Genomic DNA, 57,671 nt, shown 5'->3' on the forward strand with positions numbered 1-57,671 from the left:
CCCTGCTCTGTGTTGCTCGCTATGTACATAGGCGAGCAAGGCCGAAGCAATGCTTCGCAGCTTAGCGAGGTGAGCGCATGGATGCGCGATGTAACCAAGCTTCATGGATGAATTTAACCACATAAATCAGTGATTATATTCATCAGAATGCGTTTAGATTGAACATAAAGTAAACCGCAAAGATAAACAGACCCTGAAATATTTTCAAGTTACATCGCCTGCACAATGGGTATTGTGTGGGTACGCGAAGTGGAATGAGGAAGAAGTAATGAGCGTTTATAATTTTTGTGCCGGCCCTGCCATGTTACCTCCGGCTGTGATGCAAAAAGCACACAAGAATTTTTAGATTGGCAAGGACTAGGCGTGTCGGTCATGGAAGTCAGTCACCGTGCCGAACCTTTTTTGACCATGGCACAGCAATGTGAGGCACGTCTGCGTCGGCTAATGAATATTAGCGACGAGTTTGCCGTACTCTTTATGCACGGTGGTGGCCGCGGTCAGTTTGCCGCTGTGCCCATGAACCTGCATCTTGACGATGCGCCGGCCGTGTATATCAACACGGGTATCTGGTCCGATGGTGCCGCCAAGGAAGCGAAAAAATACACAGATGTGGTTGAAATCAATGTCCGAGATGATAAAGACGGGCAGTTTGGTGTGCTTCCCGTGTCGAAGTGGCCCTTACCTGAAAAAGCCAGTTATATCCATTACTGTCCTAATGAAACGATTGATGGCGTTGAATTATTCGATGTCCCAAGTCACCCTACGGCGCCCATTGTTGCCGATATGTCCTCGATGATCTTATCGCGCGATATCGATGTGAATCAGTTCGATGTAATTTATGCCGGCGCCCAGAAAAACATAGGCCCATCGGGTCTGGCCATTGTCATCGTACGGAAAACCTTGCTTGCACGTGAAGGCGTGCCGCGTCCGGGAATTCTCGACTATGCGGTTGAGGCCGAGCAGGGCAGCATGTACAACACTCCGCCTACCTTTGCCTGGTATCTGGCCGATGTGGTCTTTAAATGGCTTGAAGAGCAAGGTGGTGTGCCTGCCATGCAGCGTCATAACAAAAACAAGGCGGCGATTTTATATGATTACATCGATGCCTCTGATTTCTACAGCAACAAGGTTGCAAAAGACTGCCGCTCATTGATGAATGTACCATTTTGGTTGAACGATGAGAGCCTGAACGAGCGTTTCCTGGCTTTATCACAACAGGCTGGTTTACTGGCATTGGAAGGGCACCGTTTTGTCGGTGGTATGCGTGCCAGTATTTATAATGCCATGCCGGTGGCGGGCATCGAGGCCTTGGTTACCTTTATGGAGCAGTTCGCCCAGGAGCACAGTTGATGGAATCATTACGCTTAGAGCCCATTAACAAGGTGCAAGGCGAAGTGGTGCTACCGGGCTCGAAGAGCTTGTCTAATCGTATTCTTTTGTTAGCCGCCCTATGCCGCGGTACAACCAAGGTAACGAACCTGCTCGATAGCGATGATATTCGTCATATGCTAGGAGCGCTCGCCTCTATGGGGGTGGATGTTGAGCTCAGTGAAGACAAGACTCAGGCTCTGGTCCACGGCCAGGGCGGTACGCTGAATACACCGAAAGAACCCTTGTTTTTAGGTAATGCAGGCACAGCCTACAGACCCTTAACGGCAGTGCTGGCGGCAACGCAGGGTCAATTTGAGCTTGGTGGTGAGCCGCGTATGGAAGAGCGCCCAATTGGCCACCTAGTTGATGCGTTACGTGCCTTAGGGGCGGAGGTTGAGTATCTTAAAACGCAGGATTACCCGCCGTTGGCAATTAAAGGCCAAGCGTTGGCCGGTGGCGAGGTGAGCATAGATGGCAGTATTTCAAGTCAGTTCTTAACCGCGTTATTAATGGCCGCGCCACTGTTCAGTGGTGATACCAATATCACTATTAAGGGTGAGCTGGTATCTAAACCTTACATCGATATCACCTTAGGTGTAATGCGCAAATTCGGCGTCGAGGTTAGCAATAACCAGTATCAGAGTTTTCACGTTAAGGGTGGCCAGCAGTATGTGTCTCCCGGTGAAATCATGGTGGAAGGAGACGCGTCGTCGGCCTCCTACTTTATCGCTGCTGCCGCTATCAATGGTGGCGAGATCACCATTCATGGTGTGGGCAAGGCGTCGGTGCAAGGTGACATTGGTTTTGCCGAAGTGATGGAGCAGGTCGGTGCCGACATCGATTGGTATGATGATAAGCTGGTGGTACGCAAGGGGCAGCTCAAGGGTGTGGATATCGATGCCAATGCCATTCCCGATGCCGCCATGACGCTTGCCACGGTGGCACTGTTTGCCAAGGGTAAAACCGCCATTCGCAATATTTATAATTGGCGGGTTAAAGAAACCGATCGCTTGTATGCCATGGCAACGGAATTGAAAAAGCTTGGAGCCGACGTGGTGGAGGGGCATGATTATATCGAGATCACGCCACCGGCCCATTTACAGGATGTGGCCATCGATACCTATAACGATCACCGCATTGCCATGTGTTTTTCCATGGTGGCGGTCGGGGGCTGGCCGGTCACTATCAATGACCCAGGCTGTACGGCAAAGACCTTTCCTACCTACTTTGATACCTTAGCCAGCGTCAGTCACGGCTAATATTTATGCCCGCCTACAGCCTATGCTAGGCGGGCATTTCCATTCATACAATTATTGATCTGTTACAAAACAATCGTAAAATTCTGACCTAATAACGCGAATTTACAAAAAAGTTCACGTATAATACGGCGGTTTTGAAATGTTTGCTGTGCATGCAGGAGGTTTAAATGCAGGCATCTATGCCGGTGATCACCATTGACGGACCCAGTGGGTCGGGCAAAGGTACAGTGTGTCGTTTACTCGCGCAAAAGTTGGGCTGGGACGTGCTCGACAGTGGCGCGATTTATCGTGTTTTGGCGCTCGCAGCGCTGCATCACCAGATCGCACTCGACAATGAAGAAGCCTTAGTCCCGCTTGCAGCAAATTTAGATGTGCAATTTAGCTTCGATGCTGAAAATGAAAGCAGCAAGATTGTCCTCGAGGGCGAGGAAGTGACCCATGGTATTCGTAATGAAGAAGTGGGCGCAGCAGCATCAAAAGTGGCCGCCTTGCCTCGGGTACGTGAGGCCTTATTGCGTCGCCAACGCGCCTTTCGCGGTGAGGCAGGGTTGATTGCCGATGGTCGCGATATGGGCACCGTGGTGTTTCCCGATGCCAACGTGAAAATCTTCCTGACCGCCAGCGCCGAAGAGCGCGCCGAGCGACGCTTTAAAGAGTTGAAGGCCAAGGGTCTGGATGTTACACTAAGTGGTCTACTTGTAGACATTCAAGCTCGTGACGAGCGCGACATGAATCGTGCCGTAGCACCGCTTGTCCCAGCTGAGGACGCGGTCAGCTTAGATACCACTGAGCTCAATGCCGAGCAAGTGTTTGCCAAAGTGATGTCGATTCTCGACGATGCCGTTGTTAACGGTAAATTGGCAAACCTAAGTAAGTAAAAATTCCTACGCATGAGCAGGACGCCCGTGCTTAATTAATAACCCCGCTGAGCAGTGACGCGACGTGGAGATTTAAACTTATAGAGACGTATTAAGTATGTCAGAAAATTTTGCGCAGTTATTTGAAGAAAGCCTACAGGGTTTTGAAGCTCAACAGGGCTCAATCGTAAAAGGCACCGTAATCGCTATCGAGAACAACATCGTTCTTGTAGACGCTGGCCTTAAGTCAGAAAGTGCTATCCCTGCAGAGCAGTTCAAAAATACTGCTGGTGAACTAGAAGTTGCTGTTGGTGACGAAGTAGATGTTGCTCTAGATGCAATCGAAGACGGTTTCGGTGAAACTATCCTTTCTCGTGAGAAAGCGAAGCGTCACGAAGCGTGGATCCGTCTTGAGAAAGCATGTGAAGAAAACGAAACTGTTACTGGTGTTATCAACGGTAAGGTTAAAGGTGGTTTCACTGTTGAAGTTGATTCTATCCGTGCCTTCCTACCTGGTTCACTTGTTGACGTTCGTCCAGTACGTGACACAACTCACCTTGAAGGTAAAGAGCTTGAGTTCAAAGTAATCAAGCTTGACCAGAAGCGTAACAACGTTGTTGTTTCTCGCCGTGCAGTTATCGAATCTGAAAACTCACAAGAGCGTGAAGAACTTCTTCAAAACCTTGTTGAAGGTCAAGAAGTTAAAGGTATCGTTAAGAACCTTACAGACTACGGTGCGTTCGTTGACCTAGGTGGTGTTGACGGTCTACTACACATCACTGACATGGCGTGGAAGCGTGTTAAGCACCCTTCAGAAATCGTAAATGTTGGCGACGAAATCAACGTTAAAGTTCTTAAGTTCGACAAAGAGAAGACACGTGTTTCTCTAGGTCTTAAGCAGCTTGGCGAAGATCCATGGCAAGAAATTGCTAACCGTTACCCAGAAGGCGCTAAGCTATCTGGTCGTGTAACTAACCTAACTGACTACGGTTGTTTCGTTGAAATCGAAGAAGGCGTAGAAGGTCTAGTACACGTTTCTGAGATGGATTGGACTAACAAAAACATCCACCCATCTAAAGTTGTTTCACTAGGTGACAACGTAGAAGTAATGGTTTTAGAAATCGACGAAGAGCGTCGTCGTATTTCTCTAGGTCTTAAGCAATGTAAAGCTAACCCTTGGCAAGAATTTGCTCGTCTACAAAACAAAGGCGACCAAGTTACTGGTAAGATCAAGTCAATCACTGACTTCGGTATCTTCATCGGCCTTGACGGTGGCATCGACGGTCTTGTACACCTTTCAGACATCTCTTGGAACACTCCAGGCGAAGAAGCTGTACGTGAGTACAAGAAAGGCGACGAAATCACTGCTATCGTACTTCAGGTTGACCCAGAGCGTGAGCGTATCTCTCTAGGCGTGAAGCAAATCGAAGCTGATCCTTTCAATAACTACCTGGACGCAAACAAAAAAGGTGCTATTGTTAAAGGTAAAGTGACTGCTGTTGACGCGAAAGGCGCAACTGTTGAGCTTGCTGAAGGCGTTGAAGGTTACATCCGTGTAGCTGACATCGCTCAAGAACGTGTTGAAGATGCAACTGCCGTTGTTTCTGAAGGCGACGAGATCGAAGCTAAGTTCGTTGGCGTAGATCGTAAGAACCGCGCTATCAGCTTGTCTGTTAAAGCGATCTTCGAAGCTGAAGAAAAAGAAGCATTAGAGAAACTGAAGGCAGACGAGCCTCAGTTCGAAAATGCTATGGCTGCTGCATTCAAAAATGCACAGAAAGACTAAGATTTAGTCTAGTCTTAGGAAGGGCGCAAGCCCTTCCTTTGTAAGCCCCTAAGGAAACATTATGACCAAGTCAGAATTAATAGAACAACTTGCACAAAGCCACTCTCATATCCAAGCCCGCGATGTCGAGAATGCCGTTAAAGAAATTCTAGAACAAATGGCCGGTTCATTATCTGAAGCCGAACGAATTGAGATTCGTGGTTTTGGTAGTTTCTCTCTACACTTCCGTGCTCCGCGCACAGGTCGTAACCCAAAAACTGGGGAAACCGTCGAACTAGACGGCAAGTACGTACCGCACTTTAAACCGGGCAAGGAATTACGCGACCGCGTTAACGCCAGTATTTAATCATCACGGATGGAGTAACCGCTGAGTGAAGGTTGTAAAGTTCATTCTGTTTGTACTGTGTATTTTCATCGCCTTTGTATTAGGTTCGCAAAATCCACAGCTAGTCCAGGTTAATTACCTTATTGCCAGCGCCACCATGCCATTAGCCGCGCTAATGAGCTTTTGTTTTATTGTTGGATTATTCTTCGGCTGTTTCGTCAGCTTCCGCCTATTTTCCAAGTTAAAGTGGCAAAACTATCGGTTGCAAAAGCGTAACGAGCAACTTTCCCGTAACGCCCAAGAGCAACGTCAAAGTACCGCTCTGGCGCCTATAAAAGATAACTAGTTATGCTTGAGCTGTTGTTTTTACTCCTGCCCGTTGCCGCTGGTTACGGCTGGATCATGGGTAAAAACAGTGCCAAAAATCAAGCTCATCAACACAGCCGCAAAATTACCGCAGAATACAGTAAAGGCCTGAAATTCCTGCTCGACAGGGAAGACGATCAGGGTCTTGAACACCTTATTCAACTTCTCGAAGTATCCGCCGACTCGGTGGAACACTATTTAACCTTGGCGACTTTATTTCGCCGCCGTGGCGAGCTCGACCGCGCCATTAAAATTCACGAATTGCTACTGGAACACCCCAACCTCAACGACGATCAGCTGACGACCTGTCGCCTGGAGTTGGCGCAGGATTATATCCTAGCCGGGCTGTTGGACAGTGCCGAAGAGCATCTGCTCATTTTAATTAAGCAAAAACGCCCACAAGCGTTAGAGCCGCTGATCACCCTGTACTCGCAAACCCGCGAATGGCATAAGGGGATTACCTTACATCAGCGGTATGCCCATTTATTTACTCAGCGCCAGCAAAAAATTGCCATTGCTAATTTTTATTGTGAAGCGGGCGCGGCGGATAATGCCCCGGAACTCATGTCCCAGGCATTGGGAGTGGGGGAGCCAAGCGTACGTCCTTTATATGAGCTAGGGCAGCTGGCCTTTCAGCGGGAGGACTACGTACAGGCCATTCACTACTGGCGTGATTTGATCTGCCAATTTACCTATTGCTCGCCCTTAGTGCTCGAGCGTTTAAGCAGCAGCTATCGTCATTTGCATTTAGAGCATCAGTTTGAACATCTATTGGCGGAGTTGGTCGACAAGGGCGGTATTGGTTTAAAGATCCACTATTGCCAGCATTTGGTCAAAGCAGGGCAGCGCAAGCAAGCGGTTGAGTTCATTACCAAGAGTTTAAAGAAACAACCCAATATTCGTGGCTTTCGTTTTTTGCTACAATTACTGGCCGGGCAAAACGCGCAACTAGACGAAGCGCTAAATCCCATAGATAAACTTATTCAATCATATATAGATACCAAAGCAGATTTTCAATGTCAGCATTGCGGCTTTCAAAGTCATAGTCATTATTGGTTGTGTCCGTCTTGCCGCCATTGGGAATCTATGCAACCAAGCCGAGGGCTTGATGGTTTTTAAACAGGAAAAACATGAACGCTGTTGACTCTAAAAAAGTACTTATCGCTTTAGACTACGATGATAAAGCCAAGGCATTGGCATTTGTACAACAACTTTCACCGGATAGCTGTCGCCTCAAGGTCGGTAAAGAAATGTTTACCCATTTTGGTCCGGATTTTGTGAAGCAATTGGTCGAGTTGGGCTTTGATGTATTCCTGGATCTCAAGTTTCACGATATTCCTAACACGGTTGCCAAAGCGGTTAAAGCCGCGGCGGACTTGGGTGTGTGGATGGTAAACGTCCATGCCAGCGGCGGTGTGGAAATGATGCAAAAGGCCAAGGAAATCCTCGTCCCTTATGGTGATAAAGCGCCCTTGTTAATTGCCGTTACCGTGCTGACCAGCATGGATGAAATGCAATTAAAACAATTAGGTATTGAAAAGACACCGCAAGAGCAAGTATTGTATTTAGCGCAATTAACCAAACAGGCCGGCCTTGATGGCGTGGTGTGTTCGGCACAAGAAGCATACGAACTAAAACAACAGTTGGGCGCCGATTTTAAACTAGTTACTCCGGGCATTCGACCGGCGGGCAGTGATGCGGGTGACCAAAAGCGCATTATGACGCCGAAGCAGGCGATCGAAAGCGGCAGCGATTATCTGGTCATTGGCCGTCCGATCACTCAAGCAGATGATCCGGTTGCGGTGCTTAAGGCCATCAATGAGAGTCTAGGAGACTAAGGTGAAATATTTAGTGCTGATCGTTGCACTCGCTGCGGCGGGGTATTACTACCTTGAGCGCACCAGGGCGCAAAGTAACGCCGAGGCGCTGGCTTTGGTCATCGCTGAGTCCAAGCGACAGGGTGAGGTCGATCTGTTTGATCTAAAAGCGGCACTGACTAAACATGTTTATGCTATTTGTGACAACAATTCCACCATGTTACTGGAGACGGATCGTACCGTAGGGGATTGTGAAGACCTTCATGACAATAAGCATATGCAATGTGACGAAGCTGTTTTTCGTTTGGCGCCGTTAACCATTACCGATAGCGATGAGCTTATCGACTATGCAAAGCGCTACGTGCGCTGCGCTTTGCCATACGAAGACCTAACCTATCAGCCAATAAAATAATAAAAACGCGACCTTATGGTCGCGTTTTTAGTTTTATCTGCGTGGCTTCAATATCGATTACCCCATCTTTAAAGAGGCCGCCTATGGCCTTTTTAAAGTTTGCCTTCGAGGTACCAAACTGACGTTTAATGGCCTCCGGCGCCGATTTATCGCCCAGCGGTAGCAGGCCGCCTCGGGCATTGAGTTCATCGAGGATCTGTTGTTTCAGTGGATCAATCTTCGCCATCCCCGGCGCTTCGAGTACGATATCCAGTTTGCCGTCTTCGCGGCACTGCTGCACGTAAGCCTTTAGGCGCTGGCCCACAAACAGGCTGCGGTGTACACGGTTATGGAAAATAAGACCCCAGTGCAGTTCATCGACAATGACCTTAAAGCCAAGGTCGGTTTTTCCCGCGACGATAATATCGACCAGGTCGCCGGTTTTATAATCCGGTTGGGTACGGCCAACAAATTTATTGAGATTACTCGAGGCACAAATACGTTTTGAAGCATTATCCAAGTAAAGCTTTACCAGGTAACTGCGCTCGGGTTGCATACGCGGCTTTTGTTCGTTAAAGGGCACCAAGAGATCTTTTTCCAGACCCCAATCCAAAAAGGCACCAATTTTATTCACCTGTTTGACCTGGAGCAGGGCAAAGTCACCAACCTGAGCGCTTGGTTTCGTGCGGGTTGCCGTTGGATGCCCCATGTTATCCAGGTAGACAAAAACGCTCAGGCTATCACCGCGCTCAACGTCATCCGGAGCCTGCTCGGCGGGTAGGAATACTTCGCCAAGGTCTGGGCTATGTAAATACAGGCCTTCGCCGGCCACTTCATCAACAAACAGGGTTTGCCATTGTCCTAAGCTACTCATTATTCTTCCTCATCCTGCATCGGTTTTGGCTTGCGTTTCAGTGAACCCATGGCGTTGGGGTCAAAGGGAGCCGCGATAGGTTTTCTTGGCTTTCCTGCGCCGGCTTTACGCGGCTTCGCTCTGGCAGGCTTGCCACCCTGAGAGGTGACTTTATCTGCTTTTTTAGCTTTGTTGGTCTTCGGCTTAGGCTGGGTAAAGCCTTTAAATTTGCCTACCAAGCCGTCAATTTCACTAAAGGGGAGCGGGCGACGCATAAACTGATTAATGGCTAAATAGCTTTGCCAGTCCTTGGGACCCACAAGGGAAATTGCAAAGCCCTTGAAACCGGCACGGCCGGTACGACCGATGCGGTGGATGTACTCCTCGGCATTTTTCGGCAAGTCGAAGTTAATCACATGGGTCACATTCAAAAGGTCTAGACCTCGAGAGGCGACATCCGTGGTGATAAGCACCTGATATAAGCCGCGGCTGAAGCTGTCCATGATATCAAGGCGCTTATTTTGTGCCAGGGTGCCCTCAAGCGCCACGGCCTTAAAACCCTGCTTGCTGATTTTGTCGCACAGGCGTTGAGTGTCCTCGCGGGTGGCGGTAAAGATAATGCACTGACCTAAGCCTTCTTCGTTAGCGAGGAGATGGTCAAGTAGCGCTTCTTTATGGTCTAAGTGATCGGCTAAGTAGAGACGTTGGGCAATATCACCATGCTCGTCGGTGGCGGCGCTAATGCTTACCCCTTTGGGGTTTTTCAATAAATTACGCGATAGGGCGCCTACTTGGGCATGCTCAAGAGTGGCCGAAAATAACAGACTTTGGCGCAATCTGTGGTCGGCGCTTTTATTGATAAGTTCGACTTGCTCACTAAAGCCTAAATCAAGAATACGGTCAGCTTCATCGAAAATCAGCATTTCCAGACCGGCCAAGTGTAAAGAGCGGTCTTCGAGGTGATCGGCAATACGTCCCGGGGTGCCAACAACAAAATGCGGGTCTTTGCGCAGTGCTTTTACCTGATCGTTATAATTCTCACCGCCGAGCACTTTTAAGGCGCTCAGGGCGGTGCCAGCAATCAGCAAACGCAGTTGGGTATAGACTTGGGTCGCAAGTTCACGGGTAGGAGTAACGATCAACACCCGAGGGTCGCGCTTCGATAAGGCCTTTTGCTTCATCACCCTTTGTACCGCAGGCAACAAAAACGCCAAGGTCTTACCGGACCCCGTTTTTGATTGCGCAAATAAATCGTGCCCGGCTAATGCCAATGGGATCGCCTGGGCTTGAATATCGGTAGGGGTGGTAATGCCCTGGTGCATGATCTGTGCACACAGGCGTGTATCGATACCCAAATCACTGAATTGCAAATTCACTCTCCAACAAATAAATACAGTTAATACAGCGCTATTATAACGTATTGCATCCCTTGGCTGGCAGCTTATTTTGCGTTTTGAGCCATTATGAGTAAAATACGCGTCCTTAATGCGCCGGATTTACGATTCGGTAGAGTTTAAAGCAGAGAAAAGGTGTCTTCATGTCACAACAATACGTCGTGTGTGCGCTGTATAAATTTGTAGCGCTTCCTAATTTTGAACAAATTCGTCAACCCCTATTAGATGTTATGCTGGCCAATGATGTACGCGGTACCTTGTTGCTTGCCAATGAAGGCATTAACGGTACGGTCGCCGGTAAGCGCGAAGGCATCGATGCCTTGCTAGCCTGGTTAGATAAGCAGCCCAACCTGGATAACATAGTAACGAAAGAGTCATTCGATGACGAATGTCCGTTCTACCGCACCAAGGTTAAGCTGAAAAAAGAAATCGTTACCATGGGCGTTGAGGGCATTGACCCGCGTGAAGTGGTGGGCACCTATGTTAAGCCTAAAGATTGGAACGCCTTGATCAGCGACCCAGACGTAGTTCTGGTTGATACCCGTAACGATTATGAAATCGAAATCGGTACCTTTGAAAACGCCGTGGATCCAAAAACCAAGACCTTCCGCGAGTTTCCAGCTTGGGCCGAGCAAAACCTTGACCCCAAAAAGCATAAAAAGGTCGCCATGTTCTGTACCGGCGGTATCCGCTGTGAAAAGTCAACCGCCTACATGAAAGAGCAGGGTTTTGAAGAGGTGTATCACCTTGAAGGCGGTATCCTAAAGTATTTAGAAGAAGTGCCCAAGGAAGAAACCATGTGGCAGGGTGAGTGTTTTGTATTCGATAACCGTGTTGCCGTTGATCACGACCTGAACAAAGGCCAGTACGACCAATGTCATGCCTGTCGCATGCCGATTACCGAAGATGATAAGCAAAAGCCGGAATATATGCAGGGTGTTTCTTGCCACCACTGCCACGAAAATGTCAGTGATGAGCAGCGTGCCCGTTTTGCCGAGCGTCAAAAGCAAATCGAGCTGGCCAAAGAACGCGGCGAAGGCCATATCGGTCACGAAGCACAGGAAATGCTGCATAAGCGCAAAGAGCTTAAGCAGCAGCTTAAAGAGCAACAGCGCGCCGCGAATAAATAGTAGCCGCCTGTGAATCTTTATAAAGGAAGTCGGTATGACTTCCTTTTTTTACGCCTAAACCCTAAAGTCAGGAATATAGGAACAATAACCCCCCGTAGCAGTGAAAGCGCAATTGGCTTTCTAACGGGAATAAAATAATGAAAAGGGACGTCAGATCATGAAAAATGCATTACTTATTGTCAGCTTGGTATTTGTCTTGTGTGCTTGCTCAAAGCCCATCCCCAGAGAAAAGGCCGACTATATAGGTTATTGGCGAGGAGGGAACATGGAGCTAACCATACACCCTGACGGCAGCTTTTCTTATGAGAGGGAAGAAGGAAATACGTCAACCTCCATTAACGCGCCTTTACAAGAGTTTGAAGGCGATGACTTTGTTGTCGGTCTTGGCTTTTTTAATACCCGCTTTGAGGTTTCTCAGGCGCCGCATCAAGTCAACGGTCAATGGCAGATGGTGGTCGATGGGGTGTTACTGACCAAAAAAATGTAATGACTAGATAGAGGGGTGTATGACCCCTTTTTTAATATTCTTTTGCCCATCATCTTTGAAAATACACATCTCCTCTCAAGTGCGCGAGCGCTGTTCAGCGAAAGTAAAGATATGTAAAACCGGCTTTCAAGGCCGATGATTTGTGATCTAATGCTATTAATTAGTACGTATCTGTAATGCGTTAATGTAATTAGTCGCGCCATATCGGGCATTGACCGAAGCGAGGGCGAGTCTCAAAGCGACAAACTGTTACACTGACGCAACAGGATATTTACCCCTTAATAGCCGACGCGGGTCGGGATATAACAAGAAGGAAGGTTCAGGTTGCGACAGCTTTTCAGTGCAATTATTTGTAGTTTAATAATCACTATGCCAGCGTTCGCTAAGGCCACTAAGGTCGTGGTCGAAAGTGTAAGCTTAGAACGCTCACAACAACAGGTTCAAGCGGTAGGCAGTGCCGAAGCGATTCATTCGGTGGTGCTGTACCCGGCCGTGGGTGACAGAGTCACAGCGGTTCACTTTACGCCCGGGCAGCATGTGCAAGCAGGCGCGTTATTGCTTGAGCTGGATTCTCGTTTGCAACGGGCGGCGCTGGAAGAAGCTAAAATTCGTTTAGCCGATGCCGAGCGGACCTTGGAGCGCCTACAAAACAGCTTCGCCAAGGGCGCGATCCCCAAAAGCGAGCGCGATGATGCGTTAACGGCACGGGATCTTGCCAAGGTGGCACTGACTAAGGCCAGCGCCGAGCTTGAAGACCGTCAGGTGAGAGCGCCATTCGCCGGCGTGATGGGGCTCACCGATGTTGAAGTCGGTGACCGTATCAGTGCACAAACCGCCATTGCTAGCATCGATGACATCACTTCTCTTTACATCAATTTCAATGCGCCCGAGGCGGCTTTAACCATGCTCAGAGCCGGCGCCGAAGTCAGCGTGCAACCATGGCAACAGCAACAGGCCATCAAGGCGAAAATCGCGCAATTGGACTCGCGTATCGATACCGACTCGCGCACCCTGAGAGTGAAGGCCGAAATTGCCAACCCAGGTGCCCAGTATATTCCCGGTATGAGTTTTCGTGTGCAATTAAGCATGCAGGGTGAGGCCTATGCGGTAGTGCCCGAAGCGGCCTTGCTATGGGGGGCGACCGGTCCCTATGTGTGGAAAAGTGTTGATAATGTCGCCACCCGGGTTGATGTAAAAATTGCGCAACGACTGTCTGGCCGTTTATTGGTGAGCGGTGCCCTAGACGAAGGCGAATTGCTGATTGTCGAGGGGGTCCAGCGACTGCGTCCAAACCAGAGCGTGCGCTTCGAGCAAACTCAACTGGCGGATAGGAACTAAGCCATGAGCGAGCAAATGAATACGCAAATTCAAGATTTGCCATCGATGGCGATTCGTCGTCCGGTGCTGATAGTGGTGCTCAACCTCTTGATTATCATTGCCGGTATCGCCGCCATCGCCGGCGTAGAAGTAAGGGAGTTACCGGATGTTGACAGACCACGCATCACAGTGTCGGCGTCATTCCCTGGAGGCTCGCCGGAAACCGTAGACACAGAGGTCACCAGCAAGCTCGAAGGAGCCGTGGCCCGGGTCAGCGGCGTGAAATCCATTCGTGCGCAAAGTGAAGAAGGCAGCGCCCGTATCGTAGTCGAGTTTCGCCCGGGTGTGAACCTGGATGATGCCGCCAATGAAACTCGCGAGTCCGTCTCCCGGGTGCAACGGGAGCTTCCTGAAGAGGTGGAACGGGTATCCATTATTAAGGCTGATAATGATGCCGAAGCCGTGGTGTCGCTGACCGTAAGCAGTGAAAGCTTGTCCCTTGAAGCACTCACCGAGCGGGTTGAAACCGACCTGGCCCCGCAATTTTTGACCATTCCAGGGGTTGCCGATGTGCGTCTTAATGGCGACCGAGAGCGGGTGATGCGGGTTCGTATCGACCCCTTAAAACTCAGCAGTTTTAACCTCACCGTGCCCGATGTCGCCGCAGCGCTGCGCCAGGCTCCGTTCGATGTGCCGGCGGGCAGCTTAAAATCCGATGACCAACAACTCATCGTGCGTGCCGATGCTACCTCCGTTAGTGCCGAGCAGGTGGGGGACATCATAGTGCGCGGTGACACCCGCATTGCCGATATCGCTGCGGTGTATTTTGGCCCTGCCGATCCGCGCTCCATGGTGCGTTTAGACGGTAAGCCGGTGATCGGCATGGAAGTCATTCGCCAAGCCCAGTCCAATACCATAGAAATTTCCGACGAAGTGCTGCTGTTATTGGAGCGCATGCGTGAGCGATTCCCGCAAATGGAATTTACGCTGACCTCGGACGATGCCCAGTTTATTCGCAGCTCAGTGGATGAAGTATTGAACTCTCTGGTACTGACCATAGTGCTGGTGGTGATCACCCTCTGGGTGTTTATCGGCTCCTGGCGCGCAACCTTGGTGCCAGCTTTTGCCATTCCCGTGGCCTTGGTGGGATCCTTGGCGCTTATCTGGGCCCTTGGCTTTTCCATCAATATTCTGACCCTGTTGGCGTTGGTATTGGCGACCGGCTTAATCGTCGATGATGCCATCGTGGTGAGTGAGAACATTCAGCGTCAGCGCAGCATGGGATTAGGGCGCCGTGCGGCCGCCGTTATCGGTACCCGTGAGGTCTTCTTTGCCGTGGTAGCGACCACCGCCGTACTCGCTGCGGTGTTCGTACCCATCGCCTTTTTGCCTTCCACCGCCGGACGCCTATTCCGGGAATTTGGTGGCGTGCTCGCCGGTGCGGTGATCATTTCCAGCTTTGTCGCCTTGTCGTTAGTCCCGGCCTTGACCTCAAAATTAAAGTTGAAGTCCGGTGGTCGTCACCCTTTTTCTAAATTTGGTCAGGCCTTGGCGCAAAGTTACCAGTGGTGTATTCACAAGGTCCTCGACCATGCCTGGGTTACCTTTGTCATTTCCCTGCTGGTTGCCGCCAGTTCCGCTGCCTTATACCTACAGCTTGAAAATGAACTCTTGCCATCGGAGGACAGGGGCAAGATCCGTATTTTTGCCCGCGGCCCTGATGGTGTCGGTTTAAACTTTATGGACCGTCAAGCCAAGCAGATGGAAGACGTGTTATTGCCGTATGTTCAAAGCGGGGAAATCGAGTCTATTTATACCGTGGTCGGTCAATGGGATCCAAATATCACCTTTATTACGGTGCCGTTAAAGCATTGGGATGAACGCCACTTTAGCCAGCAAGAGATCATTGCGAAATTGCGCGCTCCGCTGGGGGATATTCCCGGTGCTCCGGCGCGCGCCTTTGGCTCCAACAGCCTTAACCTGCGTGGACAGGGCGGCGGTGTTGAACTGGCATTATTGGGTCAGGACTACAACGATATTTACGCCGCGGCACAGGATTATGCCAAGGCCGTCGAGCAGGCCATTCCAGATGTCGCGCCGGTGCGTATTTCCTATCAGCCCTCACAACCGCAATTGCGGGTTAATATCGACCGTCGCCGTGCCCAGGAGCTGGGTGTGGAGCTGAGCGATATTGCCGTGACCCTGCGCGCCGCTATCAATGGTGATGACGTGGCCGATTTAAACGTTGGCGACCAATCCATTCCCATTATGTTGCAGGCGCAAAATCGCACCATAAATTCGCCCAGCGATCTCGCTAACTTGTATGTGGGTGGCAGCAATGGTCAATTGGTACCGCTGAGCTCGGTGGCCACCATAAGCGAAGAGGGTGTGGCGGCAGAACTTGAGCGCCATGCGCAGCGTCGCGCCATTGAAGTGGATATGCAATTGCCTGAAAACATGGCCATGGCTGAGCTGGTCAGCGAGCTGCGCGACATAGGTGAAAACACCTTGCCAAGCAGTGTCACATTGGCATTTAAGGGAGAGGCATTGACCTTTGAGGAAACCGCCAATGAGGTGCTGTTGACCTACGTGCTGGCGCTTGTCATCGTGCTTCTGGTGTTGGCGGCGCAATTTGAAAGCGTCAACAGCGCCGTGGTGGTGATGATCACCGTACCCTTTGGCATAAGTTCGGCTATTTTGGCCTTGTATCTCACCGGAACCTCGCTCAATATTTTCTCGCAAATTGGTTTGGTGATGTTAATAGGCTTAATTGCTAAAAACGCCATTTTGCTGGTGGAGTTTGCTGACCAATTACGGGATAAGGGCTATCAGGTGCGTGAAGCGGTTGAGCGTGCGGCCTTGGTGCGTCTGCGCCCAATCACCATGACCCTGGTATCCACCTTGCTGGGTGCCTTACCCTTAATTCTCTCTAGTGGCGCCGGTGCCGAGGCTCGTAATGCCATTGGCTGGGTGGTCTTTGGAGGCTTGGCTCTGGCCGTTCTCTTTACCTTGTTCCTCACGCCGGTGGTGTATTTGGGACTGGCACGCTTTACCAAGCCCAGGGCCGATGAGAGTAAACAATTGGCCGCGGAGCTTGAACAAGCCTCGTGAAGAAAATGTCCGCGATTTCCCGCGGACATTTTTTTTTATGGCCATTTATATTAAGCTTCAGCCTATTAGCACCAGTTTTGAGGTCGCACCATGCAAGCTGAACAGCTAGAAATAGCCCAGTTTCTCAGTAGTCACTCGCCCTTTGACGAGCTCCCCGAAGACGCCTTAGCCCACCTTGCCCAGGAAGTGGAAGTTGCTTACTTTCGTGCCGGTACGGATATTCTCCATTATGGCGACGACATTGCCGACCTTTATGTGATCCGCTCCGGTGCGGTGGAGTCTTATCGCCGCAGCGGCGAGCTCTACAACCGCATGGACAGTGGCGGTATTTTCGGGCAAATGGGTCTGCTGATGAATCGTAAGGTACGCTTTCCGGTGACCGCCATGGAAGACACCCTGGTGTATTGCATCGATGTCGATCTCTTTACCGAGTATTGCGATAAATTTGAGGTGTTTGCCGATTATTTTGAGGCCGATGGCAATGTACGTTTGCACCAGGCCATCGTTGAGCAGGCCGACAGCAATGATTTAACCACGGCTAAGGTAAAGGCGCTGCTGCATCGTGATGTGGTGACCGTGGCGGTGGACAGTAGCATTCAGGAAGTGGCCTTGCTGATGAGCGGCGAGCATATCTCCAGTGTGCTGGTAACCGACCCCAATAAGCCCATCAGCGACGACCCGGAAGAAGACGATGGCCAGGTGGTGGGGATCATTACCGACCGGGATATTCGCTCTCAGGTGGTGGCCCTGGGCAAAAGTTTGGATACCCCGGCCCATGAAGTGATGTCCAGTAATCTAACCTTACTCGATGCCAACGCCTATGTGTTTGAAGCGGTACTGGCGATGCTCAGGGACAATGTTCATCACTTGCCTATTTTGCAAAAGCGCAAGCCCATCGGCGTGATCTCCTTATCCGATATCCTTCGTTACGAATCACAAAGCAGCTTGCTGTTGGTGCGTGGCATTCTCGCCCAACAAACGGTGGAAGACCTCACTCATTTTGCCCAGCAATTGCCCAATGTCTTTGTGCGCATGGTCAACGAGGATGCTAATTCCCATATGATAGGCACCGCCATGGCGGTGATAGGGCGTACCTTTAAACAGCGCCTGCTGGCCCTGGCCGAAGAAAAATTTGGCGCCCCCCCTGTGCCATATTGTTTTATAGCCCTGGGCTCCATGGCGCGGGATGAGCAGCTAATTGTTACCGATCAGGATAATGCCATCATTCTCGACGATGCGTTTGATGAGCAAAAACATGATGCTTATTTCCAGGCCTTATCGGATTTTGTTTGCGACGGCCTGGCGGCTTGTGGTTATACCTATTGCGATGGCGAGATCATGGCGTCTTTTAAAAAGTGGCGCCTCACCCGCAGCCAATGGCGAGAGCAATTCGCTTCCTGGATAGCCGAGCCCAAACCACAGGCGCTACTGCACAGTTCTATCTTTTTCGATTTGGACGGCGTGTGGGGTAAAACCAAGTGGGCGGATGAACTTAAGTCCTATATCGCCAAAGAAGGCAGGGCGAACCGTCGCTTCCTGGCAAACCTGGCGGCCAATGCCCGCAACCGTACGCCGCCGCTGGGCTTTTTTAAGGGCTTTGTGTTGGAACACGACGGTGAACACAAGCATTCCATGAACCTCAAACGCCGCGGCACGGCACCCTTGTCCGATGTTATTCGTGTGCACGCGCTGGCGGTAGGCTCACGTAAGCAAAATTCATTTGAGCGTCTGGAAGACATTATTGACGCCAAGTTATTGCCACCGGGGAAGGCCCAGGACCTTCGCGATGCCCTGGAGTACATTGCCATGATGCGCATTCGCCATCAGGCCTGGCAAATAGAGCAGGGTGAAAACCCGGATAACAACCTGGATCCGAATCTGTTATCACCGTTCGAGCAACGCAATTTGAAAGAAGCCTTTGCCATATTAGAAAAGGCACAGAGCTTTCTTAAATTCCGTTACCAAAGCGGCAATGGGCTGAACTAGTGATATCTAATGTGCTCATCGACTGGCCGGCACGTTACCGGCAATTGGCGCTTGAGGCGCGCTATCCCGAGTTGCAACGTTTTTATCAGGCCGGCATAGCGAGTGGTGAGCAAACCCTGGGCGAAACCGAGTTTGTTGCCATGGACTTCGAAACCACCGGGCTCGATAGTGCGGGTGATGAAATTGTCAGCATTGGCCTGGTGCCCTTTACCTGGCAACGCATATATTGTCGCCAGGCGCGTCATTGGTTGGTGCAACCCAAGCGTAATTTGGCCGAGCAATCCATTGTTATTCATGGCATTACCCACTCTGAAGTCGAAGACGCGCCGGATTTGATGTCGGTATTGGCGCCCTTGTTAGAAGCACTCGAAAAGCGGGTGGTAGTGGTGCATTACCACGCCATAGAGCGGCCATTCTTAGCCAATAGCCTGTTTCGGCGCATTAACGAGGGCATTGAGTTTGCGCTCATTGATACCATGGCCGTTGAGCGCCAAGCGCTGTTGGCGCGTCGTGGTTTTATCGGTCGTTTACTGGGTGAGAAAATCGGCTCTTTGCGCTTAGCAGACTGCCGTACCCGCTATAATCTGCCGCCTTATGGCGTTCATAACGCCATGACCGATGCCCTAGCCACCGCCGAGTTGCTGCAGGCACAGCTGCGTTACCACTATCGTACCGATACGCCCCTCAACCAGTTGTGGATGTGATACGCACACTATCTTACGCAATAAAAAACGCCGCAGATGCGGCGTTTTGTTTGTGTGGTGCCAGGGCTATGAGCTCCTGGGCTCGGTGCGCAGGCCTAAAATCAGGCTCACACACATTAGCAACAGCACTATGGTGAAGGGCAGACCGGTGGAGACGGCGCCCGCTTGCAGCGCTTCCATGGCTTCCTTACCGCCAATCCACAGCAGGGCCGCGGCAATCGCGCCTTCGATGGAGGCCCAAAATACGCGTTGTGGTACCGGCGCATCAACCTTACCGCCGGCGGTGATCGAGTCGATAACCAGGGAGCCGGAGTCCGACGAGGTGATAAAGAACACCAGTACCAGCACAATGGCGATAAAGGACAGTACCTTGGTCATAGGCAACTGCTCAAACATTTGGAACATGGCCAGCGGTACTTCGGTGAGGCCTTTTTCGCCTAACGAGCCCACACCCGAGGCCACTTGCTCTATGGCGATACCACCGTAGATTGACATCCAAAGCGCGGTCACCAGGGTTGGAATAAGCAGTACGGCAATGAGGAACTCGCGAATGGTGCGGCCTCTAGAAACGCGGGCGATAAACATGCCCACAAAAGGCGACCAAGAAATCCACCAAGCCCAATAGAATACGGTCCAGCCGTGCATCCAGGTTTCGTCTTCACGGCCATGAGGGTTACTCAGCGGGATAATATTTTCGATATAGCCAAGCAAGGTGTTGGGTAAATTGCCCATGGCGGCGGCAAAGCCCACAAGAGCAACGAACAACAGCAGCGCAAAGGCGAGTATCATATTGATGTTACTTAACACCTTCACCCCGCCTTCGATGCCGCGCACGACAGAGATAATGGCCAACAGGGTCACACCAATAATCACACCTATTTGCAGACCGACGCCGCCGTCGGTACCAAAGACATGATTAAAGCCCGCCGAGGCTTGCTGCGCACCTAAGCCCAAAGACGTTGCTAAACCAAACAGCGTTGCCAGCACGGCAAGTATGTCAATGACATGGCCCGGCCAGCCCCAGGCGCGATCGCCCAGGATAGGGTAGAAAATAGAGCGGATCGACAGCGGCAAGCCTTTGTTATAGGAGAAAAAGGCCAGTGACAGAGCCACCACCGCATAGATGGCCCAAGGGTGCAGGCCCCAGTGGAACATGGTGGCGCCCATGGCGGTTTTAGCCGCCTCTGCGGTCTTGGCTTCAACCCCCAGTGGCGTTTCATACCAACCGGTGAAATAGGCCACCGGCTCAGCCACGCCCCAGAACATTAAGCCTATGCCCATGCCCGCTGCAAACAGCATTGCCAGCCAGGAAATACGTGAGTGGGAGGGGGTTGCCGAGTCGCCGCCGAGTTTGATTTTACCGTAGGGGGAGACGATTAAGGCCAGACAAAAGAGCACAAAGAGGTTGGCTGCCCACATAAATAACACATCGAAATTACCTATGATGTCCCATTTTATGCCATCCAGGGCCTTTTTAGCGGTGGCAGGATCGGTAACCAGAATAGCTACCAAAAAGATGATGATAAGGCCTGCGCTAATGCCAAAGACGGGATTATGAACATCAAACCCCCACTTTTGTACATTATCCTGGCCGACGGTGTAATCGGTATTCTCTATACTGTATTTGTCATGATATTCACTCATGCCTACCTCTAGTTGTTAAAACCATTAGAGCTAAGGCCTAGTTGAGTGAGTCCACGTAAATCAATGATTTGTAGACTAACTAAATTAGACCCCTTCATATGTACAATAGTTTAGGGGTTAAAATATAAATGTAAATTGTCAGCGCGATAAATGCCATAAATTAGGGCTTTTTATGTTTTTAATGCATAAAAAAAAAGCGCCGAGCGGCGCTTTGATTTATATGGAATAATTCGCGGTGGAATTAGTTTTATTTCACTATCACCATTTCTTCAAGCAGGTTATCGGCCTTATCGACGTGGCGCATGACCCATAACATATAACGGCTATCGACATGAATAGAACGGTTTAAGTTGGCATCATAGTCCCAGTCACCGATGATGCTTTCGCTTACACCGTCGAACAACAAACCCACCAGCTCGGCATTGCCATTAAGTGTGGGTGAGCCCGAGTTACCGCCCGTAGTATCCACGGTACTTAAGAAGTTAACCGGCACCGAGCCCAGACTGGCCATTTCGTATTCGCCGTAGTTTTTCGCGGCAATTTGCTGCATTTGCGCTTGTGGTGCATCGAAAGGCGCTATACCCGTGTATTTCTCGGTGATCCCTTCCAGGCGGGTAAACGGCGTATAGGTCAAGGCATCGCGCGGGCTATAGCCTTTAACCGTGCCATAGGTTACACGTAAGGTGCTATTGGCATCGGCGTATACCGGCAGACCTTGCTCCTGGTTGTAGGCAATGATGGCGGCCATGTACTGAGGACGAACACGGTTTAACTCACCACTGAGCATTTTCTTTTCTTGTTCACGGGCTTGGAAATCGTCGTATGTTGCAACGGCCAAGGCGATGAAGGGGTCGTCGCTTTGTTTGAAATCGGCTACCGACTTATCCATCCACTCCAGGCGTACTTGCTCTTCATTGAGCGCAGTTTTCTCGTACATCTTAGCCAGGCGTGTCAGCATGGCATCCTGGTCGTATCCTTTATCCAGGCCAAGTGCCTTATCAAGCGAGCTGATACGTGCTTTGGGTTCAAGTTGGGCATAGAGATCCACAAAGTGGGCGAACAAGGCCTTATCGACAGCATCGTCATAACGGCGAGACAAGCTGGTCATACCGGCTTTGAAACGGGTCATATCACGTTCTTGATAGCCAGGCTCACGCTGAGCATCCGGCAACTGCTGCTCATTCGCCAGGCGATATAAGCGAGTAGCGGTAGACATCATGGCGCTGCGACCCATGTAACCCAAGATAAGGTCTAGTTCGCTGGTGGCTTGTGATTTGGCAATCAAGCTATCGAGTTCTTTAAGCACGTGGGCGTATTGCTTTTTACGTGCCTTATCGGCCTTGATCCAGGCGCTGAGATTGGTCGCCAACTTGTCTTTGCGCTCTTGCATATCTGTCTTTTGATACGAGTTAACCATGCCGCCATAGTTTTTCGCGTAGTTAGCTAAACCCGCCAGTGTGCTCTCATAGGCGATCCGTGCCTTAGAGCCTTCTGCGGCGGTGGCCTTAATGATGTCCATGGAATGCTCGCGATAGGCCTTGGCTTTAGGGTAGACCTCGGTAAATTGATGCTCCACTTCGGCATTGGTGCGATAGCGGTTGGTACGACCCGGGTAGCCGGTAACCATCACAAAATCACCTTCTTTAACGCCCTTGGCGCTGACCTTGAGGAAGGAATCCGAACTAAAAGGCACATTGTCTTCACTGAATGGGGCCGGTTTACCGTCTTTACCCACGTAGGCGCGGTAGAAAGAGTAGTCACCGGTATGACGTGGCCACATCCAGTTATCAATATCACCGCCGTATTTACCTATGCCCTGCGCCGGGTTGTAAACCAGGCGTACGTCTTGAATTTCTAGGGACTTGATCAGGTAATACTCTAAGCCGCCGTGGAAGCTATAGACATTACAGCGGTAGCCACCGCCTTGCTCACACTCGGCAACCAATGCCTTTTGTGCCTGCTCAATGGCCTTGTAGCGCTCGTTGCCATCCATTGACTCATTTAACTGGGCGTTGACCTTGGCGGTGACATTGGTCACTTCTTCGGTCACATAGACACGCGAGCCCGGTGAGGCGGGCAGCTCTTCACCATAGGTCTTGGCCAGGAAGCCGTTTTGCAGGATATTGTTTTCAGGCGTCGAATTATATTGAATCGAGCCGTAGGCACAGTGGTGGTTGGTTACCACCAAACCTTTCGGAGAGACGAAAGAGGCGGTGCAGCCGCCAAGGCTGATCACCGCATTCATGGGGAATTCGGTAAGTTTTGAAATGCTTTTGGGGTCAATTTCCAGGCCTTTCGCCTTTAATACCGACTCCAGTTGCGGTAATTGATGCGGTTGCCACATGCCTTCGTCGGCAAGCGCAGGGTTGATGGCCGTCGCCAATAGGGCGGCGCCAATTAGAGATAAACGCATAGTTCCATCCTAGTTGTTATATTTTCGCGACGCAGTGTCGCGCAGCAAAGGGACGGGTGCAACTTTTTACGTTTACAAAATGTTTCCAACCATCAGAGCGGTCCGGGCAACAAGAAGGTGGCGCAGCCGAGGCTGCGCTAGGTAGGTGTTATTCCTTGAGTGCAGCCTCGGCTGTGTAGGCGGCCTGGTGCGTATTGGCGGCGCGCCCGGAAGGGTCGGCATTGGCTTGAAATGACGCATCCCAGGCCAGCGCTTGAGGCGTTGAGCAGGCCACAGACTTGCCGTGGGGCACACATAAGGTCGCCACGCCGCCGGGGAAGTGCTGCTCGAAGATATTGCGATAAAAATATGCCTCTTTGCTGTCTGGGGTGTTAAGTGGGAACTTAAAGTGGGCGTTTTGCATATCCCGGTCCGATACCTGCTCTTCCACATAGACTTTAAGGGAGTCTATCCAGTTATAGCCAACGCCATCGGAGAACTGCTCTTTTTGTCGCCACAAGACCTCATCCGGCAGATAGCCGTCGAAGGCTTCACGTATAATGTGTTTTTCGATGCGTCCGTCCTTGCACATTTTCGCATCTGGATTAATGCGCATGGCGATATCGATAAACTCCTTGTCCAAAAACGGCACCCGCGCCTCGACGCCCCAGGCGGCCATGGATTTATTGGCGCGCAGGCAATCAAACATATGCAGCTTGTCCACCTTGCGGTTTAACTCGTCATGGAATTCCTCGGCATTGGGCGCCTTATGGAAATACAGATAGCCGCCAAAGAGTTCATCGGCGCCTTCGCCGGAGAGCACCATTTTAATGCCCATGGCCTTAATATGGCGAGCCATCAGATACATGGGGGTGGAGGCGCGCACCGTGGTGACATCATAGGTCTCCAGATGGTAAATGACCTCTTTAATGGCGTCTATTCCTTGCTGCACGGTAAAGTGAATAGGGTGGTGAATGGTACCTATATGCTCGGCGACCTTGGCGGCGGCGGCCAAGTCCGGCGAGCCTTCAAGGCCAATAGAAAAGGAGTGCAACTTTGGCCACCAGGCATCGCTGGCATCGTTATCCTCGATGCGTTTGGCGGCAAATTTTTGAGTAATGGCGGAGATAAGCGAAGAGTCCAGCCCCCCTGACAATAAAACACCGTAGGGCACATCGCACATCAGCTGGCGTTTTACCGCGGCCTCCAGGGCATGTTTAAGGGTTTCCGGCTCGGCCTCATTGTCTTTAACCGCCGTAAATTCCTGCCAGTCGCGGTGATAATAGCGCTGGTATTCGCCCACCTCGCTATCGAGGAAATGACCGGGAGGGAACTCCTCAATGTGGTTACAAATCGGTGTGAGCGCCTTGAGCTCACTGGCCACATAGAAATTGCCGTATTCATCGCGGCCGGTATAAAGGGGGATAATGCCGATATGGTCGCGGCCAATCAGGTATTTATCCTTTTCTTCGTCGTACAGGCAAAAAGCAAAAATACCGTTGAGCTCATCGAGAAAGGCACTGCCTCTTTCTTCATACAGGGCGAGGATCACCTCACAATCGCTCTGGGTTTGAAATTCGTAGTCTATGGTCAGGTCATCGGCGAGTTGCTGATGGTTATAGATTTCACCATTGACCGCCAACACATGGTTGCCGGCTTTATTAAACAGCGGCTGTGCACCGCTTTGTACGCCGACGATGGCCAGACGCTCATGCACTAAAATGGCCTTATCGCCGGTATAAACGCCGGACCAGTCCGGGCCGCGGTGGCGCAACAGTTTCGACATGTCGATGGCTTGCTCGCGCAGTTGCGCAATACTGGACTTGATATCGAGCACCGCAAAAATTGAACACATATTTGTTTTCCTCATTCCTATCTCGAGCTTTTGTTGTAGCAGAAAAAATATTCCAAGTCACACGAGATATATGGAGGTGCGAGGATTTTTTATGCGCCAATTCAGTGCACGATTTCACCCTTATGCACTAAGGTGGGTTTTGGGCGGTCAATCTCCGACCTGCGATCGCAATTTTATGGGAAAAGCGGTCTTATTACGGGCTGTGCTCTTTGTGCCCATGAGGCTGGTGGAGGTTTGCTTGCACCAAATAAGTGCAGGCTATAGATGGGGGTATTTGGTTTTATTTAACTGGTTATTGGCGGGATAAGTAGGCGCATTTCACCGCTTGGGAATTTATTGCTCTGTCGTAATTGTTGTCAATAAATACTGCGAGTCAGCAGATAATCTGAGATGTTATTTAAGTAGGGAGAAGGTGTTTTCATCTTGAGTAATTGTGTACTGTATATAAATACAGTTATTATTGGCTTGCGTGTACAGTCAAGAAAACGACCCAATCGCTTCTTTTTGTCGGACTGCTATTTTAAGCTACCAGCTTTGAGTTCCACACTAGTAAGGGCTATAAGAATTTGTTATCAATAGAGAAAGGATAACAACGAGCAAAGCTGTGGTAGAAAAACGCGCAATTTGCTCTCTATAAACATGTTATGAAACATGGAGAGTTAAATGAAAATCGGAACCCTCTTATTAATATTTTCTCTATTTGGCTTTTATGCTTATGCCAATGAACAGAGTTCGATAGGCTATAAAACCGTTGAGTTGGCACTCGAAGCATTAAAAAATAAGCAAGGCACAGAATTAAGCGTTCAAGGCGGCTGGACTATCGTAGAAGATAAAGAAGAGTCGAATATGGTTTTATGGTCGTTTACTCCAAGTGCACACCCGGCATATCCAGCAGCAGTTAAACGTAAAGTTTTAGAGCGAGATGGAAAAGTTTATATTCAAATGTCGGCGCTATGTCAGGCCAAAAAAGCTGCTTGCGACAAATTAATGCAAGAATTTGAGCAACTAAACAAAAATATAATGAAAAACTAGATCAATGTGTTTCATAACAAGCGCCTTTTGTTGCTCGTAAACTCGCTGGGACAAATTTTCGCGGGCTCCTCGCTTCGCTCAAGTTTAGCCCACTCAATTTGATCCATAGGCGGGCGTAATATTCTTAAAAAGAGGCCCTATGTTCCTTAAGATATCGAATAACATACACCTTGATCATTTACATATTGCAGATGCGCCACGACTTTATGAGGCGGTTGAGTTAAGTAGAGCAAACCTATCGCAATATATGGCGTGGGAAAAAAGTGTTGTAGATGTTTCCGGTGCTCGAGCTTACATTCAAAGCCGTTTAACGAGTGGCCTAGATGGAGCGCAGTGGTTCTCAATTCAGTTTAACAACCAATTCAGTGGTGTCTTTGGTGTTAAATATATTGACCCTGATAAGGGAGTATGTGAACTCGGTTACTGGCTTGCCGACAACGCCCGAGGCAATAGGGTGGTTGGGCAAATCTTAGCGGTGATGATCCCCTACTTAGCGACTGAGCTGGGTGTACGAACCATTGAATTCCAGTGCTTACAAAACAATTCTGCCAGCATTAAAATAGTTAAACGTGCCGGGGCAAGGCTTTTAAGGAAAGTGCCAAATACATTGGACATCCCAAATAAAGAACAAGCAATCGGCATCTATTCGCTGCACGTATAGACGCTGCTTACCACGGCGTTAAGCCTGAATTGGCTGCGGTAATGTTTAATTAGATAGAGAATAAAGAGCCTTGTGCTGGACTAACTAAATGCAAAGACACATGAAATTCAAATTAATCGCAGTAATAGCACTTGCATTGAGTACTACAGCCAGTGGCTCCAGCAAGTGCGCTTCTCTCGCAAATAGGTGTCTTGATGTCTTCGATACGGGCAGTGGAAAATTGTTTACTAGCTCACCATCAGTGGCTTACCTAGACGGTATTGGAGGAAGTCCAACACATCCAACACACCCAACTTGGACTGCGGATGGCACGCGGGGACCATCCGGCACTTTCTACCTATTCAACTGGAGCAATGCGAAGGCACTGTGTAATACCTATAATTCCCAAAGTCTCGGAGGGCGAACCAACTGGCGCTTACCAACGCGAGAAGAGTTAATGGGTTTATACGACAGTTACGGTAATATGTTTAGTGCACGCGGTTGGCCAACCGATGGCACTTACTGGTCGGTGACAGCTGATGATGCTTACTATTACGACGTGGATCTCGGTTATGGCTATGTGAGCACCAGTGAACCGAACAGCACGAGCGACAATGCCCACTTATTCCCGAGCTTTACTACCTACGCTTCCTGCGTTTCAAATCCTGAGGATTGAGTGTTTTATTTAAATTCACTAGCCATAGAGACGCCGCTTTAAGCAAGCAGCACACTCGTGTTTTCTGCATTAATCGCGTTCTTACGCTCAACCACCCCCCAGGCCTTTTCATGGAAGTAAAATGCCACGGTATTCACCGCGGGCTCAACAATGGCGACCAGGCCGCCGAGCACCAGGCTACCGGTTAATAGGTAGGTAACGCCAAAGGCAATGGCGAAGTGCATGGTTGCAAAGGTGGCTGTCTTTTTCATGATTAATGTTCCAAATCTCCAGTTCCAGTCCAAACATTATTTGTCATAACAAGTCATAGATAAAATAATTTTATTTGATTAAATTAATCAGAAAAACAGAACATTCAGGTCAGGCCCGTTTGCCAGGCATTTTGGTCAGGGGTGAGAGGCCCCAGTGAAACTGGTTTCTAGCTGGAGTCGGCTATCAATGTTTGGGTGCGAAAAGCCGACTCTAACATCAGATTTGAACCTGTTATTTATGCTCGCGGCGATAGCGCATGGCCAGACGCAGGCGATTGAGCTCGCTTTGATGTCGTTGGTTTAATTGTCTCGCCTGAGCCAGGGTCACAGCCATAAAGGAGACGCAGTGGCCGCCCCTCAACTGCCCTAAGCGCGGCAAGTCCGCGGCGATCACCTGACCCAGCAGCGGATAACCGCCGGTCGTTTGGCAGTCATTTAACAGGACGATGGGCTCGCCACTTGGTGGCAGTTGTATACTGCCCGGCGCCACCGCGGTGCTTTTGATGCTAAGCCCATGACTAAGGGGGTCGTCAAGGTCGGTGCTGTTTGGCTCTGCCTGCAGGCGCAACCCCATGCGGTTGCTTTGCGCCGATACCTGCCAACTTGTCTCGCTAAACGCCAGTTTCAAGTGCGTTGATAGGCCAAACCCCCGAGGCTCGGCAATATAATGGATTGGGCCCTGGCGCCTGGGTAACTTGGCCCCCCAATTAAGCCACCTAAAGTCGCTGGTGGCGAAGGCAAGTTGTTGCCCCTCTTGCAGGGCTTCTCCATCAAGGCCGCCAAACCCGGCCATGCAATCCGTGCTGCGACTGCCCAATACCGGCTCTAAGGCAAAACCACCGCTGACGGCCATATAACAACGCAGGTTAAGGGACGAGGAGGCAAAGGTCAGGGTTTGTCCCGCTTTGGCCTGGTAACACCAGCCGGTTTCTATGCGCCTTCCATCTAAATTGGCGCTCATATCGGCGCCGCTGAGGGCAAAACAGGCTGGGCGCTCAAAGCGGAGCTTGGCCATACCCAGGGTGATTTCCAAGGCGGCGGTTTGTTCATCATTGCCCACCAGTAAATTGGCAACCCGAAGGGCATCGCTATCGAGCGCACCGCATTGGGAGACACCCAGGTGTCTTTGGCCAAAGCGGCCAAGATCCTGAATGGTTAACTGAGGACCGGGCTTAATTACAGTCAACATGCTTTAGGCCTCCGCAAAGCTGAGAGTGTCGCCCGGGGCGAATAATGCCGGTGGCTGATTGAGTGGGTCAAACAGGGTCACCTCGGTGTGGCCGATAATATGCCAGCCGCCCGGGGAGTTGGCTGGGTAAATGGCGGTTTTATCACCGGCAATGGCAACGCTGCCTTTGGGAACCAGGGTGCGCGGCGTGGCCAGACGCGGCAGATGCAGGCGCGAGTCCAAGCCACTGATATAGGCAAAGCCGGGCTGAAAGCCGAGAAAGTCGACGTCGTAATTACTCGCGCAATGAGCGTCGATGACCTGTCGCTCGGTTAAATTACATTGCTCGGCAACACGCGCTAAATCAATGCCCTGTTCTGCACCATAGCGCACCGGAATAAGGTGATGGCGAGACACCAAATGGCCATCGTCAAACCCTGACCACAGAACTGTACACTGGCGCTCTAAGGTGCTTAAGTCGGTACCAAGTTCGCAGTACAAGGTGAGACTTTCATCGGCACTCACCGCATCTACGACCTCATAGCGAGCATGGTATTGCATGGCCACATAATTAATAAGCCGCTGCTTTTGTTTATGATCTAACTGATGTATGTGTTGACAATCAATGACCAAGCAAGTGTCGTCGAGGCGATAGTATTGTGGCGGTGGCAGCTTTGATGACATGGTAGTTTAGGTCCTTCACACGGCTTACCTTAAACCTTGGCAAGCGTCAGTTATGGTTTAATAATTAGCAGGTTGCAAGATAATCACTGTCGAGGCAACAAAATTGCGCTCAACGCACCTGCGATCCCCATGAGGCTATATATCAAAATGAGTTCGGCATTGTTTAACCAGTTACCCAAAAAGCCGAGGCTACCCAAGGCCAGCAAGCACACCCCGATCACCGTATTGCTCACCGCAACATAGTCGGTGCGTTTGTTGCCGTCGGCCATATCGACCAAGTAGGTTTTTCTGCCCAAACGCACACCCTGGTGAGCAATGGTCAATATTAGGTACATGCCGGGTAAGAAGAAGGTACTTGTTAATAACGAGGGTAAATTGGTGGCAACCAAATACACCAAGAGACCATTAACGCTCACCAGTATGGATGCAAAAACCAGTACCTGCTTTGAAGAGCGGTCGCTTAAGTGGCCCCAAAAAGGGCCGGATATCAAGGATGCAAAGCCGGATAAAGCCAAAAACACGGCGAGCAGGGAGAAGTTAAACCCTTGCTCTGAGGCTAGGACGATATAAAAAGGTGCACTCAGTGCCGAGCAAAGCAGTAACGCCCGAGTCAGTACAAAATGAGCAAAGGGTTTATCGTCGATAAGCAGGCGTAACTTACCTAGCGCGTGAAGCAGGCCATTTTTACCGCCTTCGGTTGCACCTGGGTATTCGTCGATTTTTGCATAAACCAGTGCGGCTAAAACCCACATCAGGGCGCCGGCCCCGAGGGCAATTAATACCGAGGCTTTATCGCCGTGGCGTTGGAAGTACCAAAGCCCAAGACCAAAGGTGATGGTCGCAAATCCCGCAGCGCTGGCCGCATAGCCAGAGACTCCGCCTCTTTGCTTTTTGGGAATGGTTTTACCCAGCACGTCTTTTGCCGCGACCGAATTAAACCCGCGCGCCAGCGAAAAAATAACGAGCAAGGCAATAATGGCAAACCCGGCCAGGTTGCTATCCAGGGTGAGGCCCACTATTACCATGGCAAAAATACTTAGGGCTTGCACCATGGCGCCGAAAACCCACACCCATTTGCGAATGGGCAGACTGCGGACATAGTCGGCAATGGCGAGTTGGGGTAACAAGGAGCCCGACTCCCGAATCGGCACCAGCCAGGCAATAAAGGCACTGGGCACATTGAGGGCGTGCAATAGCCAAGGCAGGGTCACCTTAGGGTTGAGCAGGGCGTCGGCAAACTGACTCAGTACCTGCGAGAGTAATAAGGTGACATAGTTACCCGAGACCACCTTGCAGGCGGCGTCATCAATCCCTTTACAGGCTCGTGCATCTTCGGTGTTGGCTAAACGCGTGAAGAGTTGTTCTTTGCTGATTTTAGTTTTCATAACCTCAAATGAATAAATTGCATGTTTATACGGTCATCTAAATAGTAAGGCCGATTTTTATGCGGCTATGTAGGTGCGCTGTCATAGTTTAGTTTAGAGAGGTTAGAATGTTTAACAAGTTGTTTTTATGCATAATTTCATTGCTGCTTGGGCTCGGCGCGAGCAGCGTGCTCGGTGCCGACAAGGGAAATATGACCGATGCGACCACGCAAATTGTCTTGGGGGCAGGGTGCTTTTGGGGAGTGGAAAAACGCTTTGAAGCCATGCCTGGGGTACTCAACGCCGTGTCCGGCTATGCCGATGGACGCGGCTTTAAACCCACTTATAAAAACATTATTGCGAGAAAACGCCGTTATGATGAAAACAACTATGCAGAAGTGGTGCGCGTGACTTTTAATGCCAATGTCGTTGGCTTAGAGCAAATATTGCAGTACTACTTTGAACAACACGATCCCACACAGGTAAACCGCCAGGGCAATGATAAGGGCACCCAGTATCGCTCTACCATTTTGACCTACAATGAAGAGCAGCAGAGCATTGCCGATACAATAAAAAATCAGTATCAACAATTACTGACAGAGGCAGGTTATGGCAAGATAGTCACGGTTATAAAGCCATTGGATAGGTTTTATCCCGCCGAACAATACCACCAAGATTATTTGCAAAAGAACCCAAATGGCTATTGCCCGGATCACTCCACCGGGGTTCGCTTTACAAAACAAGAAGAAGCTCGGGTCGATAATACGCCGCTGTTAAAGGGTAAGCATATTGTCATGCTTGATGCCCGTGCCTATTGCCCCTACTGTGAAAAATTTAAGGCGGATGTACTGAATGACTATCAAGGCTCGATCAAGGTACATATGCGCTATGCGTCTCAGCTTGATGGCCTGACGGTGACCACGCCCACCTTTGCGACGCCGACCATACTATTTATAGAAAACGGCAAGGAGGTGGCGGGCTATCAAGGCTATATGGAACCAGGTCTGTTTTACAAGGCACTGGGCGCATTCAAACTAGGAAACACCGAGGCCTATCGGGTCGCCTTTAACAAGGGCACGGATAATCGCTTCTGCAAAGAGTATGAAATATTTAAAAACACGCCGGACGGTGTGTTTATAGACAAGCTTTCAGGGGCGCCCCTCTTTGATACCAAAGACCGCTTTAATTCCGGCACCGGCTGGTTGTCTTTTACTAAACCCGTTGCCGGGCAGGTCACCCGGCATCAAGACAACAGTTTCGGCATGCGCCGCGTGGAAATTCGTTCTAAATCCTCGGGTATTCACCTCGGCCATGTCTTTGCCAATGAAGGGCCAGGGGGCAAACCGCGCTATTGCATTAATGCCACCGTGCTCGAGTTTGTACCGCGGGCCCAATATCTTGCCCGTACCGAAGCGCAATAGAGCGTAATAATGCTTGGGCCAGGGTCTGTTTATCTTTGCGGTTTACTTTATGTTCAATCTAAACGCATTCTGATCACGACGCTCGTTATGGTGCATAGTCATTCTATGTTCATAGCGAGTAACACAGAGCAGGATGCGTTTAGATGAACCCGTAGGGCAGCGTTTGTAGTGCATTTTTACTGTGTTGTTACATGTTTATGTAGAATAACTACACCACACATGTGCCGCCTTGTATAAAGTCACTACAAACTGCTGCAGAAACAAACAACAAAGGTCAACAGACCCTAATCACTGTCACTGCTAAAGAGCTTTTTCCGTACCAGGGTGCGGTACTCACTTGGGCTTTGCCCTAATTCCTGGGCAAAGAGCTTATTGAGCAGCGCCTGATGGTTAAAGCCCAACTCTAGGGCGATGTCGTTAATGCTGAGGTTGGAATTGGCAAGCAACTCTTGCCCAGCCTGTACCTTAAGCTTGCGCCAATATTGATTGGGGCTTAGGCCGGTGGCCTGCTTAAAGCGCCGGGTGAGGGTGCGCTGAGAAATGGCAAATTGACTGGCTATTTCAGCGATGCTGAGCTCGGCACTGAGGTTATTCTTCAGCCAAAATTGGACTTGCGCGATAAGCTCATCGGGATGGCGCTCATTCATGCCCTCCAGATAACGTTGTTGTTCATAGGGTTTACGCACCTCATGGGAAAAGTTGCGCTGCACATGCAGGGCACATTCACGGCCATACAGGTTTTCAAGGATATGTACAATGACATCGGCTAGGGCATTAAGGCTCGCAACACAGTAGAGCCCTTCGGCCTGGGAATAAAGTACTCGGGCTTTAGCTCAACCTTGGGGTAATCCCGTTTAAACTGATCGGCATAATGCCAATGGGTGGTGGCCGGGTGGCCGTCGAGCAACTTGGCCTCGGCGAGAAAGCAGTTGCCGGTGCCCACGCCTATCATGGCGCAGCGCTTGGGGTCGAGCTTGGCCAGTGCCTGTATCATATGCTCTTGTTTTCTTAATACCGGGCGCGGGTTGCGCCACAGGCTGGGTAAAATAAGTAAGTCACATTTATCTAATGCATCCAAACCCACGTTGGCGATGAAGGGCAGGCCACTGTGGGCGAGAACCGGCTCAGTGGTTTGTGCCATCAACTGCAGACAGAGTTTTGGCGCTTCTTTATTGTGCCGCCGCGCAAAGGCGTAGCCGGCGTGGAGCATCTCAAAAGGCAGGGTCAGGCTGGTGGCCAGCATCTGTGGATACAGGGCAATTAAGACGTTAAAAGGCTTCATAAAAGATCCGACCATTTAAAATTGGCCGCATTTGATAAATGTATGGCCATTAAAGCACATATTGACTGCGTTGTTCCACTTACACTAGGGACAATTTCCAAAGTAAAAGAATGAGTTGTTATGAGTGCATTACCTGTAATTGTTGCCATGGGTGGTATTAATGCCGCCGGGCGCACTTCATTTAACCAGGGTTTTCGCCGCGTGGTGCTCGACGCTTTACCATTAGCGCAGCGTCAAGAAACCCTACTAGGCCTGGCCAGTTTAATGAATCTGGTAAGTGACGAGCAGGGACAATTGCTGAGCAAGGATGGCATTGCTATCAGCGCCGATAATGTTGAGGCCCAACTGGGCGAGCAGATCCTGGCCGGTACCCTGATTCGTCGTATTGAAGAGCGTTTCTTCGATGTCGATGCCACTCATTCACATCAAAAATTGGTTGCCCAGGCCAGCGCACCAATTAGTTTTACTACCCGTAAACGCCAGCTACCTGAGCCGCTGCCAAGCAATTGGCAAGTGACCGAGCTGGAAAAAGGCCAGGTTGAAGTGACGATTTGTGGTGACTTTGAAATTAAGCACGACAGCTACCGTGACAACCCCATTAAAGCGGCGGGTCAATTGCCTACCGGTTTTGAACCATCGCTAATGTATAACAGCCGTTACCAGCCACGTGGCCTGCAAGCCACCATCTTCGCCGCCAGCGATGCCATTCATGCCAGCGGTTTGGATTGGCAAAAGGTGATGAACTCGGTGGAGCCGGATCAAATCGGTACCTACAGTGCGTCTGTGGCTGGTCAGGTGAACAGCGAAGGTCTGGGTGGTCTGTTTAAGGCGCGTCTACAGGGCGACCGTGTGAGCACTAAGCAACTGGCACTGGGCCTTAATACCATGTCCACCGACTTTATTAATGCCTATGTGACCGGTAACGTGGGTACTACCTTTACCACCTCGGGTGCCTGTGCCACCTTCTTGTATAACTTGCGTGCCGCCGTGCACGACATCAAGGCTGGTCGTACTCGTGTTGCTATCGTGGCTTCAAGCGAATGTGCCATCGAGCCGGAAATCATCGAAGGTTTCGGCAATATGGGCGCCTTGGCCAATGACGAAAACCTGAAAAAGCTCGATGGCAGCGACCAGGTGGATTACCGTCGTACCTCGCGTCCATTTGGCGAGAACTGTGGTTTCACCATAGGTGAGGGTGCTCAGGTTACCATCCTAATGGATGATGCCCTGGCATTGGAACTGGGCGCAGACATTCTTGGCAGTGTGCCGGATGTGTTTGTAAATGCCGATGGCTTTAAGAAGTCTATTACCGCACCGGGTCCGGGTAACTATATCACCATGGCCAAAGCGGTAGCCCTTGCTCAGGCCATTGTTGGCGATGAAGCCATCAGCGAGCGCAGCTTTATCCTTGCCCATGGCTCAAGCACACCGCAAAACCGTGTGACCGAGTCGGCGATTTACGACCGTATCGCCACTGCCTATGGCATAAACGATTGGCCGGTTGTGGCGCCAAAAGCCTTTGTTGGCCACACCATAGCGCCGGCCAGTGGCGATCAGCTAGCTTTTGCCCTGGGTGTGTTTAGCGACAACATCATGCCGGGCGTAACCACCATAGATAAGGTGGCAGACGATGTATTTAGCGAGCGCCTTAATATCAGCCTGGAGCACTATCAGTGTGCACCGCAGGACGTGGCCTTTATAAACTCTAAAGGCTTTGGCGGTAACAATGCCACCGCGCCTGTGCTCAGCCCAAGTGTGACGAAACGCATGTTGGCTGCCCGCCATGGCGATGCGGCCATTGCCGCTCGCGAAGTGGCTTATAAAGAGACGGCTGTACAGCAGCAAGCCTATTTTGAACAGGCGCAGCGCGGCGAGTTTTCACTGATTTATCGTTTTGGTGAGGGTCTTATTGACGAAAACGCCATCAGCTTCGACACCGAGCAAATGCAGATCCCGGGTTTTGATAAGCCGGTACGTCTGGATATTGCCAATCCGTACAGTGACATGACCAAATAAACCGGTTATGAAAAAATAAAAAAGCCCCGAATGTTCGGGGCTTTTTTATACTCTGCAAATGCGCTTTCGTTAGCCTAGGTATTTGGCGTGAAAACGCAGATGCTGGTCGATAAAGCTACTGATAAAGAAGTAACTGTGATCGTAACCCGGGTGTTGCTCAAGGCAAAGTGAGACACCGGCTTGCTCGGCCGCTGCGACCAAACGCTCCGGGCGTAACTGGCTTTCCAAAAAGGTGTCATTCATGCCTTGGCTGACCAACAGCGGCGGGCAGCTATCAACCGGGGTATGACGCAGCAGCTCACAGCTGTCATAGGCTTTCCAACTCTCCCTGTCTTTACCAAGATAACCATTGAAGGCCTTATCACCCCAGGGGCAATTTAGCGGGTTGGTAATGGGAGCAAAGGCACTAACACTGCGGTATTCGCCGAGGTTACGTAAACCCAGTACCAGGGCCCCATGGCCACCCATGGAATGGCCGCTGATGGCCTTTTTGCCATTACTGGGGAAGTGCTCGTCGATTAAAGCAGGCAGCTCAGAGCAAACATAGTCATACATTTGGTAGTGCTGCTTATAGGGCTCCTCAGTGGCATTGACGTAGAAGCCGGCGCCTAAACCGAAGTCGTAACTGCCCTCGGGATCATCGGCCACATCCTCGCCTCGCGGGCTGGTGTCCGGTGCCACAAGAATTATGCCGAGCTCGGCGGCGGTTTTAAACGCCGCTGCTTTTTGCATAAAGTTTTCATCGGTACAGGTTAATCCTGACAGCCAGTACAGCACAGGTGCCTTGGTTGTTTCATCCACGCCGGGCGGAAGAAAAATGGCAAAGGTCATGGTGCAGTTATTGACCGACGATTTATGGCTGTAGCGTTTATGCCAGCCACCGTGGACCTTGTTGTTGGCAAGTAACTCTAGGCTCATGTTGCCCCCTTACTTATCGTAATGGATGACGCTGCGAATACTTTTACCTGCGTGCATCAACTCAAACGCTTCGTTGATGTCCTCAAGCGCCATGGTATGAGTGATAAAGTCATTCAGTGCGAACTCATTATTAAGATAACGCTCAACGATTTCTGGCAGCTCGGAGCGGCCTTTTACGCCACCAAAGGCAGTACCACGCCATACACGGCCGGTAACCAATTGGAATGGACGGGTTGAGATTTCCTGACCGGCACCGGCAACACCTATGATCACCGACTCACCCCAGCCCTTGTGGCAACATTCCAGAGCGCTGCGCATGACATTGACATTACCGATACACTCGAACGAATAGTCCACACCGCCGTCGGTCATCTCAACGATCACTTCCTGAATTGGCTTATCATAATCGTTGGAGTTAATAAGGTCGGTGGCGCCGAGTTTTTTCGCCAGCTCAAACTTACTTTCATTAATATCGATACCGATAATACGACCTGCGCCGGCCATTTTAGCGCCGATAATGGCCGACAGACCAATGCCGCCCAGACCAAAAATGGCGACGCTGTCACCGGGTTGTACCTTGGCGGTATTAAGCACCGCACCCATGCCGGTAGTGACGCCACATCCAAGCAGACATACCTCTTCCAAAGGTGCATCCTTATTGACCTTGGCAAGTGAAATTTCCGGTAACACAGTGTACTCGGAGAAGGTTGAGCAGCCCATGTAGTGATAAATAGGCTCACCGTCTTTATAAAAACGCGTGGTGCCGTCTGGCATCAGGCCCTTGCCCTGGGTTTCGCGAATTTTTTGGCACAGGTTGGTTTTACCCGAGGTACAGAATTTACATTCACCGCATTCCGGGGTGTAAAGAGGAATAACATGGTCGCCAACGGCCACGCTGGTTACGCCTTCGCCCACGGCTTCTACCACACCGCCGCCTTCGTGGCCTAAAATGGCCGGGAAAATGCCTTCAGGGTCTTCACCTGAAAGGGTAAAGGCATCGGTATGACACACACCGGTGGCATGGATTTTCACCAGCACTTCGCCGGCCTTAGGCATCATCACATCGACTTCTTCAATTTTAAGTGGTTGCTTAGGGCCCCAAGCAACGGCGGCTTTTGATTTAATAAATTCAGCCATAACCATGGATCTCTTCTTATGAAATGAGGTGAAATTATTACACATTATGGTAAGTTTTAACTGGAATTAAGATACTTTTACACAGAGGTAATAATGCGTTGGCAAGGTATGCCGGAATTTATCGCTGCGGCGCAAGCCCAATCCTTTACCGCCGCGGCACGGCAAATTGGCACGTCGGTGGCCCATATCAGTCGTTCCGTCAGTGCCTTGGAAGAGTATTACAACACCCAACTCTTTGTTCGCAGCACCCGTAAGGTGGTGTTGACGCAACAAGGGGAGTTGTTATTGCACCATGCCAAAAAAGCGCAAAGCGTATTGGAGCAGGGGGAGTGGGCACTGCAACAGCAACAGGCCCAACCCAGCGGCCAATTGAAGATAACCGCGCCGGTGATGTTCGGTGAGCAATTTATTATGCCTCTGGTGCATGACTACATGGCTCGCTATCCCAAGGTCAGCGTGACCATGGTATTGAGTAACCAAACCATGGATTTGATCGGTGAACACATAGACCTGGCCATTCGCATCGGTGAGTTGGCGGACTCCAACCTCAAGGCAAGGCGGCTGGCCTCAAGGGCGGTAGTGGTGTGCGCATCGCCTGACTATTTAAACGAATATGGCCAGCCCTATGCGCTCAGTGAGCTTGCTCATCATCAGTGCCTGCTGGGCCATTCCGATACCTGGCGGTTTCAAGAGGGCACGCGGCTGAGGCAGGTAAAAATTGCCAAGACCAAGTTGCGCTGCAACAGTGGCTGGGCCTTAGCCGATGCGGCCATGCGTGGCTTGGGGTTGGTACAGCTGCCGGATTACTATGTTCAATCGGCATTGCATCAGGGTCTGCTTAAGGAAGTGTTGCATAGCTTTGCTATCCAAAAAGAGCCGATCTCCGCCATTACTCCGGCAAATTTATACCAAGCCAATGCCACTAAGGCGTTGATGGATTATCTGGCCGAGCACCTGAGCGCTAAACTTGGTGCCAGCAATGACCTGGGGCTGGGGCGATAAATTCGCCTAGCAGAGGCGCTGAGCATACCCATGGCGGCGTCCCTGTGTTAGCATCGTGACAATTTCGATTTATTGTTAAGCTGTTGATGTATAAGCCTGTCAGTTTATTTATTGGTCTACGCTATTCGCGCTTATCTAAAGGCAGTGCGTTTGTCTCCTTTGTTTCGTTTTTTTCCATCGCCGGCATCGCCCTTGGCATCACTGCCTTGTTTACCGTGATGTCGGTAATGAATGGCTTTGAAAACAATTTAAAACGCACCATGCTGTCGATGATCCCCCATTTGCAATTTACCATGGCCGAGCGCGAAGCTCAGGCGCAGCAGCAGTTAATTGCCGATTTAAAGGTACAACCGGAGGTTGTGTCGGTTAAGCGTTACCACCAGGCTCAGGCCATAGTGCAAAGCGCCGCCGACATTCAGGGCGTGCTGTTGCAGGCGCCTTATACCCGCTTGCCTGATAATGTGGTCGATAACATCGAGGTAGGCAGGGTGCAAAGTCTCTATGATGAGCGCTATCATATCGCCATCAGTCGCTATTTGGCCCGTACTTTGGGTGTGGGTGTGGGTGACAAACTGCGCGTTACGATACCCAGTGTCTCTACCTATACCCCCATGGGCCGCATTCCCGCGCAGCGATTATTTACTATCGCAGTTATTTACCGCACCGGCTCTGAGCTCGATATGCATACCCTGTTTACATCCGGCGAGTCATTACGACGTTTATTGCGCGTTAGAAACACCGAGGATGCGCCAATCGAAGTCATGCTTGATGATGCCTTTAGCAGTGAGCTGGTGTTGTCGCGCTTAAGTGAGGAGCAGCGCCGGGGAGTGAGTGACTGGCGCCAAAGCCAAGGCAGTCTCTTTGCTGCGGTAGCCATGGAAAAACGCATCATGAGCCTGTTACTTGGGCTGATCTTCCTGGTTGCCGTATTCAATATATTATCGTCCTTGACCATGATGGTCAGGGAAAAACAAGGCGAGGTCGCTATCTTGCAGACCCTGGGGTTAGATCATAATCAAGTCGCCCGTATTTTTATGATCCAGGGCCTGTATAACGGCGTGGTCGGCAGTGTCATTGGCGCGATTTTAGCTGTGCTTGTGGTGTACAACCTCAATGCCTTGTTGGCGGCAATCGGTTTACATTTATTCGGTCAACAGCAACTGCCCGTGGTGGTGTCCTACAGCAATTTGGCGTTGATAGTGCTTGGGGCCGTGGTCATGAGTTTTGCCGCCACATTGTATCCAGCGAAAAAAGCCGCCGAGGTGCGCCCAGCAGAGGTATTAAGGTATGAGTAGTATAGTGATTAGTTGCCACAAGCTGACCAAAGTGTATAGCGATGCGGCGGAGCAAATTGAGGTGCTCAAAGGGGTCGATTTAACCGTCGAGCGCGGCGAAAGTGTGGCCATCGTCGGCTCGTCCGGCTCGGGTAAGAGTACCTTATTGCATATTCTCGGCACCCTGGATAAACCCACTTCGGGTAACCTGGTTATTTGTGAGACCGAGGTGGCGAAATTATCCCGCAAACAACAGGCACTGTTTCGCAATAAGCATCTGGGCTTTATCTATCAGTTTCACCATCTTTTGATGGAGTTTACGGCGCTTGAAAACGTCGCCATGCCTTTGCTGATAGCCGGGATGGATGCCAAGCAGGCTGAGCAAAAAGCGAAAGTCATGCTGGGAAAGGTGGGCCTGTCACATCGTGCCGACCATAAACCGGCCAAACTATCCGGTGGTGAGCGCCAGCGTGTCGCCATCGCCCGCGCCGTGGTCAGCGAGCCCGATCTGGTTCTGGCCGATGAGCCAACCGGTAACCTGGACAAACATAACGCCCAGCGGATTTTTGCCTTGCTGATGGAGTTACAACAGGACCTGGGAACTAGTTTTGTGGTCGTGACTCACGACCTAGACCTGGCCAGTCGCTTGACGCGCACCGTGGTGTTGGATGAGGGCCTATTGAGCCCGCAGCACACCGAGGTTGATACCCTATGAAGGCTATGTCCTTAAGTCTGCTATTGGCCCAGCGTTTTCGTAAATCTCAGCGCAATAGCGGTTTTATGGGCTTTATGGCCCGCAGCTCAAGTCTTGGCATTATACTCGGTGTGGCCGTGCTTATTCTGGCGCTGTCTGTAGTCAACGGCTTTCAGCAGCAATTGGTGGAACGCTTATTGGCGCTGGTCCCTCATGTGGAATATGTGGCCGCCGACCAGCCCATTGCCCAGTGGCCGCAAAAACAGCAGGGTTTACAGCACCAGGATAATGTAAAGGCGGCGGCGCCTTTTATCGCCGTTAATGCCATGGCCCAATACCGAGGTCGATTGGAAGCGGCTCAAGTCCGCGGCGTGGTGCCGGAATTAGAAACCAAGGTGTCCATCGTTGATGAGTTTATTCGCGGTAAAAAGCTCTCGCAGCTGACCAGCAACGAAGTGGTGATGGGAGCGCAGTTAGCCAATGCTCTGGGGCTTGAAACGGGTGATAACCTCACGCTCTTAATGACGGACATCAGCAATCACAGTGACGCACTGAGCGCGCCAATACGATTAAATGTGCAGGTAGCCGGATTAATACATAGCCAGGGTCCGCTGGACAAAGTGCAAATTTTTCTACCGCTGGCCACTTTACAGCAGGCCTTTGAGCTCGAACATGATCAGGTGACCGGCCTGCGAGTGACGCTCGATGATGTGTTTAGTGCGCCCAGCGAAGCCATGCGCATTGGCCGCACCCTGGACGACTATGTGTATGTAAATAGCTGGGTAAGAACTCAAGGCGGTCTGTATCAGGACATTCAGATGGTGCGCACCATAGTGTATCTCAGCGTGTTTTTGATTATTGCCGTTGCCAGTTTTAATATTATTTCTTCGCTTTTTATGGAAGTAAAAGAAAAGCAAAGTGCCATTGCCATCTTGCGCACCATGGGCGCGGGCGATCTGGTGATCATGCAGGCCTTTATGCTTCAAGGCGTGGTTTCGGCCGTGATAGCCACCTTGATTGGTGCTCTGGTCGGTGTCTTACTGGCCCTGAATATCACAGATATTTTCGTGCTTTGGAGCGATTTTATCGGTGAAAATAAATTAGCGGGTGTCTATTTTATCGACTTTTTGCCGGCACAAATCCACTGGCAGGACATCACCCTAGTATCGGCTATTACCCTGGTGATCACGGTCTTAGCATCCATTTATCCGGCGTGGCAGGCTGCTAAGATAGACCCGGCCAAGGTGTTGGGCAACTAACACTATGGCGGTCAAACTCCTGCTTTGTATCCTTTAGGGCTTGCAAGGCAGGGCGCTTCTTCGTAAAGTGACCCTAGCAACAACAATAGAAGTAGTATTATGTCGCAACAACAAGAACAATTAGCACCACAAGAACAACAAATTCGTGCCTTCCAACGCCATTGTTTTGAAACTGCCCAGAAGCATTTAGCGGAAAAAGGCATTATGCCGAAAACCCTGGTAGAAAAAGACAGCCGCTTTTTAGCGCCACTGTGTGCGGTATGGAAATTTAAAGCGCAAAACGGTAAAACTTATTGGGTGATCACCGGTCAATTACCCGCGGATCACGTGGAAGTCTCAGCGGCAACCACGGCACGCGAAGCCATCCGTCATTTCTCTTTGCAATGGCAGGTGAAAGCGGAGCAACTGCTTAGCAGCACCCGATTGGAGAAGACCCAACACGATTTTGCCCAGCTTTTGATTAACCGTGCGCATGGCCTCTATGAGCTCTACGATAAACAAGAGCTATGGGCTAATGAACCATAGTAAACGGGCTACTGTCACAGCGTGACACCGGGCATTCCAAGCGCTGTCTTGGAATGCCAGCCTCCATAAAGACACACCCACATGGCGAAAAGCCATTCTTCTTAAAGCGTTCCACCTCGTCCAACACGCAATTAATACAAATAGATTCAAAGCCGCAGTTGGCGGCGTTGCTGAGTACAAATTTAAGTATTTCGGTATAGATACCGCGATTGCGGTGTTCGGGCAGAACGGCGATGCGGCCCAACAGGCCATCCTGGCAGAGCCGTGCGGTAGCAACCGGCTCGCCATGTTCATCGTAGGCGACAAAGTGCAGGGCACTTGTGTCGCGCTCGTCAAATTCCACGTTTTTGGGAATGTTTAATTCGAAGACAAAGACTCGCTCACGAATTTGGCGTATTGGGTTATCTTGAGACCCCCAGTCGACTTGGTGGATCCGATAGGGCATAAACCCTCCTAATCTGCAAACCAATAACCTTCATTAATCAGTGTAGCCAATGTCTGCCTGAAAAGTAAACAGCTTGTATTCATTGCCAACATATCTGTGGCGGTTGTTTGCTCATCACACAGCAGCTTGATACTCTCCAAGTGTTTGATTGGTAGACAAAAGCTGTGACCTTCCACGGCGAGTATCACGGCGTCCGCCTGTTCGATATACAGGGCTCTCAGGCCTCCGGCCTTGTGCAAAACGGGATAATCGCTAAGAAAATCCATTACTTGGTTCTCTTCTAGTGGCTCATCTAGGGGTAATAAATCCTTATCGTGTTTTGCTTCGCTGAGGTGCTCACTGATAAAGCGTAGGAAGGTACTGTCGTCCTCAATGGCGGCAATCATTAACTTACGCAGGCTGGCGATTTCATCGGCGCTAAGCTCGCCGCGACTCGCGCGCTCCGTTAGCTGTTCATCGCTATAACGGGCTTGCCCTAGGTCATGGTCAATCAGATGGTCGGCGAATGCGGAGAGCAGATCGGTTTGATTCGGTGCCCTAAAACCAATTGAATAGTTTAGCGATGGTTCAATGGCATAACCTTCATGGGGCGCATTAGGCGGAATATAAAGAATATCGCCGGGTTCTAACTCGACATCGATCACCGCAGTAAAAGGACCAACCTGGAGCAGCCCTTTATTGGCGCTAAATTGTTGTACGCTTTTATCAACTTGACCGACTCGCCAATGGCGTTTACCCGAGCCTTGAATAATGAACACATCATACTGATCTATATGAGGACCCACACCGCCGCCCGGGGTGGAATAGCTCACCATCAAGTCATCAATACGCCAGTTCGGAATAAAGCGAAATGGCTCAACCAGCTCGGCAGCATCGGGGTGCCAATGGTCGACCGCCTGTACCAGCAGGGTAGAGTGCTCTTCGCCCAAGGCACTGAAATCTTCAAATGGGCCATTAGCACATTGCCAACCGTCGCTATTGGTGACAATACGCGACTCTATGCCTTCTTCCATCGCTAGACCGGCGAGTTCTTCTGCATCGATTGGGTCAACAAAATCTTTAAAGCCGCCTTTAATGAGTAGGGGTTTTTTCTGCCAGTATTGCGCTAGAAACTGCGCCTTGCTGAGCTCGTTTATTGTTAGGCTGTACATGGTTACTCCAATAAAAAAGCGAAAGAGCGACACTTGGTCACATCTTTCGCTTTATAGCATATTCTAGTGCTGCGAATTAAAGGTTATCAATGAACTCAACAGCGCGGCCAATGTAATTGGCTGGGCTTAGCTCTTTTAATTGCGCTTTAACTTCTGCCGGTAGCTCAAGGGTGTCGATGAACTCGGCCATAGCCGCCTGATCAACACGCTTACCACGAGTAAGCTCTTTTAGCTTTTCATACGGCTTTTCGATGCCGTACTTACGCATTACCGTTTGAATTGGCTCAGCAAGTAGCTCCCAGTTTTGGTCTAGCTCGGCAAGTAAACGGTCGGCATTTACTTCTAGCTTGCTGATCCCTTTAAGAGTTGCCTGATAAGCGATCAGGGTATAACCCATGCCAACACCCAGGTTACGTAGAACCGTAGAGTCGGTCAGGTCACGCTGCCAGCGTGAGATGGGTAGCTTTTGCGCCAGGTGAGCGAAGATCGCATTGGCCAGCCCCAGGTTACCTTCTGAGTTTTCAAAGTCGATCGGGTTAACCTTGTGTGGCATGGTCGATGAGCCGATCTCGCCAGCTATGGTCTTTTGCTTAAAGTGGTTAAGAGCGATGTAACCCCAAACGTCACGATCGAAGTCGATAAGGATGGTGTTGAAACGCGCTACCGCATCGAACAACTCGGCGATGTAGTCGTGTGGTTCGATTTGCGTCGTGAATGGATTAAAGGTTAGACCTAGGCTAGTCACAAACTTTTCAGCGTGTGTGTGCCAGTCGTAATCCGGGTAGGCACTTAGGTGAGCATTGTAGTTACCAACGGCGCCGTTGATTTTACCTAGCATGCTTACTTGAGCAACTTGATCGCGCTGGCGCTTAAGACGCATGTACACATTGGCGAATTCTTTACCCATGGTTGACGGTGAAGCAGGCTGACCGTGAGTACGGGTCATCATGGCTACCGACTTGTATTCAATGGCTTTATCTTTTACCGCGTCAAGTAGCTGATCCATGTAAGGAAGCAATACGGTATCGCGCGCTTCGCTTAGCATCAGGCCGTGTGACAGGTTATTGATGTCTTCAGACGTACAGGCGAAGTGGATAAACTCGTTAACGGCGTTAAGCTCGGCGTTGTCGGCCACTTTTTCTTTTAGAAGGTATTCAACCGCTTTTACGTCGTGGTTAGTTGTGCGTTCAATCTCTTTAACACGGGCCGCATCGGCTTCGCTAAAGTTAGCAACTATGCTATCAAGCAGGGCATTGGCTTCTGCGCTTAACGCTGGAACTTCTGCAATTTCCTTGGCCTCGGCGAGGGCTTGTAACCAACGTACTTCTACTTGTACGCGGTATTTGATCAGACCAAATTCACTAAAAATGCTACGTAGTTCAGTTGTTTTACTACCGTAGCGCCCATCTACCGGAGAGATCGCGGTTAACGCTGAAAGCTCCATATTAACTCCTAAGTTACGTTGAACGATTTATCTTTTGTTTGCCTGCAAGCGCGAGACTTGAAAGCCGGGGTTTAAATGTGTTCTTTAGCTAAGGCCAATATTTTGCGTTTGGCAAATATAAAGTGACGGCGTTTACCACCTACCTGGCGCCATAGCACCGCCGCGCGTATGCCTGCCAAGAGCAGGGCGCGGATACGGTTTTGAATGCTGCTTTGTTTTAATAGTGCCGGTTGCCCAAATACCTGAATGCGTTGCCCTAAGGGGCTGATGATGCGGGCGTAAGTGTCGGCGAAAGCAGCAATAATAGACTCATCCAGTAAGTCTAAGTGCTGTAATTTATTTTTTACTTGGTCAATGTCGCGGCCGAGCTCGGCCAGAGCTTGCGGCTTGCTGCTGAGAATACGCTCAAGTTGAATTAGACCGCCGACGTATTTGACCAGCTCGACATTTTTATCGCTGCCCGGGCTTAATTGCGCAACCAAGGCGCGATAACCGGAATGAAGATTGCGACTGCCGCCGTAAATTTGTTCGGCATTGTCGGCATCGGTCGCTAGCAGGGAATTAAGCAGCGGCTCGATTTCATGCTGTTGCGACTGACCGTATTTGGCCAATTTTTGTACCTGCAGGGCTACTTGACACATGGCTGCCAAGGCCATCACTTGATTGGCATTCATGTTAGCGGATCACCGAGTCAATAATGCCGCCACCGAGGCACACTTCGCCGTCGTAAAATACCGCCGATTGGCCAGGAGTCACCGCTTTTTGCGGCTCATCGAAGAGCACGCGGGCGACACCGTCTTCACCAACTAACAAGGTACAAGGGATGTCATGCTGACGGTAACGGGTTTTCACCGTTACGCGCGCCGTGCCTTTAGGGCCAACGCGGTCAACCCAATGCAGCTGATCTGCATTAAGACCATTGCTGTAAAGGCGAGGGTGGTCTTTACCCTGACCTACAACCAGCACATTGCGCTCTATGTCTTTGTCGACCACATACCAAGGCTCACCAGAACCTTCTTTTAGGCCGCCGATATGCAGGCCTTTACGCTGACCTAGGGTGTGATACATGAGACCTTCGTGCTCACCCACCTCATTGCCCTCGGTGTCTTCGATAACACCGGGCTGAGCCGGCAGGTAACGTTGTAAAAAGTCTTTAAATTTGCGCTCGCCGATAAAACAGATGCCGGTGCTGTCTTTTTTGTCGTGTGTGATTAAACCTTGTTGCTCGGCGATTTCTCGTACTTGCGGTTTAGGTATATCACCAACGGGGAACAGGGTTTGGGCAATGTGCTCATGGCTTAGGGTGTACAGGAAGTAACTTTGATCCTTATTGTTGTCCTCACCGCGGAGCATGGCGAACTTACCATCGCGTTCTTCACGGCGCACATAGTGGCCGGTGGCGATATAGTCGGCGCCCAAGGCTTCGGCGGCAAACTCTAAGAAGGCTTTAAACTTGATTTCCTTGTTGCACATGATATCTGGGTTTGGCGTACGTCCTGCCTTGTATTCGGCAAGGAAGTATTCGAACACGTTATCCCAGTATTCGGCGGCAAAGTTAACCGTGTGTAATTCGATTCCTAACTTTTCACAGACCATTTGTGCGTCCTTCAGATCTTCTGCAGCGGCACAATATTCATCGTTGTCGTCTTCTTCCCAGTTTTTCATAAACAGGCCTTCGACTTGATAGCCTTGCTCTTTTAACAGGTAAGCGGATACGGATGAGTCAACACCACCGGACATGCCGACGATTACTTTAATTTGGCTGTTATCGCTCATAGGAACTGAATTTTCACATCACTTGGCTTTAAAGGCGCGAATTATATCACGCTTACCCAAGGGCTTGAAGTAGCAAGCGCGCTGGTTATGCATCAACTTGATAGTGTAAATAGCTAAGCGGGATTAGCGGCTGCGATTGGGCATCATGAATACATTGGCGTACCAGATCAGAGCGAAGGGGAGAGGTTTCAATTTCTTCCAGGGTCAGCCAATGGCAAGCGATAATATCGCTATCCTGTGGCTGTGTTCTCTCGCATTCATCAAGCTCGGCGTAAAAGCAAAAACGCAGATAATGGACGCCGTTTTTTGCCTGTAAACTGTATATACCCACCAGGCCAGAAGGTATGGCCGTTAACCCGGTTTCCTCAAAAAGCTCCCGGGCACAGGCATCGAGCAGTGATTCATTTTCTTCTAAATGCCCGGCGGGCTGATTAAAAACCACTTCGCCGCTGAGCTTGTCGCGTTCTTGTACCATCAAATAACGCTCGCCGCTTTTGAGCACCATGGCCACGGTGACATTGGGTCTATACATGCTGTTTCTCCAACCGGTATTCACCACTTTTTAAATCGCCCAGGCGATAGGCGCCTATGGCGGCACGAATGAGACGCAGGGTCGGATGTCCAACATGAGCGGTCATGCGTCGAACCTGGCGATTACGGCCTTCACGAATTTGTATTTCCAACCAGGTGGTGGGGATATTCTTGCGCTCGCGTATCGGTGGCGTGCGCGGCCAAAGCCCTTGTGGCTCGGCAATAATCTTCACCTTGGCGGGCAGGGTCATGCCGTCATTGAGCTCGACACCTTGTTGTAACATCTGCACGGCCTGATCGCTGACTGCGCCTTCTACCTGAACCCAGTAGGTTTTATAGGTGTTTTTTTTGGGGTTGGCGAGCTGGTGCTGCAACTTGCCGCAGTTGGTCAGTAGCAAGAGACCCTCGGAGTCGCGGTCGAGCCGACCGGCGGCATAAACCTGCTTGATGTCTATGTAGTCGGCGAGGGTTCTGCGATTCGCATCATCGGTAAACTGGCACAGCACGTCAAAGGGTTTATTGAATAAAACCACTTTAATTTGTTCCGGCGCCAAGCTTGGCTTGGCGGGTTTACGCTTGAACCAGTGTTTATCTGCTGGTTTTCCTGCGAAGGGGCGTGGGCGCGTGTTATTTGGCTTTTTTGTCATGGAGTTAAAATAAAAAAAGGCACCCGATTGGATGCCTTGATAATGCAATCGATACGATTAAGCTAGTTTAGCAAGAATCGCATTGAAAGTATTGCTTGGACGCATAGCTTTGAACGCAAGCTCTTCATTTGGCTGGTAGTAACCGCCGATATCCATGCTTGGACCTTGAGCGTCGTTTAGCTCGTTGATGATGGTCTGCTCGTTCTCGCGAAGTAGCGCCGCTACCTCGGTAAAGCGTGCTTTAAGATCTGCATCCAGGTCTTGTGCCGCCAGTGCTTCAGCCCAGAACAGAGTTAGGTAGAAGTGGCTACCACGGTTATCAATTTCACCCACTTTACGTGACGGTGACTTGTTCTCGTCAAGGAACTTAGCCGTTGCTTGATCCAGTGTATCAGCAAGTACTTGCGCTTTGGCATTGTTAGTGCGAGCGCTCAGGTGCTCGTAAGATGCAGCTAGAGCAAGGAATTCACCTAAAGAATCCCAACGTAGGTGGTTTTCTTTTTGGAACTGTTGCACGTGCTTAGGAGCACTACCGCCCGCACCTGTTTCGAATAGACCACCACCGTTCATTAGCGGCACGATAGATAGCATTTTCGCACTGGTACCCAGCTCAAGAATTGGGAATAGGTCAGTTAGGTAATCACGCAGTACGTTACCTGTTACTGAAATTGTGTCCTTACCTTCTTTGATGCGCTCAAGTGAGAACTTAGTCGCTGCAATTGGGTCAAGGATATGGATTTCCAGGCCTGCGGTGTCATGCTGTGGCAGGTAGGCGTTAACCTTTTTGATAAGCTCGGCATCGTGTGCGCGCTCTTCGTTTAGCCAAAATACTGCTGGTGTGTTTGTAGCACGGGCACGGTTAACGGCAAGCTTAACCCAGTCTTGGATAGGTGCGTCTTTCACCTGACACATACGCCAGATGTCGCCGGCTTCAACGTCATGCTCAATAAGCACATTGTCGTTGGCATCAACAACACGCACCTTACCGGCGCTCTTGATTTCAAACGTTTTGTCGTGTGAACCGTATTCTTCAGCTTTCTGTGCCATTAGGCCCACGTTAGGTACGCTGCCCATGGTGCTTGGATCGAATGCGCCGTGCTCTTTACAGAACTCAACGGTCGCATCGTATACACCAGAGTAGCAACGATCTGGAATTACGAAAGCCGTGTCTTGTAGCTGACCGTCGGCGTTCCACATTTGACCAGAAGAGCGGATGGCCGCAGGCATAGACGCATCGATGATCACGTCGCTTGGTACGTGTAGGTTAGTGATACCGCGGTCTGAATCTACCATGGCAACCGCTGGGCGCTGCTCGTATACCGCCATGATGTCGGCTTCGATTTCTTTGCGCTTGGCTTCGTCCAGGTTTTCGATGCGAGCGTATACATCACCGATACCGTTATTCACATCCACACCCAGCTCTTCAAATAGGGCACCGTGCTTAGCAAATACATCTTTGTAGAAGACTTTAACCGCGTGACCGAAGATGATTGGGTCAGATACCTTCATCATGGTGGCTTTCATGTGCAATGAGAACAAGATACCTTGTGCTTTAGCTGCGTCGATTTGCTCGGCGATAAAGGCCTGTAGCTTAGATGCGCTCATGCATGAACCGTCGATGATCTCGCCATCTAACAGTTTTACTTCCGGCTTCAATACCGTGATGTCACCGTTAGTTGCGACGTGCTCGATACGTACGCTGGTTGCTTTCTCAATGGTCACAGACTTTTCAGAACCGAAGAAGTCGCCGTCCGTCATTGATGCTACGCGAGACTGAGAGTCTTTGCTCCATTTACCCATTGAGTGTGGGTTTTTGCGGGCATAGGCTTTTACCGATGCTGGCGCGCGACGGTCAGAGTTACCTTCACGTAGAACCGGGTTTACCGCACTGCCTTTAATTTTGTCATAACGAGCTTTAACGTCTTCTTCTTGCTCGTTTTTAGGCTCATCTGGGTAGTTAGGAAGAGCATAACCCTGGGCCTGCAATTCTTTAATAGCCGCTTTAAGCTGCGGGATTGAAGCACTGATATTAGGAAGCTTGATGATGTTCGCTTCTGGCGTCTTAGCCAATTCGCCTAATTCGGCAAGCGCGTCGCCAATACGCTGGTCTTCGTTTAAAAACTCAGGGAATACGGCAATGATACGGCCGGCAAGAGAGATATCGCGAGTTTCTACATCGATACCGGCAACGTTTGAAACTGCTTCGATTACAGGAAGCAAAGAATAGGTAGCCAGAGCTGGCGCCTCATCAGTCTTGGTGTAAATGATTTTCGAGGTCATTTTGTGTCCTAATTTATCGTTATGTATTATCGGCCTAGGTAAAAATTTCACCTAAATTAGCCGACATTTGCTGTCACTGCGGTGCAGTGTATCAAGCAAAAGAGAAAAGCTCCATTCAACTTAAGGTTAGGGCGAATGTTAAAATTTCAAGTATAGTTTACAAAATGGACGGAAACTTTACGTTGCGACGCGCAAATTCATGGGGATAGGGAAGGGATCAAAGCGAGCTAGTTACTGCATAAGCTCGCTCTCAGACGTGACCGAACAGCTAGGCTGTTACTGCAAAACGCTCACTATTTACCGACTAAACGCCTTCGGAGCCATCAGTGGGTAGAATGTTTGTGGCGTGTAGACCCTTGGGGCCTTGTTGCAGTTCGAAGGTTACATCCTGGCCAGCTTTTAGTGTTTTGTATCCATCCATCTTAATGGTTGAGTAGTGCGCAAAGATGTCTTCCTCACTGCCTACTTCCTGGATAAAACCGAACCCTTTGGCATTGTTGAACCATTTGACTTTTCCACAAGCCATACTTCTACATCCTTCTATAAGTTGACTAATTTAGTTAATCTAAACCTGATAGTTTGATAGACTGGCTAATAGATAGACAGCCCAAATCTGACTGTAGTTTATTTGTCCATTCAGTCAAGTTTTTTGTGCATTTTTTTAACAGTTTATTTATTTTTGATTTCGGGTTTGCTTGAGATCTACAGAGAAGACTATATTTATTTATGAGTGGAATGAAAGATTCTGGTGTTGTAGAGCGCAGCCGTGACGAGCAGAAGCAAAAGTTACAGCCGCCGCGTAAATATAAGGTGATACTCAACAACGACGACTACACACCAATGGACTTTGTTATCGAAGTTTTAATGACTTTTTTCAATATGGATAGCGAAAGAGCAACAGACGTTATGCTCAAAGTTCACCATGAGGGTAAAGCGGTATGCGGTATCTATCCTGCAGATATTGCCCACACCAAAACCGAGCAGGTTAATCGCTATGCCAGAGAGCATGAGCATCCGCTGCTTTGTAGTTGTGAGCAGGAATAACGAGTTTTTCAGTTTTGGGGGTTGCCAATGCTAAATAAAGATCTTGAAATTACTTTAAACGATGCGTTTAAAGAAGCCCGCACCCGTCGTCATGAATTTATGACGGTCGAGCATTTATTGCTGGCGCTATTGGATAACCCATCGGCCAACGAGGCCTTAATCGCTTGCGGTTCGGACCTGGCTCTGTTGCGTACCGAGTTGTCTGAATTTATCGATGAAACCACGCCGGTTATATCCGACCTTGAGCAAGAACGCGAGACTCAGCCAACCTTGGGTTTTCAACGTGTGTTACAGCGCGCCGTGTTTCATGTGCAGTCGTCCGGTAAAAGTGAAGTAACCGGCGTTAACGTGCTCGTGGCTATTTTCTCTGAACAAGAAAGTCAGGCCGTTTATTTACTTAAAAAGCATGACGTAAACCGTCTTGATATCGTCAACTTCATCTCCCACGGCATTTCACGCGCCGATGATGAGAATGAACATATCGACGACCATGAGGAAATTTCCGAAGAGTTGGTCGGCGACGCCAGCGAAGAGCAAAATATACTTGATAAGTACACGACTAACCTCAACGTCGAGGCGCAAAAGGGTTCCGTTGATCCACTTATTGGTCGCGATCAGGAAGTCGAGCGTACGGTGCAGGTGTTGTGTCGTCGTAAAAAGAATAACCCCTTACTGGTGGGTGAAGCCGGGGTGGGTAAAACCGCCATCGCCGAGGGGCTTGCGTATCGTATCGTGAATAACGAGGTACCCGAAGTTATCGCCGATGGCGTGGTGTACTCGCTGGATATGGGTGCCTTGTTAGCCGGCACCAAATACCGCGGTGATTTTGAAAAACGCTTAAAGAGCCTGCTTAAACAGTTGCAACAGCAACCGGGAGCCATTCTCTTTATCGATGAAATTCACACCATTATCGGAGCCGGAGCAGCCTCGGGCGGGGTGATGGATGCCTCGAACCTGATCAAACCTTTGTTATCAAGTGGCCAGTTACGCTGTATGGGCTCGACCACCTATAACGAATTTAAGAATATTTTCGAAAAAGACCGTGCCTTGGTGCGTCGATTCCAGAAAATCGACATCAATGAGCCGAGTGTCGATGACACCACGAAAATTCTTAACGGTTTAAAAGAGCGCTACGAAGAGCACCACGGCATTCGCTATACGCAAAAAGCACTGCGCGCGGCGGCCGAATTAAGTGCCAAGTATATTAACGAGCGTCATTTACCGGACAAGGCCATCGACGTGATCGATGAAGCCGGCGCCAATCAGCGCTTGCAGCCAGTGTCCAAGCGTAAGAAAACCATCAATGTGGCCGATATTGAGCAAATTATCGCTAAGATTGCCCGTATTCCACAGCAAAGCGTGTCTTCGTCCGATAAGGAAGTGTTGAAGAATCTGGACCGCAACCTCAAGATGTTGGTGTTTGGTCAGGACCAGTCTATCGACGCGCTGTCATCGGCCATTCGCTTATCCCGCTCGGGGTTAGCCAATGAAGACAAGCCGGTCGGTTCATTCCTGTTCGCCGGTCCTACCGGAGTGGGTAAAACCGAGGTCACCAAGCAACTGGCCAAATGCATGGGTATCGAGTTTTTACGCTTCGATATGTCCGAATACATGGAACGCCATGCTATCAGCCGTTTGATCGGCGCGCCTCCGGGTTATGTGGGGTATGAGCAGGGTGGTTTGTTGACCGATGCGGTGATCAAGCATCCTCACGCGGTGGTCTTACTCGATGAAATCGAAAAGGCGCACAGTGATATTTACAACATCCTGTTGCAGGTGATGGACCACGGTACACTGACGGATAACAATGGCCGTAAGGCCGACTTCCGTAATGTGGTACTGGTATTAACCACCAATGCCGGGGTGCAGGAAACGGTGAAAAACAGCATCGGCTTTGCCGATCAAGATTCCTCGTTTGATGCCATGAGCGAGATCAACAAGGTGTTTTCACCTGAATTTAGAAACCGTCTTGATAACATTATCTGGTTCAATCACTTGGATAGTAACGTTATCTTGCAGGTGGTGGATAAATTCCTGGTTGAACTGCAAGCTCAGCTTGATAAAAAGTCGGTTAATTTGGAGTTGAGTGAAGCTGCTCGTCGCTGGCTGGCAGAAAAAGGCTATGACAAGGCGATGGGCGCACGTCCTATGGCACGGGTTATTCAGGAGCAATTGAAAAAACCGTTGGCCAATGAAATTCTCTTTGGCAGTCTGGTCGATGGTGGCGATGTTCAGGTCGATCTTGATACCGACGATGATCGCTTGGCTTTCACCTATGCGGCTCAATTAAGCCCAGCCTAACGATTTGTCGTTAGGTTAAATCAGATAACAAAAAGCCCAGCATTTGCTGGGCTTTTTGCTAAATCGGCTTAGCGTGCACGCATATTAACGAGCACGGAAAACGATACGGCCTTTTGATAGATCGTAAGGCGTAAGTTCCACTGTTACTTTATCGCCAGTTAAAATACGAATGTAGTTTTTACGCATTTTACCGGAAATGTGAGCCACAACCACGTGACCATTCTCAAGCTCTACACGGAACATTGTATTAGGCAAGGTTTCTAGTACCGTACCTTGCATTTCAATTACGTCTTCTTTCGCCATATCTAGCGTAACACCTCTGTGATAGTTAAACGCATGGGATTGTGCCGAAAAGCAACGGATAAGTAAAGCCAAGGCACTGAATTTGTCGATTTTACAGGCAAATTACATCTTCCCAATGATTATTGCGCAGTTGTTGTGCTGGTAAGTACTGTAGCTTGTATCGCATCTTGCGACATTGGTCTATTTGATAGCCAAGATACAGGTAGCGCTTGCCCCAATCGGCGGCCAATTGGATCTGTTTAATGATCATCAAACTACCAAGACTCAATTGCTCATAATCCGGATCGAAAAAGGTATAAATGGCCGATAATGAATGGGCCATCACATCGGTCACCGCTACGGCGATCAGTTTGTCTCTGTCCCAAAGTTCAATAAAGTCGATATCCATCCAGTGACAAAACAAAAAGCTGTCAAATTGTGAGCGCTGCGGCGGATACATGGTGCCGTCGCTATGGCGGGCATTAATGTAGCGTTCGTACAAAGGATAATAGTCGGCTTTTTCACGTTTACTGATGCGAACATGGAAGTCTTTGGCCTTGGCTATGAGGCGTTTTTGTGAGCGGCTTGGCGTATAATGGGGCGCTAACACCCGCACCGCCTGACAGGCATTGCAGGTGGGACAATGAGGCCGGTAAATCTGCTCGCCACTGCGTCTAAAACCTTGTTTTAATAGGGCTTCAAATCCGTTTGGACTGTAACAAATTGGGTCTAGTATAACCAGTAATTGCTCTTCCTGAGCGGCCAAGTAGCTACAAGGAAAACGCTGACTTAGGCCGATTTTAATCGGAAGGTGTTGCGTCATAAGGAGTCTCTAACTGCCGAGCTTGCCAAAACGACAAGTCTATCGACTGATGGTTACTTTCCTTTAGTTTAGTCAAAAATTGCTGGCGTGACAGCGCCTTTGCCCCTAATTGCGCAAGGTAGGGATTCATTAGCTGACAATCGATAAAGGCGCCATTATTGGCCTTGAGTAATTCAACCAGCGCCAACATGGCGAGCTTGGAGCACTCCGGCACACGAAAGAACATCGACTCACCACAGAAAACCCGTGATTGCATAATCCCATACAAGCCACCAACCAGGCTATCGCCTTGCCATATTTCAACACTGTGTGCCAAGCCGTTTTCATGGGCGTGAATATAGGCTTGCTCCATGGCATCGGTGATCCAGGTGCCTTCGGTGTCTTGGCGCTGCATCTTGCAGGCATGTATGACATCGGCAAAACAGGTATTGATGGTCACTCGGGTGTTGAGGCGACGTGCTGCCTTTTTAAGGCTGCGACTGACATGAAACTCATCCAGCTCTATGATGGCGCGCTCACTTGGCGACCACCACATGAGCGGCTCACCTTCACTGTACCAGGGAAAAATACCTTGTTGATAGGCCTGTTGCAGGCGTGCAAGCGATAAACATCCGCCTATGGCAAGTAAACCATCGGGTTGGGTCAGGGCGGTGTCGGGGTCGGGGAAACCTTCGGCGACGCTGCCAAGGTAATGCAAATATTGAGTCATAAAAGCTGGGGTTTAAGGTCTTAACCCTAAACCCCATTTATATTACTTAAGGTTATCTAAGTAACGTTCGGCATCAAGTGCCGCCATACAACCTGTACCGGCCGAGGTAATGGCCTGACGGTAGATATGATCCGATACGTCACCGGCAGCAAATACGCCTTCGATGCTGGTTTGTGTGGCATTACCGTTAAGACCAGACTCAACCACTAGGTAACCGTCTTTCATTTCCAATTGGCCTTGGAACATGTCGGTGTTTGGCTTATGACCGATAGCAATAAACACACCAGCTAAATCAAGCTCTTCCGTTGCATCGGAATGGCTGTCTTTCATGCGCAGGCCGGTTACGCCCATATCATCACCCAATACTTCGTCTAGCGTACGGTTCCAGTGAATAGTAACGTTACCGTTCTCGGCTTTTTCGATCAGGCGATCCGATAGAATTTTCTCACTGCGGAAACTGTCGCGACGGTGAATAACATGTACTTCGGAGGCGATGTTCGACAGGTAAAGCGCTTCTTCAACGGCGGTATTACCACCACCGACAACCGCTACTTTCTGGTTCTTATAGAAGAAGCCGTCACAGGTAGCACAGGCAGACACACCACGGCCCTGGAATGCGGTTTCTGATTCTAGACCCAGATACTTAGCCGACGCACCGGTGGCGATGATTAAAGCATCGGCGGTGTAAGTGCCGCTGTCGCCTTTGAGTTCGAATGGGCGCACATTAAGATTCACTTCGTTGATGTGATCAAACACGATTTCAGTTTCAAAGCGTTCGGCGTGCTCTTTCATGCGTTCCATCAGCGCCGGGCCGGTCAAACCGTGGGCGTCACCAGGCCAGTTTTCAACTTCGGTAGTGGTGGTCAACTGACCGCCTTGCTGAATACCGGTAACCAATACCGGGTTTAGGTTTGCACGGGCAGCATAAACGGCGGCTGTGTAGCCTGCAGGGCCTGAGCCAAGAATAAGTAATTTACAGTGTTTGGCGCTCATAATACTTCTCAAATGAATTTATAGAATTAGGTTATGCGGGTGATTCTAAGAAAAACAATCCATATGTAAACAAAATTACGAATTTTCCATTTGCTTAAATACTTAAGCTGTCAAAATAACTGTACTGTGTGATTAACCAGCAAATAGCGACGGCCTAAACGTTATTTCATGACCTTAGATATTTTTTTTGCTATGTTCTAGGCAAATAAAAACTCGCCAACAGCGCCAAGCCGGCGGCGAAGCAGAAAAATAAGGGCCTTATGTATTTTTGGCAACATCAAGCAGGCTATGGCCTCGAACAACAAGATATAGACATACTACTTGATGCAAAAAGCTATCGAACCAAGCTACTTGAGCTGATCGCAAATGCGAAACGCCGTATCTACATCACTGCGTTATATTTGCAAGATGATGAAGCGGGACGTGAAATTCTGGCGGCCCTGCACACAGCCTCGCGTAATAACCCTGAATTAGAAGTAAAGGTACTGGTCGATTTTCATCGTGCCCAACGAGGTCTTATTGGCGCCGCGGCCAGTGAAGGAAACGCCGCGCTCTATCTTCAGGCGCTTGAAGAACATCAATCCAATGTTCAGGTTTACGGTGTGCCAGTCAAGGCAAAAGAGTTATTTGGTGTACTTCACCTAAAAGGTTTTGTTATTGACGATACCTTATTATACAGCGGTGCCAGCCTTAACAATGTCTACCTGCAGTACTTCGATAAATATCGCCTCGACCGTTATTTCTTGGTACGCCAACCACAGCTATGTGATGCCTTTGTCGAATTTACCGAAAGCACCTTGCTCGCCAGCGAAGCAGTGCCGCGTCTTGATACCAGACCCATCCCCAAATTTATCGAT

The 57,671-nt window shown here is 50.0% G+C and carries 51 protein-coding genes and 2 pseudogenes (1 of these 53 cut by a window edge); 28 read left to right on the plus strand and 25 right to left on the minus strand.

Annotated features, from left to right (window positions below):
- Window positions 1-268: 268 nt before the first annotated feature.
- The 9 genes and pseudogenes from serC to C2M36_RS05715 all read left to right on the plus strand — a co-directional run bounded on the left by serC (window position 269) and on the right by C2M36_RS05715 (window position 8,193).
- Window positions 269-1,350: pseudogene (serC, locus tag C2M36_RS05675) on the plus strand (3-phosphoserine/phosphohydroxythreonine transaminase).
- Complete coding sequence (aroA, locus tag C2M36_RS05680) at window positions 1,350-2,630, plus strand: 3-phosphoshikimate 1-carboxyvinyltransferase (RefSeq protein ID WP_105254096.1); 1,281 nt, start codon at window positions 1,350-1,352, stop codon at window positions 2,628-2,630. The pseudogene serC and the gene aroA overlap by 1 nt, the downstream one beginning before the upstream one ends.
- 167 nt (window positions 2,631-2,797) lie before the next feature.
- Window positions 2,798-3,508 carry a (d)CMP kinase gene (cmk, locus tag C2M36_RS05685; protein WP_105254097.1) on the plus strand — a complete coding sequence of 237 codons (711 nt, stop codon included), beginning with the start codon at window positions 2,798-2,800 and terminating at the stop codon, window positions 3,506-3,508.
- Window positions 3,509-3,605: 97 nt separating this feature from the next.
- Complete coding sequence (rpsA, locus tag C2M36_RS05690) at window positions 3,606-5,273, plus strand: 30S ribosomal protein S1 (RefSeq protein WP_105254098.1); 1,668 nt, start codon at window positions 3,606-3,608, stop codon at window positions 5,271-5,273.
- A 61-nt stretch (window positions 5,274-5,334) separates the two neighbouring features.
- Window positions 5,335-5,619: an integration host factor subunit beta gene (gene ihfB / locus C2M36_RS05695; protein WP_105254099.1), complete on the plus strand. Its 285-nt coding sequence runs from the start codon at window positions 5,335-5,337 to the stop codon at window positions 5,617-5,619.
- 25 nt (window positions 5,620-5,644) lie between these two features.
- On the plus strand, window positions 5,645-5,944 hold the full coding sequence (locus C2M36_RS05700; protein ID WP_105254100.1) for a lipopolysaccharide assembly protein LapA domain-containing protein: 300 nt from the start codon (window positions 5,645-5,647) through the stop codon (window positions 5,942-5,944).
- 2 nt (window positions 5,945-5,946) lie between these two features.
- The gene (gene lapB / locus C2M36_RS05705; RefSeq protein WP_105254101.1) at window positions 5,947-7,083 is read left to right on the plus strand and encodes a lipopolysaccharide assembly protein LapB; all 1,137 of its coding nucleotides are present in this window, start codon (window positions 5,947-5,949) and stop codon (window positions 7,081-7,083) included.
- An 11-nt stretch (window positions 7,084-7,094) separates the two neighbouring features.
- Window positions 7,095-7,802, plus strand: coding sequence for an orotidine-5'-phosphate decarboxylase (pyrF, locus tag C2M36_RS05710; RefSeq protein WP_105254102.1), 708 nt, complete (start codon window positions 7,095-7,097; stop codon window positions 7,800-7,802).
- 1 nt (window position 7,803) lies between these two features.
- The gene (locus tag C2M36_RS05715) at window positions 7,804-8,193 is read left to right on the plus strand and encodes a hypothetical protein (protein WP_105254103.1); all 390 of its coding nucleotides are present in this window, start codon (window positions 7,804-7,806) and stop codon (window positions 8,191-8,193) included.
- A 13-nt stretch (window positions 8,194-8,206) separates the two neighbouring features.
- Here C2M36_RS05715 and C2M36_RS05720 read toward each other — a convergent pair whose 3' ends face one another.
- Window positions 8,207-9,046, minus strand: a complete 840-nt coding sequence (locus C2M36_RS05720; RefSeq protein WP_105254104.1) for a CvfB family protein — start codon at window positions 9,044-9,046, stop codon at window positions 8,207-8,209.
- Window positions 9,046-10,395, minus strand: coding sequence for a DEAD/DEAH box helicase (locus tag C2M36_RS05725; RefSeq protein ID WP_105254105.1), 1,350 nt, complete (start codon window positions 10,393-10,395; stop codon window positions 9,046-9,048). Before C2M36_RS05725 ends, C2M36_RS05720 begins: the two co-directional genes overlap by 1 nt.
- 167 nt (window positions 10,396-10,562) lie before the next feature.
- On the opposite strand from C2M36_RS05725, the gene trhO reads away from it, so the two are divergent.
- The 6 genes from trhO (at window position 10,563) to C2M36_RS05755 (ending at window position 19,154) form a co-directional block, all read left to right on the plus strand.
- Window positions 10,563-11,549: an oxygen-dependent tRNA uridine(34) hydroxylase TrhO gene (gene trhO / locus C2M36_RS05730; protein ID WP_105254106.1), complete on the plus strand. Its 987-nt coding sequence runs from the start codon at window positions 10,563-10,565 to the stop codon at window positions 11,547-11,549.
- Between the two features lie 157 nt (window positions 11,550-11,706).
- Entirely contained in the window at window positions 11,707-12,036 is a 330-nt protein-coding gene (locus C2M36_RS05735) for a hypothetical protein (protein ID WP_105254107.1), read from the plus strand.
- Between the two features lie 369 nt (window positions 12,037-12,405).
- A complete protein-coding gene (locus C2M36_RS05740) occupies window positions 12,406-13,374 on the plus strand; it encodes an efflux RND transporter periplasmic adaptor subunit (protein ID WP_105254108.1) in 969 nt (322 codons plus the stop codon).
- Between the two features lie 3 nt (window positions 13,375-13,377).
- Complete coding sequence (locus C2M36_RS05745) at window positions 13,378-16,464, plus strand: efflux RND transporter permease subunit (protein WP_234399100.1); 3,087 nt, start codon at window positions 13,378-13,380, stop codon at window positions 16,462-16,464.
- Between the two features lie 90 nt (window positions 16,465-16,554).
- Entirely contained in the window at window positions 16,555-18,450 is a 1,896-nt protein-coding gene (locus C2M36_RS05750) for a DUF294 nucleotidyltransferase-like domain-containing protein (RefSeq protein ID WP_105254109.1), read from the plus strand.
- Window positions 18,451-18,452: 2 nt separating this feature from the next.
- Entirely contained in the window at window positions 18,453-19,154 is a 702-nt protein-coding gene (locus C2M36_RS05755; RefSeq protein ID WP_105254253.1) for a 3'-5' exonuclease, read from the plus strand.
- Window positions 19,155-19,220: 66 nt separating this feature from the next.
- Here C2M36_RS05755 and C2M36_RS05760 read toward each other — a convergent pair whose 3' ends face one another.
- The 3 genes from C2M36_RS05760 to asnB all read right to left on the minus strand — a co-directional run bounded on the left by C2M36_RS05760 (window position 19,221) and on the right by asnB (window position 25,045).
- Window positions 19,221-20,798 (minus strand): BCCT family transporter, encoded by a 1,578-nt coding sequence (locus C2M36_RS05760; protein ID WP_105254110.1) that lies wholly within the window; start codon window positions 20,796-20,798, stop codon window positions 19,221-19,223.
- A 247-nt stretch (window positions 20,799-21,045) separates the two neighbouring features.
- Window positions 21,046-23,211, minus strand: a complete 2,166-nt coding sequence (locus tag C2M36_RS05765; protein WP_105254111.1) for a S46 family peptidase — start codon at window positions 23,209-23,211, stop codon at window positions 21,046-21,048.
- Between the two features lie 148 nt (window positions 23,212-23,359).
- The gene (gene asnB / locus C2M36_RS05770; RefSeq protein ID WP_105254112.1) at window positions 23,360-25,045 is read right to left on the minus strand and encodes an asparagine synthase B; all 1,686 of its coding nucleotides are present in this window, start codon (window positions 25,043-25,045) and stop codon (window positions 23,360-23,362) included.
- Between the two features lie 663 nt (window positions 25,046-25,708).
- Between asnB and C2M36_RS05775 the strand changes: the two genes are divergently transcribed.
- The 3 genes from C2M36_RS05775 to C2M36_RS05785 all read left to right on the plus strand — a co-directional run bounded on the left by C2M36_RS05775 (window position 25,709) and on the right by C2M36_RS05785 (window position 27,393).
- On the plus strand, window positions 25,709-26,077 hold the full coding sequence (locus C2M36_RS05775; protein ID WP_105254113.1) for a molecular chaperone DnaJ: 369 nt from the start codon (window positions 25,709-25,711) through the stop codon (window positions 26,075-26,077).
- Window positions 26,078-26,216: 139 nt separating this feature from the next.
- Window positions 26,217-26,738 carry a GNAT family N-acetyltransferase gene (locus C2M36_RS05780; RefSeq protein WP_105254114.1) on the plus strand — a complete coding sequence of 174 codons (522 nt, stop codon included), beginning with the start codon at window positions 26,217-26,219 and terminating at the stop codon, window positions 26,736-26,738.
- Window positions 26,739-26,838: 100 nt separating this feature from the next.
- Entirely contained in the window at window positions 26,839-27,393 is a 555-nt protein-coding gene (locus tag C2M36_RS05785) for an Lcl C-terminal domain-containing protein (RefSeq protein WP_234399102.1), read from the plus strand.
- A 38-nt stretch (window positions 27,394-27,431) separates the two neighbouring features.
- Here C2M36_RS05785 and C2M36_RS05790 read toward each other — a convergent pair whose 3' ends face one another.
- The 4 genes from C2M36_RS05790 to C2M36_RS05805 form a co-directional block, all read right to left on the minus strand.
- A complete protein-coding gene (locus C2M36_RS05790; RefSeq protein WP_105254116.1) occupies window positions 27,432-27,644 on the minus strand; it encodes a DUF2061 domain-containing protein in 213 nt (70 codons plus the stop codon).
- Window positions 27,645-27,876: 232 nt separating this feature from the next.
- Window positions 27,877-28,833: a biotin-dependent carboxyltransferase family protein gene (locus tag C2M36_RS05795; protein ID WP_105254117.1), complete on the minus strand. Its 957-nt coding sequence runs from the start codon at window positions 28,831-28,833 to the stop codon at window positions 27,877-27,879.
- Window positions 28,834-28,836: 3 nt separating this feature from the next.
- Window positions 28,837-29,496, minus strand: coding sequence for a 5-oxoprolinase subunit PxpB (gene pxpB / locus C2M36_RS05800; RefSeq protein WP_105254118.1), 660 nt, complete (start codon window positions 29,494-29,496; stop codon window positions 28,837-28,839).
- An 83-nt stretch (window positions 29,497-29,579) separates the two neighbouring features.
- Window positions 29,580-30,881 (minus strand): MFS transporter, encoded by a 1,302-nt coding sequence (locus C2M36_RS05805; protein WP_105254119.1) that lies wholly within the window; start codon window positions 30,879-30,881, stop codon window positions 29,580-29,582.
- Window positions 30,882-30,988: 107 nt separating this feature from the next.
- On the opposite strand from C2M36_RS05805, the gene msrA reads away from it, so the two are divergent.
- Window positions 30,989-32,281: a peptide-methionine (S)-S-oxide reductase MsrA gene (gene msrA, locus C2M36_RS05810; RefSeq protein ID WP_105254120.1), complete on the plus strand. Its 1,293-nt coding sequence runs from the start codon at window positions 30,989-30,991 to the stop codon at window positions 32,279-32,281.
- 284 nt (window positions 32,282-32,565) lie between these two features.
- Here msrA and C2M36_RS05815 read toward each other — a convergent pair.
- Window positions 32,566-33,563 (minus strand): annotated as a pseudogene (locus tag C2M36_RS05815) (GlxA family transcriptional regulator).
- 120 nt (window positions 33,564-33,683) lie between these two features.
- Here C2M36_RS05815 and C2M36_RS05820 point away from each other — a divergent pair.
- The gene (locus tag C2M36_RS05820) at window positions 33,684-35,579 is read left to right on the plus strand and encodes a beta-ketoacyl synthase (RefSeq protein WP_105254121.1); all 1,896 of its coding nucleotides are present in this window, start codon (window positions 33,684-33,686) and stop codon (window positions 35,577-35,579) included.
- A gap of 69 nt (window positions 35,580-35,648) precedes the next feature.
- Here the strand turns inward: C2M36_RS05820 and fghA are convergent, their stop codons facing one another.
- Both fghA and C2M36_RS05830 read right to left on the minus strand, forming a co-directional pair.
- Window positions 35,649-36,497 (minus strand): S-formylglutathione hydrolase, encoded by an 849-nt coding sequence (gene fghA, locus C2M36_RS05825; protein ID WP_105254122.1) that lies wholly within the window; start codon window positions 36,495-36,497, stop codon window positions 35,649-35,651.
- A gap of 9 nt (window positions 36,498-36,506) precedes the next feature.
- The gene (locus tag C2M36_RS05830) at window positions 36,507-37,634 is read right to left on the minus strand and encodes an S-(hydroxymethyl)glutathione dehydrogenase/class III alcohol dehydrogenase (RefSeq protein ID WP_105254254.1); all 1,128 of its coding nucleotides are present in this window, start codon (window positions 37,632-37,634) and stop codon (window positions 36,507-36,509) included.
- Window positions 37,635-37,727: 93 nt separating this feature from the next.
- On the opposite strand from C2M36_RS05830, the gene C2M36_RS05835 reads away from it, so the two are divergent.
- From C2M36_RS05835 to C2M36_RS05855, 5 genes are all read left to right on the plus strand, one after another.
- Window positions 37,728-38,636, plus strand: coding sequence for a LysR substrate-binding domain-containing protein (locus tag C2M36_RS05835; RefSeq protein ID WP_234399105.1), 909 nt, complete (start codon window positions 37,728-37,730; stop codon window positions 38,634-38,636).
- A gap of 86 nt (window positions 38,637-38,722) precedes the next feature.
- Window positions 38,723-39,931 carry a lipoprotein-releasing ABC transporter permease subunit gene (locus tag C2M36_RS05840; protein WP_105254124.1) on the plus strand — a complete coding sequence of 403 codons (1,209 nt, stop codon included), beginning with the start codon at window positions 38,723-38,725 and terminating at the stop codon, window positions 39,929-39,931.
- Window positions 39,924-40,625, plus strand: coding sequence for a lipoprotein-releasing ABC transporter ATP-binding protein LolD (lolD, locus tag C2M36_RS05845; protein ID WP_105254125.1), 702 nt, complete (start codon window positions 39,924-39,926; stop codon window positions 40,623-40,625). Before C2M36_RS05840 ends, lolD begins: the two co-directional genes overlap by 8 nt.
- Before the next feature lie 5 nt (window positions 40,626-40,630).
- Complete coding sequence (locus C2M36_RS05850; protein ID WP_105254255.1) at window positions 40,631-41,863, plus strand: lipoprotein-releasing ABC transporter permease subunit; 1,233 nt, start codon at window positions 40,631-40,633, stop codon at window positions 41,861-41,863.
- Window positions 41,864-41,962: 99 nt separating this feature from the next.
- Entirely contained in the window at window positions 41,963-42,388 is a 426-nt protein-coding gene (locus tag C2M36_RS05855; RefSeq protein ID WP_105254126.1) for a DUF4826 family protein, read from the plus strand.
- On the opposite strand, the gene C2M36_RS05860 is transcribed toward C2M36_RS05855, so the two are convergent.
- From C2M36_RS05860 to cspD, 9 genes are all read right to left on the minus strand, one after another.
- On the minus strand, window positions 42,375-42,833 hold the full coding sequence (locus C2M36_RS05860; RefSeq protein WP_105254127.1) for a GNAT family N-acetyltransferase: 459 nt from the start codon (window positions 42,831-42,833) through the stop codon (window positions 42,375-42,377). The two genes, C2M36_RS05855 and C2M36_RS05860, sit on opposite strands and share 14 nt — an antisense overlap.
- Window positions 42,834-42,841: 8 nt before the next feature.
- On the minus strand, window positions 42,842-43,984 hold the full coding sequence (locus C2M36_RS05865; RefSeq protein ID WP_105254128.1) for a cupin domain-containing protein: 1,143 nt from the start codon (window positions 43,982-43,984) through the stop codon (window positions 42,842-42,844).
- 76 nt (window positions 43,985-44,060) lie between these two features.
- Window positions 44,061-45,428: an adenylosuccinate lyase gene (gene purB / locus C2M36_RS05870; protein ID WP_105254129.1), complete on the minus strand. Its 1,368-nt coding sequence runs from the start codon at window positions 45,426-45,428 to the stop codon at window positions 44,061-44,063.
- A gap of 71 nt (window positions 45,429-45,499) precedes the next feature.
- Complete coding sequence (gene hflD / locus C2M36_RS05875) at window positions 45,500-46,102, minus strand: high frequency lysogenization protein HflD (RefSeq protein ID WP_105254130.1); 603 nt, start codon at window positions 46,100-46,102, stop codon at window positions 45,500-45,502.
- Window position 46,103: 1 nt separating this feature from the next.
- The gene (gene mnmA / locus C2M36_RS05880) at window positions 46,104-47,204 is read right to left on the minus strand and encodes a tRNA 2-thiouridine(34) synthase MnmA (protein ID WP_105254131.1); all 1,101 of its coding nucleotides are present in this window, start codon (window positions 47,202-47,204) and stop codon (window positions 46,104-46,106) included.
- 85 nt (window positions 47,205-47,289) lie between these two features.
- Window positions 47,290-47,736 carry an NUDIX hydrolase gene (locus tag C2M36_RS05885; protein WP_105254132.1) on the minus strand — a complete coding sequence of 149 codons (447 nt, stop codon included), beginning with the start codon at window positions 47,734-47,736 and terminating at the stop codon, window positions 47,290-47,292.
- On the minus strand, window positions 47,729-48,382 hold the full coding sequence (locus C2M36_RS05890; RefSeq protein ID WP_105254256.1) for a pseudouridine synthase: 654 nt from the start codon (window positions 48,380-48,382) through the stop codon (window positions 47,729-47,731). Before C2M36_RS05890 ends, C2M36_RS05885 begins: the two co-directional genes overlap by 8 nt.
- 57 nt (window positions 48,383-48,439) lie before the next feature.
- On the minus strand, window positions 48,440-50,662 hold the full coding sequence (locus C2M36_RS05895; RefSeq protein WP_105254133.1) for an NADP-dependent isocitrate dehydrogenase: 2,223 nt from the start codon (window positions 50,660-50,662) through the stop codon (window positions 48,440-48,442).
- A gap of 304 nt (window positions 50,663-50,966) precedes the next feature.
- Complete coding sequence (cspD, locus tag C2M36_RS05900) at window positions 50,967-51,188, minus strand: cold shock domain-containing protein CspD (protein ID WP_105254134.1); 222 nt, start codon at window positions 51,186-51,188, stop codon at window positions 50,967-50,969.
- Window positions 51,189-51,388: 200 nt separating this feature from the next.
- Between cspD and clpS the strand changes: the two genes are divergently transcribed.
- Complete coding sequence (gene clpS / locus C2M36_RS05905) at window positions 51,389-51,706, plus strand: ATP-dependent Clp protease adapter ClpS (protein WP_105189777.1); 318 nt, start codon at window positions 51,389-51,391, stop codon at window positions 51,704-51,706.
- Between the two features lie 27 nt (window positions 51,707-51,733).
- Window positions 51,734-54,007 carry an ATP-dependent Clp protease ATP-binding subunit ClpA gene (gene clpA, locus C2M36_RS05910; protein WP_105254135.1) on the plus strand — a complete coding sequence of 758 codons (2,274 nt, stop codon included), beginning with the start codon at window positions 51,734-51,736 and terminating at the stop codon, window positions 54,005-54,007.
- Window positions 54,008-54,091: 84 nt separating this feature from the next.
- On the opposite strand, the gene infA is transcribed toward clpA, so the two are convergent.
- The 4 genes from infA to trxB form a co-directional block, all read right to left on the minus strand.
- Window positions 54,092-54,310: a translation initiation factor IF-1 gene (gene infA / locus C2M36_RS05915; protein ID WP_023401681.1), complete on the minus strand. Its 219-nt coding sequence runs from the start codon at window positions 54,308-54,310 to the stop codon at window positions 54,092-54,094.
- A 91-nt stretch (window positions 54,311-54,401) separates the two neighbouring features.
- Window positions 54,402-55,112: an arginyltransferase gene (locus C2M36_RS05920; RefSeq protein WP_105254136.1), complete on the minus strand. Its 711-nt coding sequence runs from the start codon at window positions 55,110-55,112 to the stop codon at window positions 54,402-54,404.
- A complete protein-coding gene (gene aat, locus C2M36_RS05925; protein WP_105254137.1) occupies window positions 55,090-55,821 on the minus strand; it encodes a leucyl/phenylalanyl-tRNA--protein transferase in 732 nt (243 codons plus the stop codon). The genes C2M36_RS05920 and aat overlap by 23 nt, the downstream gene beginning before the upstream one ends.
- Window positions 55,822-55,863: 42 nt before the next feature.
- On the minus strand, window positions 55,864-56,817 hold the full coding sequence (trxB, locus tag C2M36_RS05930) for a thioredoxin-disulfide reductase (protein ID WP_105254257.1): 954 nt from the start codon (window positions 56,815-56,817) through the stop codon (window positions 55,864-55,866).
- Between the two features lie 257 nt (window positions 56,818-57,074).
- On the opposite strand from trxB, the gene pssA reads away from it, so the two are divergent.
- Window positions 57,075-57,671, plus strand: the 5' portion of a protein-coding gene (gene pssA, locus C2M36_RS05935) for a CDP-diacylglycerol--serine O-phosphatidyltransferase (protein ID WP_105254138.1). Its footprint extends 729 nt past the window's final position; 597 of the gene's 1,326 nt are visible here — the first part of the coding sequence; it begins with the start codon at window positions 57,075-57,077; the stop codon falls past the right edge of the window.

The organism is Pseudoalteromonas sp. T1lg75 (assembly GCF_002964705.1).
Lineage (GTDB): Bacteria > Pseudomonadota > Gammaproteobacteria > Enterobacterales > Alteromonadaceae > Pseudoalteromonas.

What these genes read in the sequence shown, in the direction of transcription:
- infA (WP_023401681.1), bottom strand. Translation starts at nt 54,310, where the DNA reads ATGGCGAAAGAAGACGTAATTGAAATGCAAGGTACGGTACTAGAAACC.
- fghA (WP_105254122.1), bottom strand. Translation starts at nt 36,497, where the DNA reads ATGAGCCTAGAGTTACTTGCCAACAACAAGGTCCACGGTGGCTGGCAT.
- asnB (WP_105254112.1), bottom strand. Translation starts at nt 25,045, where the DNA reads ATGTGTTCAATTTTTGCGGTGCTCGATATCAAGTCCAGTATTGCGCAA.
- C2M36_RS05865 (WP_105254128.1), bottom strand. Translation starts at nt 43,984, where the DNA reads ATGTACAGCCTAACAATAAACGAGCTCAGCAAGGCGCAGTTTCTAGCG.
- C2M36_RS05765 (WP_105254111.1), bottom strand. Translation starts at nt 23,211, where the DNA reads ATGCGTTTATCTCTAATTGGCGCCGCCCTATTGGCGACGGCCATCAAC.
- C2M36_RS05780 (WP_105254114.1), top strand. Translation starts at nt 26,217, where the DNA reads ATGTTCCTTAAGATATCGAATAACATACACCTTGATCATTTACATATT.
- C2M36_RS05760 (WP_105254110.1), bottom strand. Translation starts at nt 20,798, where the DNA reads ATGAGTGAATATCATGACAAATACAGTATAGAGAATACCGATTACACC.
- trhO (WP_105254106.1), top strand. Translation starts at nt 10,563, where the DNA reads ATGTCACAACAATACGTCGTGTGTGCGCTGTATAAATTTGTAGCGCTT.
- C2M36_RS05745 (WP_234399100.1), top strand. Translation starts at nt 13,378, where the DNA reads ATGAGCGAGCAAATGAATACGCAAATTCAAGATTTGCCATCGATGGCG.
- C2M36_RS05805 (WP_105254119.1), bottom strand. Translation starts at nt 30,881, where the DNA reads ATGAAAACTAAAATCAGCAAAGAACAACTCTTCACGCGTTTAGCCAAC.
- clpA (WP_105254135.1), top strand. Translation starts at nt 51,734, where the DNA reads ATGCTAAATAAAGATCTTGAAATTACTTTAAACGATGCGTTTAAAGAA.
- C2M36_RS05850 (WP_105254255.1), top strand. Translation starts at nt 40,631, where the DNA reads ATGTCCTTAAGTCTGCTATTGGCCCAGCGTTTTCGTAAATCTCAGCGC.
- rpsA (WP_105254098.1), top strand. Translation starts at nt 3,606, where the DNA reads ATGTCAGAAAATTTTGCGCAGTTATTTGAAGAAAGCCTACAGGGTTTT.
- aroA (WP_105254096.1), top strand. Translation starts at nt 1,350, where the DNA reads ATGGAATCATTACGCTTAGAGCCCATTAACAAGGTGCAAGGCGAAGTG.
- C2M36_RS05790 (WP_105254116.1), bottom strand. Translation starts at nt 27,644, where the DNA reads ATGAAAAAGACAGCCACCTTTGCAACCATGCACTTCGCCATTGCCTTT.
- C2M36_RS05840 (WP_105254124.1), top strand. Translation starts at nt 38,723, where the DNA reads ATGTATAAGCCTGTCAGTTTATTTATTGGTCTACGCTATTCGCGCTTA.
- C2M36_RS05785 (WP_234399102.1), top strand. Translation starts at nt 26,839, where the DNA reads ATGAAATTCAAATTAATCGCAGTAATAGCACTTGCATTGAGTACTACA.
- C2M36_RS05795 (WP_105254117.1), bottom strand. Translation starts at nt 28,833, where the DNA reads ATGTTGACTGTAATTAAGCCCGGTCCTCAGTTAACCATTCAGGATCTT.
- C2M36_RS05860 (WP_105254127.1), bottom strand. Translation starts at nt 42,833, where the DNA reads ATGCCCTATCGGATCCACCAAGTCGACTGGGGGTCTCAAGATAACCCA.
- C2M36_RS05750 (WP_105254109.1), top strand. Translation starts at nt 16,555, where the DNA reads ATGCAAGCTGAACAGCTAGAAATAGCCCAGTTTCTCAGTAGTCACTCG.
- C2M36_RS05775 (WP_105254113.1), top strand. Translation starts at nt 25,709, where the DNA reads ATGAAAATCGGAACCCTCTTATTAATATTTTCTCTATTTGGCTTTTAT.
- cspD (WP_105254134.1), bottom strand. Translation starts at nt 51,188, where the DNA reads ATGGCTTGTGGAAAAGTCAAATGGTTCAACAATGCCAAAGGGTTCGGT.
- msrA (WP_105254120.1), top strand. Translation starts at nt 30,989, where the DNA reads ATGTTTAACAAGTTGTTTTTATGCATAATTTCATTGCTGCTTGGGCTC.
- pxpB (WP_105254118.1), bottom strand. Translation starts at nt 29,496, where the DNA reads ATGTCATCAAAGCTGCCACCGCCACAATACTATCGCCTCGACGACACT.
- mnmA (WP_105254131.1), bottom strand. Translation starts at nt 47,204, where the DNA reads ATGAGCGATAACAGCCAAATTAAAGTAATCGTCGGCATGTCCGGTGGT.
- C2M36_RS05740 (WP_105254108.1), top strand. Translation starts at nt 12,406, where the DNA reads ATGCCAGCGTTCGCTAAGGCCACTAAGGTCGTGGTCGAAAGTGTAAGC.
- pyrF (WP_105254102.1), top strand. Translation starts at nt 7,095, where the DNA reads ATGAACGCTGTTGACTCTAAAAAAGTACTTATCGCTTTAGACTACGAT.
- lapB (WP_105254101.1), top strand. Translation starts at nt 5,947, where the DNA reads ATGCTTGAGCTGTTGTTTTTACTCCTGCCCGTTGCCGCTGGTTACGGC.
- hflD (WP_105254130.1), bottom strand. Translation starts at nt 46,102, where the DNA reads ATGAATGCCAATCAAGTGATGGCCTTGGCAGCCATGTGTCAAGTAGCC.
- C2M36_RS05890 (WP_105254256.1), bottom strand. Translation starts at nt 48,382, where the DNA reads ATGACAAAAAAGCCAAATAACACGCGCCCACGCCCCTTCGCAGGAAAA.
- C2M36_RS05835 (WP_234399105.1), top strand. Translation starts at nt 37,728, where the DNA reads ATGCGTTGGCAAGGTATGCCGGAATTTATCGCTGCGGCGCAAGCCCAA.
- cmk (WP_105254097.1), top strand. Translation starts at nt 2,798, where the DNA reads ATGCAGGCATCTATGCCGGTGATCACCATTGACGGACCCAGTGGGTCG.
- C2M36_RS05885 (WP_105254132.1), bottom strand. Translation starts at nt 47,736, where the DNA reads ATGTATAGACCCAATGTCACCGTGGCCATGGTGCTCAAAAGCGGCGAG.
- C2M36_RS05720 (WP_105254104.1), bottom strand. Translation starts at nt 9,046, where the DNA reads ATGAGTAGCTTAGGACAATGGCAAACCCTGTTTGTTGATGAAGTGGCC.
- ihfB (WP_105254099.1), top strand. Translation starts at nt 5,335, where the DNA reads ATGACCAAGTCAGAATTAATAGAACAACTTGCACAAAGCCACTCTCAT.
- clpS (WP_105189777.1), top strand. Translation starts at nt 51,389, where the DNA reads ATGAGTGGAATGAAAGATTCTGGTGTTGTAGAGCGCAGCCGTGACGAG.
- lolD (WP_105254125.1), top strand. Translation starts at nt 39,924, where the DNA reads ATGAGTAGTATAGTGATTAGTTGCCACAAGCTGACCAAAGTGTATAGC.
- C2M36_RS05830 (WP_105254254.1), bottom strand. Translation starts at nt 37,634, where the DNA reads ATGGCTGAATTTATTAAATCAAAAGCCGCCGTTGCTTGGGGCCCTAAG.
- C2M36_RS05855 (WP_105254126.1), top strand. Translation starts at nt 41,963, where the DNA reads ATGTCGCAACAACAAGAACAATTAGCACCACAAGAACAACAAATTCGT.
- C2M36_RS05820 (WP_105254121.1), top strand. Translation starts at nt 33,684, where the DNA reads ATGAGTGCATTACCTGTAATTGTTGCCATGGGTGGTATTAATGCCGCC.
- aat (WP_105254137.1), bottom strand. Translation starts at nt 55,821, where the DNA reads ATGACTCAATATTTGCATTACCTTGGCAGCGTCGCCGAAGGTTTCCCC.
- C2M36_RS05735 (WP_105254107.1), top strand. Translation starts at nt 11,707, where the DNA reads ATGAAAAATGCATTACTTATTGTCAGCTTGGTATTTGTCTTGTGTGCT.
- purB (WP_105254129.1), bottom strand. Translation starts at nt 45,428, where the DNA reads ATGGAGCTTTCAGCGTTAACCGCGATCTCTCCGGTAGATGGGCGCTAC.
- C2M36_RS05895 (WP_105254133.1), bottom strand. Translation starts at nt 50,662, where the DNA reads ATGACCTCGAAAATCATTTACACCAAGACTGATGAGGCGCCAGCTCTG.
- C2M36_RS05920 (WP_105254136.1), bottom strand. Translation starts at nt 55,112, where the DNA reads ATGACGCAACACCTTCCGATTAAAATCGGCCTAAGTCAGCGTTTTCCT.